Source organism: Rhizobacter sp. P2_D12 (assembly GCF_056404395.1).
Genome location: NZ_JBFUEB010000004.1, coordinates 1 through 54,478, shown reverse-complemented (window position 1 = coordinate 54,478; position 54,478 = coordinate 1). Strand labels below are relative to the sequence as shown.

The following is a 54,478-nucleotide window of genomic DNA, read 5'->3' as shown; positions in this document are numbered from 1 at the left end:
CGCTGCGTGCCCACAGCGCGCGCATCACGTCGTCGAGCGAACCCTGGCCGCGGCCGCGCAGCGTCAGGTCGAGCGCCAGCGCCACCAGCGAGCCCTTGGTGTAGTAGCTGATGGTCGCGTTGGGCGTGTTCTCGTCGCCGCGGTAGTACTTGACCCAGGCGTCGAAGCTCGCCTGCGCGACGCTCTGCACCCGGCGTCCCGGCGCCGCCAGCACGCCGGTCACCGTCTTGGCCAGCAGCTTGAGGTAGCGGCCCTCGTCGACCAGCCCGGCACGCAGCAGCAGCAGGTCGTCGTAGTACGAGGTGAAGCCCTCGAAGAACCACAGCAGCTCGGTGTAGTTCTCCTGCGTGTAGTCGTAGCGCGCGAACTCGGCCGGGCGCAGCCGCTTGACGTTCCAGGTGTGGAAATACTCGTGGCTGATCAGGCCGAGCAGGGTCACGTAGCCGTCGCTCAGCTCGGTGCCGGGTTTGCCGCGCTGCGGAAGGTCGCGCCGGGCGGCGATCAGCGCGGTGCTCGCCCGGTGCTCCAGCCCGCCGTAGCCGTCGTCCACCGCGTTCAGCATGAACACATAGCGCTTGAAGTGCGGCTTCTTGCGGCCGTGCCAGAACGCGATCTCGGCCTCGCAGATGCGGCGCGCATCGGCCAGCAGCCGCTCGCCGTCGAAATCGGGCAGCGCCCCGGCGACGATGAACTCGTGCGGCACGCCGGCGGCCTTGAACTCGCCGCGCCAGAAGTCGCCCAGCTCCACCGGGTGGTCGACCAGCTCGTCGTAGTCGCCCGCCTGGTAGCGGCCCTGGCCGCGCGCATCGGTCTTCAGCGCCGGCAGCGAGGTGCCCGCGCGCCAGCCCTTGGGCAGCCCGCGCAGCTCGAGCTGGTGCGGCTCGGCCTCGCGGCCTTCGACCCGCAGGAAGGTGCTGGTGCCGTTGAAGAAGCCGCGCTGCGCGTCGAGCCAGGCGGTGCGCACCGAGGCGTCGAAGGCATAGACCCGGTAGCTGACGGTCAGCGCGCCGCGGCCGTCGCACTCGGCGACCCAGCTGGCCTTGTCGAGCTGGCGCAGCGGCACCTCGCGCGTGCCCTGGCGCGCCTGCAGCTGCGACAGGTGGCGCGCGAACTCGCGCAGCAGGTAGCTGCCGGGAATCCACGCCGGCAGGCTGACGCGCTGCTGCGCGGCCGGTTGCGGCACGGTCAGCGTCACGAGGAACTGGTGGGCGTGCAGGTCGGCAATCTCGAGGCGGTAGGAAATCATGGTCAGGCCGGCAAGGGGCAACGGAAAAGGGGTCAGCTGCCGGCCGCGCCGAGGAAGCAGCACAGGCTCGCCACCACGGTCAGGCGGAAGCGCAGCGTCAGCCACGCGCCGACACCCTGCGACGGGTAGACGCGGCGGTCGACCAGGTAGCACGCGACCAGCATCGCGCCATGCACCACCAGCCCCGCGTACGGCGGCATCACGACGGCGATCCAGGCCACGAGCGGCGGCACCACGCCCCAGGCGAACAGCGCCGGCGACGGCAGCTTCTGGCGGAATGCCAGGCCCCAGTGGATGCCGCCGAGCAGCGACAGCGTCACCGCGGCATAGCCCGACAGCACGTGCGGCACGTAGACGCCGGCCTCGGGCAGCACCAGCCACACCAGCGCGGCGCCGAGCACGAAGGGCAGCAGCCCGAGGTAGCCCAGCCGCAGCGCAACCGGGTTGGGCGAGAAGTTGGCGGTCGCCCCGGCGAGTGCGGCCGGCATCACTTGCTGCTGGCGATCAGCTGCTTCTCGATCTGCTCCAGCGGCATCGCGCCGGGGAAGCGGGTGCCGTCGGCGAAGATCACCGCGGGCGTGCCGTTGATGCGGTACTTGCGGCCCATCGCCAGGTTGCGCTCCATCGGCGTCTCGCAGGCGCCCATGGTGCGCGCCGGCTGCTCGTTGCGCAGCATCCAGCCCAGCCAGGCCTTGCTCGAATCCTTGGCGCACCAGATGTCGCGCGACTTCTGCGGCGAATCGCCGCCCAGCACCGGGTACAGGAAGGTGTAGACGGTCACGTCCTTGAGCTTCTGCAGGTCGGCCTCGAAGCGGCGGCAGTAGCCGCAGTTCGGGTCGGCGAACACCGCGATGCGGCGCGCGCCAGTGCCGCTCTTCCAGACGATCGCGTCCTTCAGCGGCAGCGTCTTGAAGTCGATCGCCGTCAGCTTGTTGATGCGCGCCTCGGTGAGGTTGGTGCGCGACTTGGTCTCGATCAGCGAGCCTTCGATCAGGTAGGCGCCCTGCTCGTCGGTGTAGAGGATCTCGGTGCCCATGCGGATCTCGTAGACGCCCGGGATCGCCGTCTTGCTGACCTCGTCGATGGCCGGGAAGTTGGGCAGGCGCTCGGCCAGGTTCTTGCGGATCTGGGCCTCGTCGGCATGCGCCAGCGGCGCCCAGGAGACGGTGGCGAGCGCCGCCAGGGCGAGCCAGGAACGCAGTCGGAGGGTGAGCAGGGTGGACATGGAACGGGCTTTCAGGAATCCAGCGCCCGGGCGGTCAGCCAGCGCTTGAGGGGGGACAGGTGGTTGACGAGAGTCATGCCGCGGTTGCGGAGTTCCCGCGCCGCGGCCTGGTCCGTGGAGAATAGCCGCCACAGCCCGCCGGTGAGCTGGCCCATGGCCTGCGTCGGCAGAAGTCGTGAGCGTTCGTAACGGCGCAGCAGCTTCGGATCGGACAGCGCGCGCCAGGGTTCGCGCTCGGCCAGCACGCGCGCCAGCGCGGCGACGTCGGCCAGGCCCAGGTTGAGCCCCTGCCCGGCCAGCGGGTGCACCACGTGCGCCGCATCGCCCAGCAGCACCCAGCCCGGGCCGCACCAGGCAGTGGCACGGGCCTGCATCAGCGGCCAGCCGGCGCGGTCGGAAGCCAGCGACACGTGTCCGCAGGCATCGCCCACGGCCTCGTTCAGCGCCTGCTCGAAGGCCGGCGCGTCGAGCGCCAGCAGCGCTTGCGCCCGCGCCTCGGGCAGCGACCACACCAGTGCGTACGAGCACCCGGCCTGCGGCGTGTCGAACGGCAGCAGCGCCAGGATGTCGGGCGCGCGGAACCACTGGCGGGCCACGTGCCGGTGCGGCCGGTCGGCCACCAGGCGGGCCGCGATCGCACGCTGGCCATAGTCCTGGCGATCGAACGCCACGCCGAGCGCGGCGCGCGTGGCCGAGGCCTTGCCCTCGCACAGCGCAGTCAGCGGTGCGTCGACCTCGGCATCGGGCGGCAGCAGCTCGACGTGCGGCGCATAGCGCACCGCGGTGGCAAGCGCGCGTTCCAGCGCCGCGGCGTCGGTGATGACCGCCAGCTCGGCCACGTGCTGCTGCCAGGCCGAGAACTCGAGCGCCGCACCGGGGGCGTCGCCCTCGACGCGCATCTCGTGCACCGGAGTGGCGGCGCCGGCCGGCAGCGCCTCCCAGACCTTCAGCCCCTGCAGCAGCGCGACCGACGCGGCGTTCAGCGCATAGGCCCGCACATCCTCGCCGGCGGCGGGCGCGGCATCGGGCACCAGGGCCACGCGCAGCCCTTGCCGCGCCAGGGTCAAGGCGAGGGCCTGGCCGACGATGCCGGCACCGCGGACACGGAGATCGAAGCGTTTCATGAGGTTTCATTGTAGGGATCGGCACCATCCCAGTGCCCATGAAGGCAGAATCGGTGCCCCCACGCTGTGGCAGCCGCGATGAAACCCTGGATCCGAAAACTCTTGTTGGCCCTGGCCGTGCTGGTGCTGTTGATCGGCGCCGTGCTGGCCTGGCTGGTCGCCACCTTCGATCCGAACGCCTACAAGGGCGTCGCGATCGACTGGATGAAAACCCACCGCGAGCGCACGCTCGCGATCGACGGGCCGATCAAGCTGTCGATCTTCCCGCGCCTGGCGGTGCAGGTATCGGCCGTCAAGCTCAGCGAGAAGGGGCGCGCCGACGAGTTCGCCGCGCTGGACGAGGCCTCGCTGTCGGTGGCGGTGCTGCCGCTGCTGAGCAGGCAGGTGGTGGTCGACCAGGTCAGCGCCCGCGGGCTGCGCCTGGTGTACCGCCGCGACGCGCAGGGCAAGAGCAACATCGACGACCTGCTGGCCGGCGACGCGCCGCCGCCCGGCGCCGCGGCCAGCCAGCCGGCGCCGTCGTCGTCGGGCGCCCCGCTGCGTTTCGACATCAGCGGCGTGCAGCTCGACGACCTGCGGCTGAGCCTGCGCGACGAGCGCGACCAGCTGTCCGGCGAGGTGACGCTGAACTCGCTGCACACCGGCCGGCTGGCCGACCAGGTCGAGTCGCCGGTGAAGCTGAAGGCCGAGCTGGCGCTGAAGGCGCCGGCCGTCAAGGGCACGCTGACCGGCGAGACGAAGCTGACGCTGCTGCTCGCGCAGCACGGCGTGAAGCTGCGCGACATGCAGCTCGGCTGGCAGGGCGATGCCTTCGGCGTGCAGGCGATGGACCTGAAGATCCAGGGCGCCCTCGGCTACGACGGCGAGCGCGGCACCGTCGACGCGCAGGACCTGGACCTCGGCCTCGGCGCCACGCTCGGTTCGCTGAAGCTGGCCGACAGCCGGGTGCAGATCAAGCGCTTCGCCTACGACCCGGCCGGGCGCAGCATCGCGCTCGCGCAGCTGCAGGTCAAGCTGGCCGGCACGCAGGGCGGCCAGCCGCTGTCGGCCGCGCTCGACTGGCCCGAGCTGAACGTGAAGGGCGAGGCGCTGACCGGCAGCGCGCTGAGCGGCAAGCTGTCGCTGGGCGGCCCGACCGCGGTCGACGCGAGCTTCAAGACGGCAGCCCCCAGCGGCAGCTTCGACCAGGTCAAGGTGCCCGGCTTCGACGCCACGCTGAAGGGCAGCATGAAGGGCACCAGCGGCCAACGGGAACTGGCCGGCACGGTGCGTTCCGACCTGGTGCTGCAGCCGGCCAGGAGCGCCTTTGCCCTCGACGCGCTGGTGGCGCAGCTGAAGATCCAGGAGCCGTCGCTGCAGCCGCTGATGCTGGACATGCGCGGCAAGGCCGATGCGTCGCCGCAATCGGCGCACTGGTCGCTGGCCGGGCAGATCAACGCCAACCCGTTCCGCAGCGAAGGCAACCTGACGCTGGCCGGCACGCCGATCACCGTGAAGGCCTCGGCCAACTTCGACGCGCTCGACCTGAACCGGCTGCTGCCGCCGTCGTCCACCGCGCCCGCACCGGCCCCGGCGGCCGGCGACAAGCCGCCGCCCGACACGCCGGTCGACCTGTCGCCGCTGCGCGCGGTGCAGGGCGAGTTCAGCCTGCACATCGGCAGCTTCGCCTACCAGACCTACCGCGTCAGCGACGCCGCCTTCGAGGCCTCGCTGCAGGGCGGCATGCTGCGGGTGAGCAAGCTCTATGGCAAGACCTGGGGCGGCGTGCTCGACGCGACCGCCTTCGCCGATGCGCGCGCCAGCCGGGTCGCGATCAAGGCCACCGCCAACGGCGTCAACGTCAACGCGCTGCTGAAGGACGTGGCGAAGAAGGACATCCTCGAAGGCACCGGCCGCGTCGCGATGGACGTCGAGAGCGCCGGGCGCAGCGTCAACGAGCTGAAGGCGCGCCTGAAGGGCACGGCCGCGCTGCAGCTGCGCGACGGCGCGATCAAGGGCGTCAACCTCGCGAAGAGCCTGCGCCAGGCCAAGGCCGCTCTGTCGATGAAGCAGGACACGGCGCAGAAATCGAGCCAGGCCGAGAAGACCGATTTCTCGGAGATGACGGCCAGCTTCGTGATCGCCGACGGCATCGCGCGCAACTCCGACCTGGATGCGAAGAGCCCGTTCCTGCGCCTGGGCGGCGCGGGCGCGCTCGACATCGGCCGCGGCCGCATCGACTACACCGCCCGGGCGACGGTGGCCAACACCACCAAGGGCCAGGACGGTGCCGACCTGGCGGCGCTGAAGGGCGTCACGGTGCCGGTGCAGCTGACCGGCCCGTTCGACGCGATGGACTGGCGCATCCAGTGGTCGCAGATCGCGGCCCAGGCGCTGAAGAACGAGGTTGCCGGCAGGGCCGAGGACAAGCTGCGCGAGAAGCTGGGCCTGCCGTCGGCGGCCAGCGGCGCCGCCTCGGGGGCCAAGGCATCCGCCAAGGACCAGTTGAAGGACAAGCTGAAGGGACTGTTCAAGTGAGCGACTCGATGGAGGAGAGCGGCGACGTGGCGCTGACGCTGCGCAGCGTCCACGTCTACCCGGTGAAGAGCTGTGCCGGCGTCACGCTCGAGGAATCGCTGCTGATCGAGACCGGTCTCGAGTTCGACCGCGCGTGGATGGTGGTCGATGCCGCCGGCCGCTTCGTCAGCCAGCGCGAGCTGCCGCGCATGGCGCTGGTCCACACGACGCTGAAGCACACAGAGCTGGTGCTGCGCGCGCCCGGCATGCTGGCGCTGCACCTGGCGTTGGACGCGGTCGAGGGCCCGACGCAGGTGACGGTGTGGAACGACACCGTGGCCGCCTACGACATGGGCGACCTGGCGGCGCAGTGGTTCAGCGATTTCCTCGGGCCGGCCCGCGAGGGCGTGAAGTTCCCGCTGCGCCTGGCGCGCTTCGACCCCGAGCAGAAGCGCCTGTCGAACAAGCAGTGGACCGGCGAGCTCGACGCCGAGAACGCGTTCAGCGACGGCTACCCGCTGCTGGTGATCTCGCAGGCCTCGCTGGACGCATTGAACGAGCGCCTGGCGCGCAAGGGCGTGCCGGCCGCGACGATGGCGCGCTTCCGGCCCAACCTGGTGCTGGACGGGCTGGATGCGCACGGCGAGGACTTCCTCGACGAGATCCGCTTCGAGACCACCGACGGCCCGGTGCGGCTGCGCCTGGTCAAGCCCTGCCCGCGCTGCCCGATCCCGAACGTCGACCCGGCCACCGGCGAGCCGGGGCACGAGCCGGGCGACACGCTGTCGACCTACCGCGCCGACGACCGCGTCGGCGGTGCGGTGAGCTTCGGCATGAACGCGGTGATCGTCGAGGGCGTGGAGTGCGGGCTGCGCGCCGGGCTGGCGGGCACCGCGAGCATCCGCTTCTGATGCCCGGCGGCATGCGCGGCCTGCGCAGCTGGCAGCTGTTCGCGATCTGCGTGCTCACCTGGGGCACGACCTGGCATGCGATCACCTACCAGGTGGGCGTGACGACGCCCGAGTTCGGCGTCGCGCTGCGCTTTGCGCTGGCCGGCGCGGTGGTGCTGGGCTTCAGCGCCTGGCGCGGGCTGCCGCTGCGTTTCTCGCTGCGCCAACACGGCTGGTTCGCGCTGCAGGGCGTGTTCCTGTATGGCGTGTCCTACCTGTGCGTGTACCACGCCGAGGTGCTGCTGCCGTCGGGCATCGTCGCGGTCGGCTATTCGGCGTCGCCGCTGATCAACGGGCTGGGCGCGCGGGCGTTGTTCGGCACCGCCATCACGCCGCGCTTCATCGCCGGCGGGCTGCTCGGGCTGGCCGGCGTGGCGCTGGTGTTCTGGCCCGAGTTCGGCCGCACGCGCGATGCGGCCAGCACCGCGCTCGGCGCGCTGTTCACGGTCGGCGCGGTGCTGTTGTCCAGCGTCGGGAGCCTGAGCGCCAGCCGCAACGGCGTGCGCGGCCTGCCGTTCTGGCCCGCGCTCGGTTTCGGCATGCTGTACGGCGCGACCGCCTGTTTCATCGTCGTGCTGGCCGACGGCCAGCCGCTCGCGCTGCCGGCGATCGCGTCGTGGTGGGTCGCGCTGCTGTACCTGGCGCTGGCCGGTTCGGTGCTGACGTTCGCCTGCTTCCTGACGCTGATGCAGCGGCTGGGCCCGGGCCCGTCGGGCACGATCGGCGTGATGACGCCGCTGCTGGCACTGGTGGTGTCGACGGTGTTCGAGCACTACCAGCCGGACGCGCTGACGGCGCTCGGCGCGCTGCTGGCCGTGGCCGGCAACGTGCTGGTGCTGCGGCGCGGTGCCGGGCTCAGCCCTTCGCCTCGGGGCGCTGCGCCGGCAACGGAATGAACTCGGTCTCGCCGGGCACGCCGGCAAAGCGCTGCGCGGCCCAGTCGTCGGCCGCTTCGGCGATGCGGTCCTTGCGGCTGGAAACGAAGTTCCACCACATGAAGCGGTGACCGAGCGGCTCGCCGCCGATCAGCATCACGCGTGCGCCCTGCGGCGCGGCGATCGTCGGCTGCGCGCCTTCGGGCAGCACCACCATCACGCCCGGCTCGATCGCCTGGCCGTCGAGCGCGAAGCCGTGGTCGACGCCGTACAGCGCACGCTGCTGCGCGGCGGCCGGCACCTGCAGCGTGGCGCCGGGCGGCAGTTGCAGGTCGGCGTAGAGCGTGGGCGACAGCGTCGGCGTCGGCGACGCGGCCCCGAAGGCGCTGCCGATCAGCACCCGCACCTCGACCGCGCCGACCTTCAGCGACGGGATCGCCGCGGCGGCGGTGTGCGAGAAGCTCGGCGCATCCTCCTCGTGCTCGGTGGGCAGCGCGGCCCACAGCTGCAGGCCGTGGCTGCGGCGCGGCAGCGCGCGCAGGTCGTCGGGCGTGCGCTCGGAATGCACGATGCCGCGCCCCGAGGTCATCCAGTTGATCGCGCCCGGCTCGATGCGCTGCACGATGCCGGTGCTGTCGCGGTGCTGCATCGCGCCTTCGAACAGGTAGGTGACGGTGGCCAGGCCGATGTGCGGGTGCGGGCGCACGTCGTGGTTGTCGCTCGGCTGGGCGGTGATCGGCCCGAAGTGGTCGAAGAACAGGAACGGCCCGACGGCCTGCTGGCGCGACGACGGCAGCAGGCGCCGCACCGTGAAGCCGCCGCCGAGGTCCTTGGTGTGCGAAGTCAGCTGCAGGAGTTCGAGCATCGGGGGCCTCTCGAGGGGTTGAGCGGCGAGTGTAGGCCGAGCGTCTAAAATTCGCCTTTCTCCCCGGTTCTTCCCTCTCGACCCCGAAAGCCCTTTCCATGAGCCTCAAATGCGGCATCGTGGGCCTGCCGAACGTCGGCAAGTCCACCCTCTTCAACGCGCTGACGAAAGCCGGGATCGCGGCCGAGAACTACCCGTTCTGCACCATCGAGCCGAACGTCGGCGTGGTCGAGCTGCCCGATCCTCGGCTGCAGGCGCTGGCGGGCATCGTCAAGCCCGAGCGCATCGTGCCGGCGATCGTCGAGTTCGTCGACATCGCCGGGCTGGTGGCCGGCGCCTCGAAGGGCGAGGGCCTGGGCAACCAGTTCCTGGCCCACATCCGCGAGACCGACGCGATCGTCAACGTGGTGCGCTGCTTCGACGACGAGAACGTGATCCACGTGGCCGGCAAGGTCGACCCGATCTCCGACATCGAGGTGATCCAGACCGAGCTGTGCCTGGCCGACCTGGCGACGGTGGAGAAGACGCTGCAGCGCTCGATCAAGGCCGCCAAGTCCGGCAACGACAAGGAAGCCGCCAAGCTGGTGGACGTGCTGCAGAAGTGCGCCGCCGCGCTGAACGAGGCGAAGCCGGTGCGCGGCATCGCGTTCACCAAGGAAGAGCTGGTGGTGCTGAAGCCGCTGTGCCTGATCACCGCCAAGCCGGCGATGTTCGTCGGCAACGTCGACGAGGGCGGCTTCGAGAACAACCCCTACCTCGACAAGCTGCGCGCCTATGCCGAAGGCCAGAAGGCGCCGGTGGTGGCGATCTGCGCGAAGACCGAGGCCGAGCTGGCCGACATGCCGGACGACGACCGGCTGATGTTCCTGCAGGAGATGGGGCAGACCGAGCCGGGCCTGAACCGGCTGATCCGCGCCGCCTTCGGCCTGCTGGGGCTGCAGACCTATTTCACCGCTGGCGTGAAGGAAGTGCGCGCCTGGACCATCCACATCGGCGACACCGCACCGCAGGCGGCCGGCGTGATCCACACCGATTTCGAACGCGGCTTCATCCGCGCGCAGACCATCGGCTTCGACGACTTCATCGCCTTCAAGGGCGAGCAGGGGGCGAAGGACGCCGGGAAGATGCGGGCCGAAGGCAAGGAGTACGTGGTGAAGGATGGGGACGTGATGAACTTCCTGTTCAACGTCTGACCCGGCACGGCCCTACTCCGCCCCCGCCTCCCACGGCGCCGTCTTCATCCACCGGCGCCACAGCCCCGGCTTCTGCCGCTGCTGCGCCAGCGTCGTCAACTGCCGCAGCCTGGCCCCACTCCCCGGCCGCATGCGCGCGAGGTGGGCCACCAGTGCGTCCACCAGCGCCTGCGGCGTGTCGCGCCGGTCTTCCGGCAGGTGCGCCACCACCGCATGCAGCTGCAGCGTCTCGTGCCCCGGCAGTTCGCCGGTGTAGTGCTGGGCCTGGTGGATGATGCGGTGCACGATCATCAGCACCTCGCCCGGGTTGGCCACGCCGTCCAGCAGCGCCACCACGCGCTGCTCGTTGAAGCGCACCATCACGTCCGACGCCCGCATGCCCTGCYGCRCCTGGCGCCCGGCCAGCAGCAGCGCCTGCTCGGCGACGGTCGCGCCCTGGCGCAGCCGGATGTCGCGCAGGTTCACCACCTCGAACATCACGACGGCGCTGCGGATGCCGTGCCGCTGGCTGCGGAACTTCATCTGCGCCAGGCGCGGCAGCAGGTCCTTCGGGCGCAGCAGCCCGGTCACCGGGTCGTACTGGTTGGCCTCGCGCAGCCGCGCCGACACCACGTCGTGGTCGCGCCGCAGCAGCGACATCGCGAACAGCAGCATCGGCAGGTCGACCGCGCTCGCGAACAGCAGCCCGTACTGCGCGAACAGCCCGCTCGGCACGACGCCGAAGCTCTTCAGCAGCGGCAGCGCCGCACCGGCCCCGAGGATGATCTGCCCGGCCGCCATCCAGCGCACGTGCGGCAGCTGCCAGCGCAGCGAACGCAGCAGCAGGCCGCCCCCCACCAGCATCGCCAGCGCGCCATACGAGCGGGTCAGGAACCAGCGCTCGCCGAGGTCGAGGAACGGGTACGCAACCCCCAGCGCCAGCGCGAGGCCCATGCACAGCCACACCAGCGCACGTTCGAGCGGACCGATCACCGCCTGCGGCACGGCCGAACGCAGGAAGGCCAGCCCCACCGTGCCCAGCAGCACCGGGCTGAGCATCAGGAAGGCCGCGCTCAGCGTCGGCTCGTCGCCGAGCGGCGTCTGGTGCAGGAGCCCGCTCAGGCAGGCCAGCGTCAGGATCATCGCGACCAGGTAGGCGCTGCACCAGCCCAGCGTCACGTCGCGGTGGATCGCCGCCTGCACGCCGACGTACAACAGCGCCAGCAGCGCCAGCCCGAAGTACGCGCCGATGAACAGCTGGGTCGCGCCCTGGCTTTGCAGCAGGTCGCGCGGACTGCGCAGCAGCGGCGCACCGCCCAGCGCCGCCGGGTGCTCCAGCCGCAGCAGCCAGGCGGTCGGCCGGGCCGCGTCGGCATGCAGCTGGAACACCGGCAGCGAGCCGCGCAGCGGCCACCGCGAGATCGGCGTCAGCACGCCGGTCGACTGCGGCGGCCCGATCCGCCCATCGGGCCCGACCGGGAACAGCTCGGCGCGCAGCAGCGTCGCGTGCGGCAGTTCGAGGAAGCCGTCGGCCTCGCTGCCGGCGCCGGCCTGCACGCTGAATCGCACCCAGGTGACGGCCGGCCAGCGGGCGCCGAACACCTCGTCCTCGGGCAACGCCTGCCAGCCGGCGTGCTCGGCCAGCACCGCCTGCGGCTCCTGGCGGCCGGTGGCGTCGATGCGGAACTCGGCCCCCTCGGCCAGGCTGCGTGCCGGGCCCGGCACGCCCAGCTGCAACGGCGGCGCCGCCCCCACCCACAACGGGGTGGCGGCCAGCAGCAGGCACAGCAGCAGGCGACGCAGGAACTCTGGCAAATCGGGACCCGGTAAGGCACGGCAGCGGCCGGACCAGCAGGGTGGGCTGGACCGGCGCGGGCCGCATTCTGGCGTTGTTATCGTCAGGATTCGCCCCATGCAACACAAGGGAAACCGACTGTTACGCTCTGCGTTTCCCTGCCGCGTCTCCCAACCGATACTTTGTTGCGACCATGAGCCCAGCCAACGCCCCCAACCTCGCCCTCTCCCCCATCGTTGCCGGCGCCTGGCGCATGGCCGACTGGGGCTGGGACGCCGCGAAACGCCTGCACTGGATCGAGCAGTGCATGGAGCTCGGCGTCACCAGCTTCGACCATGCCGACATCTACGGCGGCTACCAGGTCGAGACCCTGTTCGGGCAGGCGCTGGCGCTGAAGCCGTCGCTGCGCCAGCACATGCAGCTGGTCAGCAAGTGCGGCATCAAGCTGGTCGGCCAGGCGCGCCCGGAACACCGCATCAAGCAGTACGACACCTCGGCGGCGCACATCACGCACAGCGTCGAGAACTCGCTGCGCGCATTGCAGACCGACCACCTCGACCTGCTGCTGATCCACCGCCCCGATGCGCTGATGGACGCCGACGAGGTGGCCGAGGCCTTCGCGGCGCTGCGCCTGGCCGGCAAGGTGCGGGCCTTCGGCGTCTCGAATTTCACGCCGGCGCAGTTCGAGCTGCTGAACAGCCGCATCGCGCTCGCGACCAACCAGGTCGAGCTGCACCCGCTGCACCTCGACCCGCTGCACGACGGCACGCTCGACCAGTGCCAGCAACTGCGCCTGCGGCCGATGATCTGGTCGCCGCTGGCCGGTGGCCGGCTGCTGACCGGCGGCGACGAGCGCACGCGCCGCGTGCAGGCGGTGCTGAACAGCGTCGCGCAGCGCCACGGCGTCAGCGCCGCGACCGTCGCCTATGCCTGGCTGCTGCGCCACCCGACCCGCCCGCATCCGCTGACCGGCTCGCAGCGCCTCGATGCCGTGCGCGAAGCGCTGGCGGCGCTGCAGCTGAAGATGGACTCGGCCACCTGGACCGAGATCTGGCAGGCCGGCAGCGGTCATGAAGTAGCTTGAGCGGGGTTCCCCAGGTGGTAGGCTCGCGCTGCCGCACCCCACCTCGCCCACCATCGACTCGATGACGCCAGCGTCGCCCCGCCTTACGCCCCACTGGTCGGTCGCCCTGGCGGGCACGGCCATCGCGTATGCGGTTGTCGGCTGGGCCGCACTGTGGCTGGCGATCCCGCCCAGCCTCGCCTCGCCGCTCTACCCCTCGGCCGGCATCGCGCTCGCGTGCGTGCTGGTCTACGGCTGGCGCGTGCTGCCCGGCGTCGCGCTCGGCGCCTTCGGCGTCAACCTGGCGCTGAGCCTCGAGCGCGGCGGGCCCAGCCTGGCCGGCGTGCTGGTCCCGGCCGCCATCGCGGCCGGCGCCACGCTGCAGGCCGCGCTCGGTGCCGCGCTGGTGCGCCGCTTCGTGCCGCAGCCCGCGACGCTGGGCGAACCGCGCGACATCGCGGTGTTCTTCGGGCTCGGGGCGCTGGTCGCGACCCTCGCCAGCTGCAGCGTCGCGACGCTCGCGATCTGGCTGGCCGGCCAGCAGCCGCTGGGCGACCTGGCCTTCAGCTGGTGGACCTGGTGGGCCGGCGACGCGCTGGGCGTGCTGATCGGCACGCCGGTCGCGCTGACGCTGATCGGCCTGCCGCGCACCGAATGGCAGGCGCGGCGCAGCACGGTCGGCCTGACGCTGGCGGTCGCGACGGTGCTGATGGCACTCGGCGTGCGCCAGGTCGCGCAGTGGGAAGACGCGCGCGTGCAGGCCGCCTTCGAGCGCGACGCGGTGCATGCGTCGTCCAACCTGGCGGCCCAGCTGCAGTACCCGCTGCATGCGCTCGAGGCGCTGCGCGGCGTGATGATCTCGTCGGAGGACGTCACGCGCGAAGAGATGCACCGCGCCGCGGCGGCATGGCTCGAGATCGGCGGCCACCTGCAGGCGCTCGGCTGGACCGAGCTGATGCCGCGCTCGCAGGTGCCTGCGTTCGAGGCCCGCGTGCGCGCCGCCGGGCTGCCCGGCTACCACGTGTTCGACCGCTTCGATTCCGGCTACACGCCGTCGCCCGACGACACCGTCGCGGCGATCCGCTACATCGAGCCGCAGGCGCCGAACGCCGCCGCGCTCGGCGTCAACACGCGCTCGATCGCGGCCGCCCGCGTGGCCATCGATTCGTCGGTGCGCACCGACCGGCCGGCCGCGAGCGCGGGCTTCCGCATCACGCAGGACAGCAACGGCAACCAGACCGGCGTGGTGATCTACCAGGCGATCTACAACGGCGCACCCACCACCGTCAGCGACCGCGTGGCGGCCGCGCGCGGCGTGGTCTTCGTCACGCTGCGCATGGGCGATGCGCTGCAGGCCTTCCGCAGCATGCTGCCGCACTACCTGGACGTCTGCATCGTCGACACCGACCCGATCGCCGAACGGCGGCGGCTGGCCGGGCCCACGGGCTGCGAGACGCAGTCGGCCGAGCTGGTGCACGTGCGCGCGCTGGCCTTCGCCGGGCGCCAATGGGACCTGCGCGTCACCTCGTCGCGCAGCGCGGTGCCGCACGTGCGCGAGCGCAACGCGCTGCTGTTCTCGCTGGTCGGGCTGCTGGCCACCTCGATGCTGGGCGCGCTGATGCTCACCGTGACCGGCCGCACCCGGCGCATCGAGGCGGCCGTCAGCGACCGCACCGCGGCGCTGCAGCGCGAGATCGCCGAGCGCCAGCGCACCGAGGCCGACCTGCGCGAGAGCGAGCAGCGCTTCCGCAACATCCTGAACCACGTGCCGATCGGCGTCGTCTACACCGACCTGCACGGCAACGTGAAGCAGGTCAATCCGCAGTACTGCAACCTGACCGGCTACAGCGCCGATGCGCTGGTCGACATGAACGTCGCCGCGCTGACCCACCCGGACGACCGTGCGCAGGACCTGGAGATGAGCAGCCAGCTGCTGCGCGGCGAGATCCCGATGTACCGGCGCCAGGGCCGCTACGTGACCCGCGACGGGCGCCAGGTGTGGGTGCAGACCATCGTGACGCTGCTGCGCGACCTGCAGGGCCAGCCGCGGCGCATCGTCGGCGTGGTGGAAGACATCACCGAGCACCTGCGGCTGGCCGAGGCCGAGCGCGCACGCGAGGTGGCCGAAGCGGCCAACCGCGCGAAGAGCGACTTCCTGTCGCGCATGAGCCACGAGCTGCGCACGCCGCTGAACGCGATGCTCGGCTTCGCGCAGCTGCTGGAGCTGGACCAGAACCACCCGCTGCCGCTCGCGCAGCGGCCGTGGGTGACGCAGATCCAGAGCGCCGGCTGGCACCTGCTGGACATGATCAACGACGTGCTCGACCTGTCGCGCATCGAATCGGGCACGCTGAACCTGCAGGCCGAGACGCTGGACCTGCGCGACGCGGTGACGGCAGCGCTGGCGCTGGTCGAGCAGGATGCGCGGCGGCGCGGCATCATCATCAGCCAGGAACTCGCCGACAACGCCGCGCGCGTGACCGGCGACGCGACACGGGTCAAGCAGGTCCTGATCAACCTGCTGAGCAATGCGGTGAAGTACAACACCGAGGGCGGGCGCATCCACGTGGCGTCGCGCCGCAGCGCCGCGGGCAGCCAGCGCGACAGCGTCGAGCTGACCATCACCGACACCGGGCTGGGCATGACGCCGCAGCAGCTGTCGCAGCTGTTCCAGCCCTTCAACCGGCTCGGGCGCGAGCGTTCGTCGCTCGAAGGCACCGGCATCGGCCTGGTGATCAGCCAGCGGCTGGCCGAGCTGATGGGCGGCTCGGTGCGCGCGCGCAGCACGGCCGGCGAGGGCTCGTCGTTCATCCTGACGCTGCCGCGCGCCAACCCGGGCGACAGCGCGCCGGTCGGGCTGGACGAGATCGCGCCCGAGACCGGCAGCTACCACCAGCGCATCGTGCACTACGTCGAGGACAACGAGACCAACGTCGAGGTGATGCGCGGCATCCTGGCGCGCCGGCCGCAGGTGCAGTTCGACGTGTCGGTGACCGGGCTGGACGGGCTGGCCGCGATCCGCGCGCGGCGCCCCGACCTGATCCTGCTCGACATGCACCTGCCCGACATCGACGGCATGGAGCTGCTGCGCCACCTGAAGGCCGACCCCGGCACGGCCTCGATCCCGGTGGTCGTGGTGTCGGCCGACGCGCTGGCCAGCCAGATCGAGACCGCGCTGGCGGCCGGCGCGCGGCAGTACCTGACCAAGCCGGTCAGCGTGAGCCAGCTGCTCGGCGTCGTCGATGCAGTGTTGGACGACGCCGAAACGCGGTTTGGTTAGAAGCCCTGGGCCAGGCCCGAGTTGCGGCGCGGGTCATTGGCGCCGTAGAACCTGTTCTTGCCCACCGGCTTGCCGCCCAGCGACGGCGCCCCCACCAGGATTGCCGCCACGTGGTTGGCCGGCTGCGGGTTGCCCAGCTTGTGGCCCATGTCGACCAGGATCTTGCGGGTGTCGGGGCTCAGCGCGTTGACCTCGACGTTGGTCGTCTCCGGCAGCCACTGCTGGTGGAAGCGCGGCGCGTCGACCGCCTCCTGCACGTTCATGCCGTAGTCGATCACGTTCAGGATGGTGTGCACCACCACCGTGATGATGCGGCTGCCGCCGGGCGTGCCAACCACCATCACCGGCTTGCCGTCGCGCGAGACGATGGTCGGGCTCATCGAGCTCAGCGGGCGCTTGCCCGGGGCGATCGCGTTCGCCTCGCCCTGCACCAGGCCGTACATGTTGGGCACGCCGATCTTGGCGGTGAAGTCGTCCATCTCGTCGTTCAGGATCACGCCGGTCTTCGCGGCCGTGACCTTGGCGCCGAACCAGTCGTTCAGCGTGTAGGTCACCGACACCGCGTTGCCGTCCTTGTCGACGATCGAGTAGTGCGTGGTGTTGCTGCCTTCATGCGGCTCGACGCCCGGCTTGATGTCCTGCGAGACGCCGGCCTTGGCCGGGTCGATCGCCGCGCGGATCTTGCCGGCATAGCCCTTGTCGAGCAGCCGGTCGAGCGGGTTCTTGACGAAATCCGGGTCGCCCAGGTAGCTGTTGCGGTCGACGTAGGCGTGGCGCATCGCCTCGATCTGGTAATGCACCGATTGCGCCGAGCGGAAGCCCAGGTCCTTCAGCGGGTAGCCCTCGAGCACGTTCAGGATCTCGCAGATCACGACCCCGCCCGAGCTGGGCGGCGGGGCGGAAACGATGTGGTAGCCGCGGTAGTCGCATTCGACCGGCGCGAGCTCGCGGGTCTTGTACTGGTCGAGGTCGGCCTGCGTGAGGATGCCCTTGCCGGACTGGCTCGACGCGACGATGGCCGCGCCCACCGATCCCTGGTAGAAGCCGGCCTCGCCCTTCTGCGAGATCAGCCGCAGCGTCTTCGCCAGGTCCTTCTGCACCAGCTTCTGGCCGGGCGCGAAGGGCTGGCCCTTGTTCAGGAAGATCGCGCCGGACACCGGGTCCTTGCGGAAGTCCTCGGTCGCCGTCAGCAGCATGTCGACGTCGCCCTGGTCGAGCGTGAAGCCCTTGTCGGCGAAGGTGATGGCCGGGGCGATCAGCTGGGCGCGCTTCATCGTGCCGTACTTGGCGCGCGCCATCTCCAGGCCCGACACCGTGCCCGGCACGCCGACCGCCAGGTGGCCGGTGGTGCTCAGGCCCTTGACGACGTTGCCCGAGGCATCGAGGTACATGTTGGGCGTGGCGGCCAGCGGCGCCTTCTCGCGGAAGTCGAGGAAGGTCTTGCGGCCGTCGGCCAGCTGGATCGTCATGAAGCCGCCGCCGCCCAGGTTGCCGGCCGCGGGATACACCACCGCCAGCGCGTAACCCACCGCGACGGCCGCGTCGACCGCGTTGCCGCCCTTCTTCAGCACGTCGACCCCGACCTGGGTGGCCAAGCGCTGGGCCGTGACCACCATGCCGTTCTCGGCGGCGGCCGGCGCGATGGACGCCGCATGCACCGTCCAGCAACAGACAGTGACGGCGGTGGCAACGAAACTCTTCAGCAAGGGACGGGTCTGCATCGTGAAGTTCTCCTCGAAGGCACACAGGGTGGAACTGCGCAGGATAGTCCCAAAACCTTGCTGCCAGTGAGGCCGGGAACACGATTTGCCGCTTCGTTGTTGCAAGTATTTACTCACATAGAAGTCTGACGGATGTCTCCATCCGCGCCGTCAGCACTCTTTGTGGTCGAGTGCTAATATCAAGGGAACGAAAGGAAATTCAGCATGTCTGATGCTTCCATGACTCTCTCTCCACGCTCTACCGACACGGCCCTGGCCGTCCGCGATCCGTTCGCGATGGTGCCCTCGCTGGGCAACCTGGACGCCTACATGTCCGCCATCAACCGCATTCCGCTGCTGACGCACGACGAGGAAGTCTCGTTCGCGCGCCGGCTGCGCGAGCACGGTGACGTCGAAGCGGCCGGGAAGCTGGTGCTGTCGCACCTGCGGCTGGTCGCCTCGATCTCGCGCCAGTACCTGGGCTACGGGCTGCCGCACGGCGACCTGATCCAGGAAGGCAACGTCGGCCTGATGAAGGCCGTCAAGCGCTTCGACCCCGACCAGGGCGTGCGCCTGGTSWSSTACGCGATGCACTGGATCAAGGCCGAGATSCAYGARTACATYCTSAAGAACTGGCGCMTGGTCAAGGTCGCGACGACCAAGGCCCAGCGCAAGCTGTTCTTCAACCTGCGCTCGATGAAGCAGAGCATGAAGGAAGACGCGCTCGACGGCGCGACCCACCGTGCAACGCTGACGCAGAGCGAGATCGACCAGGTCGCGCAGCAGCTGAACGTCAAGCGCGAGGAAGTGCTCGAGATGGAAACGCGCCTGTCGGGCGGTGACGTCGCGCTCGAACCACAGGGCGACGACGGCGAGGAAAGCTACGCGCCGATCGCCTACCTGGCCGACGACAGCAGCGAGCCGACCCGCGTGATCGAGGCGCAGCGCCGCGACTGGCTGGCCGGCGACGGCATCGCCCAGGCGCTGGATGCGCTGGACGCCCGCAGCCGCCGCATCGTCGAGGAGCGTTGGCTGAAGGTGAACGACGACAGCTCGGGCGGCATGACGCTGCACGACCTGGCCGGCGAGTACGGCGTCAGCGCCGAGCGCATCCGCCAGATCGAGGTTGCGGCGATGAAGAAGATGCGCAAGGCGCTGTCCGACGCGGCCTGATCGTTCTGTGTCGCCAGCAAAGAAAGGGCCCCGCGGGGCCCTTTCGCTTTTTACGCGCTCGCCAGCAAGGCCTGCAGGTCGGACTTCAGCGCCTCGGTRCCGCTGCCGTAGCGCGTGAACAGCCGCAGCTTGCCGCTGGCGTCGAACACGTAGGACCCGGCAGTGTGGTCCATCGTGTAGCTGCCCTCGGTCTTGCCGGGCACCTTGGCATAGAACACCTTGAAGGACTTGGCGGCCGCGGCGGTCTGCTCCGGCGTGCCGCGCAGCGCGACGAAGCTCGGGTCGAAGCTGCCCATGTAGGCCTTCAGCACCTCGGGCGTGTCGCGCTCGGGGTCGATCGTGATGAAGACGCCCTGCACGCGCTCGCCGTCCTTGCCGAGTGCCTTCTTGACCTGGGCCAGCTCGGCCATCGTGGTCGGGCACACGTCGGGGCACTGCGTGTAGCCGAAGAACACCACCGTCAGCTTGCCCTTGAAGTCGGCGAGCGTGCGGGTCTTGCCGTCCTGGTCGGGCAGCGACAGGCCGCTGCCGTAGTCGGCACCGGTGATGTCGACCGCCTTGAAGGCCGGCGTCGACGACGCGGATGGCGGCAAACGATCGCAGGCCGCCAGGCCTGCGACCAGCAAGCCGGCAGCGCCGGCCCGCACGAGGACTCGTCTTTGGATCATCGCAGCAGCGGGTTCAGGTAGTGGTCCACCAGCAGCGCCGCGAACAGCAACGACAGGTGGAGGATGGAGAAGCGGAAGGTGCGGCGCGCCAGCGCGTCGGAGTACGAACGCCACAGCTGCCACGCGTAGCCCGTGAACAAGGTCCCCAGCACGACGGCCGCCGCCACGTAGATCACGCCGCTCATGCCGAACACGAACGGCAGCAGCGTGGCCGCGAACAGCACGAAGGTGTAGAGCAGCACCTGCAGGCGCGTGAACTCGCTGCCGTGCGTCACCGGCAGCATCGGCAGGCCGGAGCGGCGGTAGTCCTCGACGCGGTACAGCGCCAGCGCCCAGAAGTGCGGCGGCGTCCACAGGAAGATGATCAGGCACAGCATCAGCGCCTCCGGCCCGACCTCGCCGCGCATCGCGGCCCAGCCCAGCACCGGCGGCATCGCGCCCGACGCGCCGCCGATCACGATGTTCTGCGGCGTCATCGGCTTCAGCACCACGGTGTAGATCACCGCATAGCCGACGAAGGTGGCGAAGGTCAGCCACATCGTCAGCGGGTTCACCAGCCAGTAGAGGATGGCGCTGCCGGCCACGCACAGCACGGCCGAGAACAGCAGCGTCTGCGTGTTGGTCAGCTCGCCCTTGGCGGTCGGCCGCCATGCGGTGCGCGCCATCTTGGCGTCGATGTGCTGCTCGACGACGCAGTTGAAGGCCGCGGCGGCGGCCGCCACCAGCCAGATGCCGGCCGTGCCGGCCAGGGCGAGGCGCCAGTCCGGCACGCCCGGTACCGCGAGCAGCATGCCGATCACGGCGCAGAACACGATCAGCTGCACCACGCGCGGCTTCGTCAGCGCGTAGAACTGGCGCCAGCGCGAAGCGAACGAAGCCGTGGCGGCAGGGGTGGTCAAGGTGTTGGACATGGCAGGCGAACTGCTGATTTTACGAGGCGGGCCGCCAGGCCCCGGGCGCACGGGCACCGGCACGGGCGGACAAAACGTCCACATGCGCCTGCGCCAGCAGGCTCGCCAGCAGCGTGACCAGCGCCGCGGCGCCGCCGGTGTGCGCCAATGCGGCCACCAGCGGCCAGCCGAGCACCACGTTGCCGAGGCCGCTGGCCAGCTGCCAGGCCGCCACCGCGGCGAAGCGCCCCGCCCAGCGCCGCAGCGCGGGCTCGCCGCTCGCGTGCAACCGCCAGGCCAGCAGCAGCAGTGCCGCGAGCGTCACGCCGGCGCCGATGCGGTGCACGACGTGGATCGCCGTCAGCGCCGCGAACGGCAGGTAGCCACCGTCCTTGCCGGCGCCCAGCTCGCGCCAGATGGCGAAGCCGTGCTCGAAATCCATCGCCGGCCACCAGTGGCCCTGGCAGGTCGGGAAATCGGTGCAGGCCAGCACCGCGTAGTTGGTGCTGACCCAGCCGCCCAGCGTCACCTGCGCCAGGCTGATCGCGAGCACCATCCACACGCCACGGCGCAAGCCGGCGGGCAGGCGCAATGGCAGTTGCCCATCGGCCTGGCTCTGCACGGCCAACAGCATCAGCAGGCCGAGCCCRCCCAGCAGGTGCAGCGTGACGATGGCCGGGAACAGCTTCATCGTCACCGTCAGCGCGCCGAACGCGCCCTGCAGGCACACCCACAGCAGCGTCGCGCCGGCCCACCACGGCGACAACGCCGCGGCATCGCGCGCCTTGCGGCGCCACGAGGCGACCGCGATCGCGATGATCAGCACGCCGACCGAGCCGGCCAGGTAGCGGTGCACCATCTCGACCCAAGCCTTGCCGTGCGTGACCGGGCCGCTGGGCATCGCCGCCTGCGCCGCGTCGATGTGGCCCTGCGCACCCAGCGGGCTCGCGTTGCCGTAGCAGCCCGGCCAGTCGGGGCAGCCGAGGCCCGAATCGCTGAGCCGCGTGTAGGCGCCGAACAGCACCAGGTCGAAGGTCAGGAACAGCGTCATCACCGTCAGCGCGCGCAGCCGCGTCGCCGGGTGCGCGCGGCGGTGGCGCAGCGCGATCCACACCAGCGGGCCGGTCGCGAGCAGCACTGCGACCAGCGCCATCGCGCCGACCGGGCTCAGGTCGTAGGCCGCCACGATGCTCATGCCGGACCGGTCAGCGCGCGGGCCGGCCGGGCTGGTCCCAGGAGGCCGAGGCGCGCAGCAGCTTCTCGATGTCGCGCTTCAGCTTCGCGGCATCGGGATCCGGCGGCACGCGCATCATCCATTGGCCCATCGGGTCGACCAGGTAGATGTGCTGCGACAGCGCCTGCCCGGGCGCCGGCGCGAGCCAGGCCGCGAGCGCGTCGCGCTGCACGCGCAGCACCGCGGCCGGCGTGCCGATGGAGATCGCCTGCATCACCTCGGGCCGCGGCGTGCGCTCGTCGGTGACCAGCCAGACCTTGTCGACACGCTCCTTCTCGCGCCCAAGCGACTCGCGGATCTGGCGCTGCAGGTAGAGGTATTTCTCGCAGGTCGCGTCGCAGGCGGCATCGGCGACGACCACCATCAGCCACTGGTCGCGCAATGCGCCCGCGGCCACCGGCTCGCCGCCGAGCGTGCGCAGCTTCAGGTCGTCGGGCATCGCGCGCGACGGCGTGATCAGCTCGCTGTAGTTGGTGCGGCCTTCCGGGCGGATGATGAAGTAGGTGACGTACGACGCGATCACCGGCGCGGCGCACACCGCCAGCACCAGCAGCATGCGCAGCCGGCCGGCCGCGGTGCGGCGCCCGTCGCCGGCCATCGCGGCGGGCGACGGCAGCGAATGCACGCTGAAGCTGACCGGAGTCAGGGGCTCAGGCATGGCGCCGGAGCCGGGGGCGGACGAGTTGGAACCAGACATACAGACCTGCCATCAATGCGCACATCGCGAACCACTGGAACGCGTACCCATAGTGCTTGTGGATGTCGACCGCCGGGGCGGGCCAGTGGCGCGCGAGGCCGTCGCCCGCCGCGGCGGGGGCGTCCAGCTGCTGCACCGACAGCGGCCGCAGCGCGACGCCGATCTCCCGCGAGAACGCCGCCAGTTCGAGATTCTGCCGGATGGTACCGGCGACACCGCCCGCGAAGTCGAACAGCCGTGCGGGAGGCGGGGCGATCAGGCCCCACACCTCGATCGGGCCCGGCGGCGTCGGCACCGCCGGCACGCGGGTGCGGTCGGCCATGTCGCGCGGCGCCCAGCCGCGCTGCACCAGCACCGCGTCGCCGCCGGCCAGCATCAGCGGCGTCACGACGAAGAAGCCGGGGCGGCCGTTCATCTGGCGGTTGTCGAGGAACACGGTGGCGCCGGGCCGCCATTCGCCCTGCAGGCGCACCGGGCGGTAGTGCTGCGCATCGGCCGCGGCCTCGGTCGTCGCGAGGGCGGCCGCATCGAGCGGCGGCAGGTGGGCCCGTTCGTCCAGCGCCGATTGCAGCGCCCGCTTCTGCGCGGCGCGATCGAGCTGCCACACGCCGAGCCGGGCGGTGATGCCCATGCCCAGCACGGTGGCGAGCAGCACGATCGCGGCGCGGGAGCGGGTGGAATAATCGTGGCCCATGAAATACCTGATCGGCGTCGCCTTCGTCTTCATCATCGGCGCGCTCGTGTTCGCCGGTGTCTTCATGATGCGCGACGGCCGCGACGGCAAGCCGAAGAGCGGGAACATGATGCGGGCGCTGGCGGTGCGCGTCGGCGTCTCGGTGCTCCTGTTCCTGGTCATCCTGTTCAGCTACTGGATGGGCTGGATCCATCCCACCGGCATCCGCACCTCGTAGCCCGGAGGCCAAGAAAAAGAGCGCCTCGCGGGGCGCTCTTGTTTCATCGGGCGTGGCTCAAAGCCAGTAGACAACGATGTAGAGCCCGAGCCACACCACGTCGACGAAGTGCCAGTACCAGGCCGCGCCCTCGAAGCCGAAGTGCTTCTGCGGCGTGAAGTGCCCGCGCTGCAAACGCAGCGTGATGAACAGCAGCATCAGCATGCCGACGAACACGTGGAAGCCGTGGAAGCCGGTCAGCATGAAGAAGGTCGAGCCATAGACGCCCGACGACAGCTTCAGGTTCAGCTCGGTGTAGGCATGGTGGTACTCGTAGCCCTGCAGCGTCAGGAACAGGATGCCCAGCAGCACCGTCACCCACATGAAGCCGATCGTCTTGGCGCGGTTGCCCGCGATCAGCGCATGGTGGGCGATCGTCAGCGTGACGCCCGAGGTCAGCAGCAGCGCGGTGTTGATGGTCGGGATCGGCCACGGCCCCATCGTGCTGAAGGGCTCGACCGTGCCGGCCGGCGACGCCGTCATGCCGACGCCCGAGCTCGGCCAGATGGCCTTGAAGTCGGGCCACAGGATGGCGTTGTCGAAGCTGCCCAGGTTGGGCACCGCATGCAGCCGGGCCCAGAACAGCGCGCCGAAGAAGGCGCCGAAGAACATCACCTCGGAGAAGATGAACCAGCTCATGCTCCAGCGGTACGAGATGTCGATGCGGTCGCTGTAGAGCCCGCCCTCGCTCTCGCCGATCGCGTCGCCGAACCACTGCTTCAGCACGAAGGCCCACCACAGCAGGCCGAACAGCACCAGGTACGCGGCCCAGCCGTGGCCGTTGACCCACTGGCCGGCGCCGAAGATCACCATCAGCAGGCCGGCCGAGGCCATGACCGGATGCCGCGAAGGCGCCGGAACGAAGTAGTGGGGCGCCTGGCCCGAATGCGTCGCTGACGACATGTTTTCTCCTGCTAGTCCGATCTGTTTCTCTTCTGCCAACTCTTCTGCGCTTCAGCCCGCAGAGGCCACGCCGCTGGACAACACCCACTGCACCAGCAGCACCAGCACGACCACGAACAGCGCGGCGCCGAGGACGCCCGCGATGACCAGGTGCACCGGGTTCAGCTGCTCCACATCCTTCTCGTAGTCGCCCGACTTGCGCACGCCGAAGAACGACCAGGCGACGGCCTTCATCGTCCCGAGGAACGAGCCGCGGCGCTTGACCGCGTCCTTCAGGCCATCGCTCATGAGCCGTCCTTCACGGGCGCAGTCTCCTTCGGCGCAGCCGCGACCTTGCCGCCCGCCACCTCGAAGAAGGTGTACGACAGCGTGATGGTCTTGACGTCCTTCGGCAGCTTCGGGTCGATCACGAACACCACCGGCCACTGCTTGGATTCGCCCGGCTTCAGCGTGTGCTCGCTGAAGCAGAAGCATTCGAGCTTGTTGAAGTGCGGCGAGGCCTGCTTGGGCGCATAGCTGGGGATCGCCTGCGCCGTCATCGTGCGGTCCTGCACGTTGCGGAACTCGTACATCACCGTGGCCAGCTCGCCCGGGTGCACGTCGATCGAGCGCTGCATCGACTTGAACTCCCACGGCCCGCGCGCGTTCGCATCGAACTCGACGGTGATGGTGCGGCTCGCGTCGACCTGCGTGTTCTTGTGCGTCGCGTCGGAGTTGCCGGGCACCGCCCGCTCGGACAGCGACAGCACGTTCACGCCCAGCACCTCGCAGATCGAGCGGTACATCGGCACCATCGCGTAGCCGAAGCCGACCATCGCGACCGCGACGACGGCGAGCTTGCCCGCCATGCGCCAGTTGTCGGTCTTCAAGGACATGCGGTGGCCCTCAGATCCCGAACAACGCGGCCTTGGCCATGAAGCCGATGAAGAAGACGATGGCCACCGAGGCCAGGATCCATCCCAGCCGGCGGTTGTCCTTCTTCTGCTCGGGCGTCATGTCAGCCGATCACCTTGGTGGCGGCGGCGTTCAGCTTCGGCGGATGCTCGAAGGTGTGGAACGGCGCCGGCGACGGCACTTCCCATTCCAGGCCCTCGGCGGCTTCCCACGGCTTCTGCGGAGCCGGCTCGCCCTTGCCGCGCATGCACGGCAGCACGATGAAGAGGAAGAAGTAGACCTGCATCAGCCCGAACCAGAATGCGCCGACCGAGGCAATCGCGTTGAAGTCGGCGAACTGCATCGGGTAGTCCGCATAGCGCCGCGGCATGCCGGCCAGCCCCAGGAAGTGCATCGGGAAGAACGTGAGGTTGAACGAGACCAGCGAGCCCCAGAAATGGATCTTGCCGCGCGTCTCGCTGTACATCACGCCGGTCCACTTCGGCGCCCAGTAGTAGAAGCCGGCGAACATCGCGTACAGCGAGCCGGCCACCAGCACGTAGTGGAAGTGCGCCACCACGTAGTAGGTGTCCTGCAGCTGGATGTCGACCGGCGCCATCGCGAGGATCAGGCCGGTGAAGCCGCCCATCGTGAACACGAAGATGAAGCCGACCGCGAACAGCATCGGCGTCTCGAAGGTCATCGAGCCGCGCCACATGGTGGCGATCCAGTTGAAGATCTTCACGCCGGTGGGCACCGCGATCAGCATCGTCGCGTACATGAAGAACAGCTGGCCGGTGACCGGCATGCCGGTCGTGAACATGTGGTGCGCCCAGACGATGAACGACAGGATCGCGATCGACGCGGTGGCGTACACCATCGAGGTGTAGCCGAACAGGCGCTTGCGGGCGAAGGCCGGCACGATGTGGCTCACGATGCCGAAGGCCGGCAGGATCATGATGTACACCTCGGGGTGGCCGAAGAACCAGAAGATGTGCTGGTACATCACCGGGTCGCCGCCGCCGGCGGGGTTGAAGAAGCTGGTGCCGAAGTGGCGGTCGGTCAGCGTCATCGTGATGGCGCCCGCCAGCACCGGCATCACCGCGATCAGCAGGTAGGCGGTGATCAGCCAGGTCCAGCAGAACATCGGCATCTTCATCAGCGTCATGCCGGGCGCGCGCATGTTGAGGATGGTGACGATGATGTTGATCGAGCCCATGATCGAGCTCGCGCCCATGATGTGCATCGCGAAGATGCCGGCATCCATCGACGGGCCCATCTGCAGCGTCAGCGGCGCATACAGCGTCCAGCCGGCGGCCGGCGCACCGCCGGGCATGAAGAACGAACCCACCAGCATCAGGGCCGCCGGGATCAGCAGCCAGAAGCTCAGGTTGTTCATGCGCGCGAAGGCCATGTCGGGCGCGCCGATCTGCAGCGGGATCATCCAGTTCGCGAAGCCGACGAAGGCCGGCATGATCGCGCCGAACACCATGATCAGCCCGTGCATCGTCGTCAGCTGGTTGAACAGCTGCGGATTGACGATCTGCAGGCCGGGCTGGAACAGCTCGGCGCGGATCAGCAGCGCCAGCGTGCCGCCGACGATCAGCATCGTGAACGAGAACAGCAGGTACAGCGTGCCGATGTCCTTGTGGTTGGTCGCGTAGACCCAGCGCCGCCAGCCGTGCGGATGGTGGTCGTGGGCATGCTCGTCGTGGGTGTCGCCGGCCGCGTGGCCGTGGGGATCGAGAACTGCGCTCATGGGTGATGTTTCCTTTGGGCGACTCTGGCCTATTGCTTACGCTGGGCGAGCACTTCGGACGGCTGCACGGTCTGGCCGGTCTTGTTCGACCAGTTGTTCTTCGTGTAGGTGATGACGGCGGCGAGGTCGGTGTCCGACAGCTGCTTCCACGACGGCATCGCGCCGTTGTTCTGGCCGTTCAGCACGATGTGGATCTGCTTGGTCTTGTCGGCGTCGAGCACCGCCGGCGAGCCGTCGAGCGGCTTGATCGGGCCGCCGCCCTTGCCGTTGGGCTGGTGGCAAGCCGCGCAGTTGGCGGCATAGACCTTCTCGCCGCGCGCGATCAGCGCGGGCTGTTCCCACACCTTGGCGGGATCGTCCGCGGCCGCGGCCATCGCCTTCTTCTTCGCGTCGACCCACTTGGTGTAGTCCTCGGCGGAAACCACCTTCACGTGGATCGGCATGTAGGCGTGTTCCTTGCCGCACAGCTCGGCGCACTGGCCGTAGAAATCGCCGGTCTTCTCGGCGCGGAACCAGGTGTCGCGCACGAAGCCGGGGATCGCGTCCTGCTTGATGCCGAACGACGGCACCATGAAGGCATGGATCACGTCGGTGGCGGTGGTGATCACGCGCACCTTCTTGTTCACCGGCACGACCAGCGGGTTGTCGACCTTCAGCAGGTAGTCGTCGCCGGACGGCTTGCCCGAGTCGGACATCTCGCGCTGCGTGACGTCGAGGGTCGAGACGAAGCCGATGCCCTCGCCCTCGCCCTTCAGGTAGTCGTAGCCCCACTTCCATTGGATGCCGGTGGCCTTGATGGTCAGGTCGGCGGCGCTGGTGTCCTTCATCGCGACCACCGCCTTGGTGGCCGGCAACGCCATCAGGATCACGATGACGAAGGGCACGATGGTCCAGATGATCTCGACCGTGGTGCTCTCGTGGAAGTTGGCCGGCTTGGCGCCCTTGGACTTGCGGTGCTTGATGATCGAATAGAACATCACGCCGAACACGCCGATGAAGATGACGATGCAGATCGTCATCACGAAGTAGTGCAGCCAGCGCTGCTCGGCAGCGATCGCGGTGACCGGCGGGTGCAGGTCCAGCTGGTTGACGGCCGGCCCTCCCGGCAGGCTGTTGACGGCCATGGCAGCCGATGTGGCCAACGCGGCGCCCAGGCCCAGGCCGATCTGTCCCGCCCGCTGCCAAAGTGTTTTCGTCTGCTTCATCATGGTCGTTTCAGTTTTCCCAAAATCACACCGGGGCCGGCCGGGCCGCCCCCTGTTGCCAGCGCCGCAGCGCCAGGCGCAATTCCTGCGCCAGCTGGCCGCGAAGCTCGGGCCGCACGAAGCGCCCCACCGCAATCCGCCGCCCCTGGCCCGACAACTCGATCAGCGACTGTTCGTCACGCTCCGGCTCCACCCGCACCCAGGCCGGCTGGAACTCGACCCGCTCCACCTGCGGCCCGTTGGCGACTTCCACCGTCAGCCGGTCGTCGCGCAACACGATGCTCTCGCTGTCGGTGGCGTGGCGCGCGTAGACCCACAGCGCCGCGCCCACTCCCACCAGCTCGATCCATGCGAAGGGCATCACCATGCGCGCCCCCTGGACCCAGAACATCGCCGCAATGCCCAGCGACAGCACGCACAAGGACAGGTAGAACGCCAGCAGTTGCCGCGGCGCCAGCGAGCAATTGCGCTTCAGGAGCCAGTCGATCGACCAGCCGCCGGAGCCCGAACCCGCGGGGGATTCATGGCCGATGCGAAACTCTGCCCGGGGTGCCGGGGGCTGCCATGCCGCCGACGAGCTTGTGGACATACCGCGACTGCTCCAGTTGCCTCCAGAGAGATCTTTTCTCGTTGCTCTTGTCACCGCTTGCAGAGTCTTCTGGCGCCACCGACCGCACCCCTGGCCGACGCCCCCGGACGAATCCGCATTTTTCAAGCCCGCGAGTTTAGCGCAGGCCGGTGCGGCAAGCCGCTCAGCCTGAACCCGGGCGGGCGCGCACCAGTGCACGCATGTCGTCCAGCGACACGGTCGCCTGCGCCGCCAGCGGCACGCGCGGCGGCGCCTTGAACGCATGGCCGTAGGCCACCTCGAAACTCATCGCGATGCGCCCGTCCGGCCCGGCCAGGCCAGCCAGCGCGTCCAGCAGCCGCTCGCGCCAGCGCGGCGTGCGCAGCCCGGCGAAGCGCTCCGGCGCGGCGTTGCCGCCCAGGCTGCGCAGTTCGGCCAGCAGCGCCTGCGGGCTGGCCCAGGTCAGCGTGAGGGTTTCCTGGTCCATCACCGGGTCGGCGAAACCGKCGCGCACCAGCATGTCGCCCAGGTCGTGCATGTCGACGAAGTCGGCGGCCGGCGTGGGCCAGCCCAGGCGCTGGTACAGCGCGCGCAGCTCGCGCAGCGTGTCCGGGCCGAGGCAGGAGAACATCGCGAAGCCGTCGACCGCCAGCGCCCGCTGCCACTGCGCAAGCACCACCGGCGGATCGAACACCGCCTGCAGCATCATGTTGGCCCAGACCAGCTGCACGCTGCCGGGCTCGACCTGGTCGGCGGCGACCACGGTCACCGGCGCGCCCTGCCAGCGCCGGGGCGACCACCAGGGCGCCTTCGCCTCCTGCTCGCTGCGCGCGCGCAAGGCGGGCGTCGGCTCGACCGCGATGCGGCGTGCGCCGGGGTAGGCGCGCGCCAGGTGTTCGGCGCCGGCGCCGCCGAAGCTCCACCAGTCGGCGATCGCTTCCGGCTGCTTGCGCACGATGGCCAGGCGCTCGGCCATGCGGCGCGCGATCTCGCCGTGCAGCCACGGCGCCTGCGGCGCATCGGCCAGGCGGCGCAGCGCGCGCACGACGACCGCGCGGTCGAAGCGTCGAGAGGTTGCGGCCGCAGGGGAATCGCTCATCGGCGGGCAGTATATTGAGCCGGTGATCTTCACGCGCCTGCTTCGCCACATGCCCTCGCTGTGCGCGGTGTGCCGCGGCTGGGACACGGCGCGCGTGTGCGGGCGCTGCGTGCGGCGCTTCTCGGACGCCGCGCCGCGCTGCGGGCGTTGCGCGCTCGAGGTGCCGCCGGGCGTCGCGGTGTGCGGCGCCTGCGTGCTGGCACCACCGCCCTTCGACGCCGCCTTCGCCGGGGCGGACTATGCCCATCCGTGGGCGGCGCTGGTGACGCAGTTCAAGTTCCACGGCGCGCTCGACCTGGCCGATGCGCTGGCCGGTCGCATCCAGGCGGCGCGCGCACGCGATCCCTCGCGTCGGCCCGAGCTGTTGCTGCCGGTGCCGCTGGCCGTTGAACGGCTGCGCGAGCGGGGCTTCAACCAGGCCTGGGAGCTGGCGCGCCGGCTGGCGCAGCTGGTCGGCGGCAAGGCGGATGCCGGACTGCTGCTGCGCACGCGGGCCACGCCGCACCAGCTGGCCCTGCCGCTCGACCGCCGGGCCGCCAACGTGCGCGGCGCCTTCGCGGTCGAACCGTTGCGCCGCGCCGAACTGCGCGGCCGCCACGTCGCACTGATCGACGACGTGATGACCAGCGGCGCGACCTTGGGCGAACTGGCGCGCGTGCTGAAGCAGGCCGGCGCGGCCCGCGTCGAGGCCTGGGTGGTGGCGCGCACGCCGCGTCCGTCACGCGGCGACTGAGCTCCGCGACAATCTCGCCCCATGTTCAACATCGTCCTCGTCCAGCCGGAGATCCCGCCGAACACCGGCAACGTGATCCGGCTCGCGGCCAACACCGGTTGCGCGCTGCACCTGATCGAGCCGCTGGGTTTCTCGATGGAAGACCGGCTGCTCAGGCGCGCGGGCCTCGACTACCACGAGTACGCGCCGGTGCGCCGCCATGCCGACTGGCAGGCCTTCGTCGACGCCGTGCAGCCCGACCCGGCGCGGTTGTTCGCGTTCACGACGCGCGGCAGCCGGCCGTTCTCGCAGGTCGAATGGCAGGCCGGGGACTGGCTGGTGTTCGGGTCGGAGACCGCCGGATTGGCGCCGCAGTTGCGGGAGCGGTTTCCGCTGGAGCAGCGGGTGCGCCTGCCGCTGCGCGCGGGGCAGCGCAGCCTGAACCTGAGCAATGCGGTCGCAGTCGCGGTGTTCGAGGCCTGGCGGCAGAACGGCTACGCCGGCGGCGGCTGACTATTCGGGCTGCACACCCGCCGACTTGATGACCTTGCCCCAGCGCTCGCGCTCGGTCTTCATCAGGCTGGCCAGGGCCTCGGGCGCGGTGCCGGCGGCGCTGAAGTACTGCGCGAGGATCTTCCCCCGCACGTCGTCGGTCTTGATGATGCGCACCAGCTCGGCCGACATCCGGTCGACCACCGCCTGCGGCGTGCGGGCCGGCGCCAGCACCGCCTGCCACGAGATCGCCTCGAAGCCGGGGTAGCCCTGCTCGACGAAGGTCGGCATCTCGGCCAGCGCGCCGAAGCGGCCCAGCGTCGTGACGCCCAGTGCCTTCAGCTTGCCCGCCTTGACCTGCCCGATCGCGATGCCCGGCACCATGAAGCCGGCCTGCACCTGGCCGGCCAGGATCGCGTTGACGACCTGCGGGAAGCCCTGGTACGGCACGTGCACGATGTCCAGCCCGGCGCGGCTCTTGAACGACTCCATCGCGAGATGCGCCGCGCTGCCGTTGCCGACGCTGCCGTAGTTCAGCTGGCCCTTCTTCGCCTTCGCGACGCGCACGAAGTCGGCCAGCGTCTCGACGCCCAGCTTCGGGTCGACCACCAGCACGTTCGGCGAGGTCGCCACCAGCGTCACCGGCACCAGGTCCTTCAGCGGATCGTAGCCCAGGCTTTTCGACAACAGCGGTGCGGTGACCAGCGGGCCCTGGATCGTGAACAGGAAGGTGTAGCCGTCGGGTTCGGCCTTCGCGGCGACCCCGGTGCCCAGGTTGCCGCCGGCACCCGGCTTGTTGTCGACGACGACGGCCTGGCCGAGCGCATGCGCGAGCGGCTCGGCCAGCAGGCGCGCGATGATGTCCGGCGAACTGCCGGGCGGGAACGGCACCACCAGGCGGATCGGCCGCGCCGGCCAGGACTGGGCCTGCGTCGGCAGGGCGGCGGCCAGCGCCGCGGCGGCCAGCAGGGTTCGGCGTTGCATCGTCATCGGTTCAGCTCTCGCGGCGCGCATCGCGCGACATCAGTTCCTGGATCGCCTGGGCCGGCGTCCAGCGTCCTTCCAGCACGCCCACCACCGCCTCGGTGATCGGCATGTCGACCGCGCGGGCGCGGGCCCGGCGCAGCACCGTCGCGGCGCAGGCCACGCCTTCGGCCACGTGGCCCAGCTCGGACAGGATCTGCGGCAGCGGGCGGCCCTCGGCCAGCCGCAGGCCCACCTTGCGGTTGCGCGACAGGTCGCCGGTAGCGGTGAGCACCAGGTCGCCCAGGCCGGACAGGCCCATGAAGGTGTCGGGCCGGGCGCCGAGCGCGACGCCCAGCCGCGTCATCTCGGCCAGCCCGCGCGTGATCAGCGCGGCGCGTGCATTCAGCCCGAGGCGCATGCCGTCGGCGATGCCGGTGGCGATGGCCATCACGTTCTTCAGCGCGCCGCCGACCTCGACGCCCATCACGTCGTTCGACGCATAGATGCGCAGGCTGTCGCTGTGGAAGGCCTCGACCGCCAGTTCGCACAGCGCGTCGTCGGCACTGGCCGCGACCAGCGCCGCCGGCCGGCCCTGTGCGACCTCGAGCGCGAAGCTCGGGCCGGACAGCACGCCGACGCGCGGGTCGGCCGGGCGCACCGCCCGCGCGACCTCGTGGCCGAGCCAGCCGGTGCCGTCCTGGAAGCCCTTGCACAGCCACAGCACGCCGCTCGCGTCGGCGGGCAGGCGGCGCAGCACCTCGGCCAGGCCGGCCATCGGCGTGGCGATGACGAGCAGGCCGCCGCGCGCATGCTCGACGCTGCTGTCGAAATCGGCCGACAGCTGCAACGCCGCCGGCAGCGGGACGCCGGGCAGGTAGCGCTGGTTCTCGCGCAGCGTCTGCAGGCGCTCGCACTGCTGCGCGTCGCGCACCCACAGCCGGGTGTCGTGCCGCGCGGCCGTGCTCGCGGCCAGCGCCGTGCCCCAGGCGCCGGCGCCGAGGACGGTCAGCTTCATCGGGGTTTCAGTTGATGGCGGGAGCGGCCGAGCCGTTGGCGGCCTGCTGCTGTTGCGCCTCGAACATGGCCTGGAAGTTCACCTCGGCCAGCAGCACCGGCGGGAAGCCGGCGCGCGTGCAGATGTCGGACACCACGGCACGCAGGTACGGGTAGATGATCTGCGGGCAGGCGATGCCGATGATCGGCTGCAGCTGCTCTTCGGGGATGTTGCGGATCTCGAAGATGCCGGCCTGCTTGGCCTCGACCAGGAACAGCGTCTTGTCGTTCACCTTGGTCGTCACGGTGGCGGTCACGCTCACCTCGTAGATGCCGTCGGCCACCGGCTCGGCGGCCAGGCCCAGGTTGATGTCGACCTGCGGGGCGGTCTGTTCCAGCAGGATCTGCGGCGAGTTCGGCTGCTCGAGCGACATGTCCTTGAGGTACAGGCGCTGGATCTGGAACACGGGGGTCTGGGTGTCGTCGGACATGGTGATCTCGCGATGGGCAAAAGACGGGAACTGCAGATGGACGAAAGCCCGCACGCAGGACGCACGGGCTGCGGCGCGGATTATGTCCGACGCGCCGGGCGGAAATTGAAACGCCTGGTGTGGACGCGGGATCGGCGGGCGGTGCGTCGGCCGCGTCAGCGGGCCGCCGCCGAGAGCAGCGGCGCGAGGCCGCCGCGCTGGTCGAGCGCGATCAGGTCGTCGCAGCCGCCGACGTGGGTGCTGCCGATGAAGATCTGCGGCACCGTGCGCCGGCCCGTCAGCTCGATCATCTCGTCGCGCAGCGCGGGCTGCAGGTCCACGCGCACCTCGTCGATCTGGTCGACGCCGCGCGACTTCAGCAACTGCTTGGCGCGCTGGCAGTAGGGGCACACCATCGAGGTGTACATCTTCACCGCTTGCATCACTTCACTCCAACGGGTTTCAGGCCGATTTCTCGACCGGCAGGTTCGCCTCGCGCCACGCCTTCAGGCCACCGGCCAGCGCCCGCGCGTTCTCGTAGCCGGCCTTGCGAAGGATAGCGATGGCCCGCGTGGCGCGTGCGCCGCTCGGGCACAGCACCACCAGCGGCAAGGCCTTGTTCTTGGGCAGCGCGTTGGAGGTCTCGATTTGTGCCAGCGGCACGTTCTTGGCCCCGGCGGCATGGCCGGCGGCGTATTCCTCGGCCTCGCTGACGTCGATCAGCACCGCCTTCTCGCGGTTGATCAGGTGCACGGCTTCGGCGGTGGTCAGCGCGCCGGACTGGGCCCCGCGGCGCAGCAGCGGCCACAGCAGCAGGCCACCGGAGACCAGGGCCACCGCGAACAGATACCAGTTGTCGAGAACGAATTTCACAGGCGTGGCCCAGGGTTGGAAGGCAATCGCGAATTATAGAATTCGCCGCTCGGCCTCCCGGGGCCGCCTTTTCACCCCGCAGCACCCAACCACGCGCCCGCCATGTACAAACTCGTGCTCATCCGCCACGGCGAATCGACCTGGAACCTGGAGAACCGCTTCACCGGCTGGACCGACGTCGACCTCACCGCCACCGGCGTCGAGCAGGCCCGGGAGGCCGGCCGGCTGCTGAAGGCCGAGGGCTACGACTTCGACGTCGCCTACACCTCGGTGCTCAAGCGCGCCGTCTGGACGCTGTGGCATGCGCTCGACCAGATGGACCGCACCTGGCTGCCCGTGGTGCACAGCTGGCGGCTGAACGAGCRCCACTACGGCGCGCTGCAGGGCCTGAACAAGGCCGACATGGCCAAGCAGTACGGCGACGAGCAGGTGCTGATCTGGCGCCGCAGCTACGACACGCCGCCGCCCGCGCTCGACGCGAACGACCCGCGCGGCCAGCGCCAGGACATCCGCTACGCGAAGCTGAAGCCCGAGGACGTGCCGCTCACCGAATGCCTGAAGGACACCGTCGCCCGCGTGCTGCCATTCTGGAACGACAGCGTCGCGCCGGCCATCAAGGCGGGCAAGCGCATCGTGATCGCCGCCCACGGCAACAGCATCCGCGCGCTGGTGAAATACCTCGACAACATCGCCGATGCCGACATCGTCGGCGTCAACATCCCGAACGGCATCCCGCTGGTCTACGAACTGGATGCCGACCTGAAGCCGATCAAGAGCTACTACCTGGGCGATGCGGAAGCGGCGGCCAAGGCGGCCGCGGCCGTCGCCAACCAGGGCAAGAAGGCCTGAGGCCCGGGCCGCCCGCCGTCAGGCCGGCAGCCCGTACAGCCGCTCCGGCAGCATGCGCGCCACCAACGGGCTGTCGGGCAGCGTCGCGACGATCGCATAGCCCTCGCACGCGGTGTCGCGCTGCGTGGTGTGCACCACCGGCATGCCGCTCTTGTCGGTGATGCTGGCCGCGATCGGCGTGCGTGCGCTGTCGCCGCGGCGCACCACCACCGCGCGTTCGCCGCTCTTGAGCTGCACGAAGTCCCCGGGCGGATAGATGCCCAGCTCCTTGATGATGGCCATCGCGAGCGGCCCGCCGCCATCCTCCTTGAACAGGTCGCGCGCCGCGTCCTGCGTGCTGATGGCCGGCCGCGAGACGCGCGGCGTGATGCGCGCCATGAAGATGTCGGCCAGCCGCAGCGCCCGCGCCATCTCGCACGGCTGGGCCAGGCCCTGCGGGTAGCCGCCACCGCCCGGCCGTTCGTGGTGCTCGGCCACCGCCTGCAGCCACTCGGCATCGTCGACGCCGGCCGCCTGCAACATCGCCACGCCCTGCTGCGGGTGCCCGCCCACCTGGTCGAGCTGCGGCGGCATGGCCGGCACGCCCTGCGCCGCCAGCCGGCCCTGCAGTTCCAGGATGCCGACGTTCATCGTCAGCGCCGCCTTCACCAGCGTCAGCGTGCGCTCGGCCGCCCAGCCCAGCCGCCGCGCCATCAGGCAGGCCAGCAGCGCGGTGTGCAGCGAATGCGTCAGGCCGTACAGCGTGAACCGCGGCTTGTCCTTGCGGATCGACAGGAAGATGCCGATGTCGGGATCGCGGTCGATGAGCGCCACCAGGCGCGCGGCGACGTCGGCGGCACGCGCCGCGAAGCCCGCTTCGCCGATGCTCTTCAGCAGCCGGTCGATGCGCCACAGCATCTTGTCCCACTGCTCGAACAAGTCGGCCGGGCGCGCCGCGACCTGCTGCTCGGCGCGCGCGGCGGCCTTCACCTCTTCGAGGTCGACATAGGCGCCGCGGCGCAGCAGCGCCTGCATCTGGGCCTCGTCGATGAACACATGGCCGCGTGCCAGCAACAGCACGCCTGCCTCGTCCCGCACGCCCCAGGGGAGCGGCGCACCCAGGCGAACCTGGGACTGAACCAACCTGAGCAACTCCATCGCGACCTCCGCACTTGCTGCGTTGTCGGCGCAGCCGGACGGAGGGCACAGGGGACAGTCGTCAGGTGCCTCTCAGGTGCCGATGTAGGCGGTCTTCACCACCGTGTAGAACTCGCGCGCGTAGCTGCCCTGCTCGCGCGGCCCGTAGCTCGAGCCCTTGCGACCGCCGAACGGCACGTGGTAGTCGACGCCCGCGGTCGGCAGGTTGACCATCACCATGCCGGCCTGCGCGTGGCGCTTGAAGTGCGTCGCATACTTCAGCGAGCTGGTCGCGATGCCGGCCGACAGGCCGAACGGCGTGTCGTTCGACACCGCGAGTGCCTCGTCGTAGTCCTTCACGCGGATCACCGATGCCACCGGGCCGAAGATCTCGTCGCGGTTGATCTTCATCTTCGGCGTCGAGTCGACGAACAGCGCCGGCGCGAGGTAGAAGCCGTCGGTCTCGGCCTTCACGCGCTGGCCGCCGGCCACGAGGCGCGCGCCCTCGCCCTGGCCGATCTCGATGTAGCGCTCGTCCTGTTCCAGCTGCGCCTTCGACACCACCGGGCCGATGTCGATGCCGGCCGCCAGCGCATGGCCGACCTTCAGCCCGCGCACGCGCTCGGCCAGGGCCTCGACGAACCGGTCGTGGATGCCGGCCGTCACGATCAGCCGGCTCGACGCGGTGCAACGCTGCCCGGTCGAGAAGAACGCGCTCTGCGCGCACAGCTCGACCGCCTGCTTCAGGTCGGCGTCGTCCAGCACCACCTGCGGGTTCTTGCCGCCCATCTCCAGCTGCACCTTGGCGCCGCGCGCCACGGCCGCCTGCGCGACCTGCTGGCCGACGCCTTGCGAACCGGTGAAGCTGATCGCATCGATGCCGGCATGGTCGACGATCGCTTGGCCGACCTCGCGGCCCGCGCCCATCACCAGGTTGAACACGCCGACCGGCAGGCCGGCGCGCGAGATGATTTCCGCCAGCGCCCACGACGAGCCCGGCACCAGGTCGGCCGGCTTGAACACCACGCAGTTGCCGTAGGCCAGCGCCGGCGCGATCTTCCACGCGGGGATCGCGATCGGGAAGTTCCACGGGCTGATGATGCCGACCACGCCGACCGGCTCGCGCGTGATCTCGACGCCGATGTTCGGCCGCACCGACGGCAGCAGCTCGCCCGGCGTGCGCAGGCACTCGCCGGCGAAGAACTTGAAGATGTTGCCGGCGCGCGTGGCCTCGCCAATGCCTTCGGGCCGGGTCTTGCCCTCTTCGCGCGACAGCAGCGTGCCCAGCTCCTCGCGGCGCGCGAGGATCTCGGTGCCGATGCGGTCCAGCGCGTCGGCGCGCGCCTGCACGCTGAACGCAGCCCAACCCGGCGCGGCGGCGCGTGCAGCCTGCACCGCCTCGCCGACCTGCGCGGCGCTGGCGCTGGCGTACTGCCCGACGGTGTCGGCCAGGTCCGACGGGTTGATGTTGGGGGCGAAGCGCGTGCCTGCGACCCACGCACCGTTGATGTAGTTCAGATGCTCGGACATGTCTGCCCCTCGTCCAATGAGTACATGGGCCGGCGCTCGGCCGGCCCGCGGCGAATCCCTACTGCGGCCCGAGGCGCTTGATCAAGGCCGACAACATCTCGACCTCTTCGCCGCTCAGGTCCGTCAGCGGCGGGCGCACCGGCCCGGCCGGGTGGCCGACCAGCGTCGCGCCGGCCTTGATGATGCTGACCGCATAGCCCGCCTGGCGGTTGCGGATGTCGAGATACGGCAGGAAGAACTCGTCGATCAGCCGGCTCTGCGTCGCACGGTCGTCGGCGGCCACGGCGTGGTAGAACTGCATCGCGGTCTTCGGCACGAAGTTGAACACCGCCGACGAGTACACCGGCACGCCCAGCGCCTTGTAGGCCGCGGCATAGACCTCGGCCGTCGGCAGCCCGCCCAGGTAGGCGAAGCGGTCGCCCAACTTCTGGCGCACCGTCACCATCGCCTCGATCTCGCCGACGCCGTCCTTGAAGCCGACCAGGTTCGGGCAGCGGTCGGCCAGCTGCTGCAGGCTGGCGGCGCTGAGCTTGCACACCGCGCGGTTGTAGACGATCACGCCGATCTTCACCGACTTGCACACCGCCTCGACATGCGCCACCAGACCCGCCTGCCCGGCTTCGGTCAGGTAGTGCGGCAGCAGCAGCAGGCCCTTGGCGCCCAGGCGCTCGGCCTCCTGCGCCATCGCGATCGCCTGGCGGGTCGGGCCGCCGGTGCCGGCAATGATGGGCACGCTGTGCTTGCAGGTGTCGACCGCGACCTGGATGACCCGGCTGTATTCCTCGCCGACCAGCGAGAAGAACTCGCCGGTGCCGCCGGCCGCGAACAGCGCCGTCGCACCGTACGGCGCCAGCCACTCGAGGCGCTTCGCGTAGGTCGACGGGCGGAAGTTGCCATCGGCGTCGAAGTCGGTCACCGGGAACGACAGCAGACCCGACGAAATGGTGGTTTTGAGTTCCTGGGGTGACATGCGCGTCTCCGTTGAAGTTCTTCAGTTGTCAGTCATCGTACAACATGACCGCAGCAGATTCAAGAGGCGGTGTATCGATTTATCTTAGGGTGTCGCGGCGCTGCTGTCAGCGCGGCGCAGGCGTTCGCGGCTGTTGGCCAGGTGCGTGCGCATGGCCGCACGGGCGGCTTCGGGGTCGCGGCCGGCGATCGCGTTGACGATGCTCTCGTGCTCGACGTTGACGCGCTGCAGGTACTCGCGCCGCCCTTCGCCGGCCACCTTGGCGGTGTTCAGCCGGGCGCGCGGGATGATCATCGTGCCGAGGTAGGTCATCAGCTCGACGAAGTGCACGTTCTGCGTGGCGCGTGCAATCTCCATGTGCAGCTGGAAATCGGGCGCGATCGCGTCGCCGTCCTGCTCGATGGCCAGCGCGAAGGCGGCCAGCGCGCTGCGCATCACGTCGATGTTGGCGTCGGTGCGGCGCACCGCGGCCAGGCCGGCCGCCTCGGCCTCCAGGCCGATGCGCAGGTCGAGCACCGCGATGACCTCGCGCGCGGTGGCGATCTGCTCCGGATCGATGCGGAAATTCTGCGTGCCGCCGGTGCCGACGACGAAGGTGCCCACGCCGTGCCGCGTCTCGACCAGCCCGCCGGCCTGCAGCTTCGACAGCGCCTCGCGCACCACGGTGCGGCTGACACCGAACTCGTCCATGATGGCGGCCTCGGTGGGCAGCTTGTCGCCCGGACGCATCACGTCGTCGCGGATGCGCGCGCTCAGCGTCTCGACCAGGCCGACGGCCAGGCTGCGCGGACGGCGGCGCGGCAGGTCGAACGCAGCTGGGGCGGGCGTGGCAGGCATCGGACGCGTCATGGTGGAGTCGCTGGCAGGGTTTTAAATGTACGGCACCGGATGACAGGCGCTCGGCGCCTTTGTCGTCGTACAACAATGTACGTGGTCCACGCCATCGTTTGCCAGCGCCACGACGTATGCGCGCCTCGGGATTACCCTCATTCCGTTGGCTTGACAAGCCCCCTGCCCCTCACCAATCATTCGGCATGTTGTACGACAACTGATGACGTACCTGTTGCCGGCAGCGCCCCACCGCGGTCGGTCCGTGAAAGACTCTCCCGATGACGACCCCGCCGACTTCCACCACTTCCCTGCGCTTCAAGCGCCTGCTGCTGACCGGCGCCGCCGGAGGCCTGGGCCGCGTGCTGCGCCCCCGCCTGAAGGCCTACTGCGACGTGCTGCGCCTGTCCGACCTGGCCGAGCTGGGCACGGCCGCCGCCGGCGAAGAGCTGAGCCAGGTGCCGCTGCAGGATGCCGCCGCGGTGCACGGCCTGCTCGAAGGCGTCGATGCGGTGATCCACCTGGGCGGCGTGTCGGTCGAGGCGGCCTTCGAGCCGATCCTGCAGGCCAACATCGTCGGCACCTACAACCTGTACGAAGCGGCGCGCAAGCATGGCGTCAGGCGCGTGCTGTTCGCCAGCTCCAACCACGTCACCGGCTTCTACCGGCAGGACGAGGTGATCGATGCCGATGCGCCGGTGCGCCCGGACGGCCTGTACGGCGTCAGCAAGGCCTTCGGCGAGAGCCTGGCGCGCTTCTACTTCGACCGCCACGGCATCGAGACGGCCTGCCTGCGCATCGGCTCGTCCTTCCCGGAGCCGAAGGACCGCCGCATGCTGGCCACCTGGATGAGCTTCGACGACCTGGAGCGGCTGGTGATGTCGTGCCTGACCGCGCCGCTGGTCGGCTACAGCGTGGTCTACGGCATGTCGAACAACCGCACGCAGTGGTGGGACAACACCAGGGCCAAGCACCTGGGCTACGTGCCGCAGGACAGCTCCGAGCCGTTCCGCGCCGCGGTCGAGGCCCGCCAGCCGGTGCTCGACTTCAACGACCCGGCCGTGCTGTACCAGGGCGGCGCGTTCGTGCGCACCGGCCCGTTCGAATGATCGCGACGCTGCGCATGGACCGGCTCGACGCCTCGCTGGACCAGGTCGGCGAAAGCCCGCTGTGGTCGGTGGCCGAGCAGGCCCTGTACTGGGTCGACATCGAGGGCCGCCAGGTGCGGCGCTTCGACTGGGCGGCGCGCCGCGTCGACAGCTGGGCCTGCGCCGAGCGCGTGGCCTGCATCGCGCTGCATGCGCGCGGCGGGCTGCTCGCGGCGATGGAAAGCGGCGTTTTCCACCTGCGCCTGGGCGAGGCGGGTACGCTGCAGTCCGACCTCGTTGCCGCCATCACGCATCCGCGCGACGGCATGCGYTTCAACGACGGSCGCTGCGACCGCCAGGGCCGYTTCTGGGCCAGCACGATGGTGCGCGACATGTCGCTCGCGTCGCCGTTCGGCGCGCTGTTCCGGCTCGACGGGAGCGGCCTGTCGGCGCCCGTCGTGTCGGGCCTGATCACCGGCAACGGCCTGGCCTTCAGCCCGCGCGGCGAGGTCATGTACCTGTCCGACTCGCACCCCAGCGTGCGCCGCATCTGGGCCTTCGACCTCGACGCCGACGGCACGCCGACGAACCGCCGCGAGTTCGTCGACATGAACCGCCACCCCGGCCGCCCCGACGGCGCCGCGGTGGATGCCGACGGCGGCTACTGGATCTGCGCCAACGACGCCGGCCTGGTGCACCGCTTCGCGCCCGATGGCCGGCTCGACCGCTCGCTGCGCGTGCCGGTGCCCAAGCCCGCCATGTGCGCCTTCGGCGGCCCGCAGCTGCGCCACCTGTTCATCACCTCGATCCGGCTGCCCGCGGCGGCCGGCGATGCGCCCGACGGCTCGGTCTTCGTCACCGAGCCCGGCGTGACCGGCCTGCCCGAGGCCGCCTTCGCTTTCTGATCCGCACGACTTGTTCACCAGGAGACAAACCATGAAAACACCCCGCACCCTCGCCGCCGCGCTGGCCCTGGCCGGCCTCGCCGCCTTCGGCACCGCGCAGGCGACCGAATTCCGCTCCACCGACATCCACCCGGACGACTACCCGACCGTGCTGGCCGTCAAGCAGATGGGCCAGACGCTGTCGAAGCTGACCAACGGCAAGCACAGCATCAAGGTGTTCAACAACGGCGCGCTCGGTGCCGAGAAGGACACCATCGAGCAGACCAAGATCGGTGCGATCCCGATGACGCGCGTGAACATCGCGCCGATGAACAACATCTGCCCGGCCACCGTGGTGCCGACGATGCCTTTCCTGTTCCGCTCGAAGGAACACATGCGCGCGGTGCTCGACGGCCCGATCGGCGAGGAGATCCTGAAGAGCTGCGAGGCCCAGGGCTTCATCGGCCTGGCCTACTACGACAGCGGCGCGCGCTCGATGTATACCGTCAAGAAGCCGATCAAGACGCTGGCCGACGCCAAGGGCCTGAAGATCCGCGTGCAGCAGTCGGACCTGTGGGTCTCGCTGCTCGAGGCGATGGGCGCGAACGCGACGCCGATGCCCTTCGGCGAGGTCTACACCGCGCTGAAGACCGGCCTGGTCGACGGCGCCGAGAACAACTTCCCGTCGTACGAGAGCTCGCGCCAGTTCGAGGTGGCCAAGTACTACTCGAAGACCGAGCACTCGATGGCGCCCGAGATGCTGCTGTTCTCGAAGAAGGTGTTCGACGCGCTGAGCCCGGAAGACCAGAAGGCGATCCGCCAGGCCGCGAAGGAATCGGTGCCCTACATGCGCAAGCTGTGGGACGAGCGCGAAGAGAAGTCGCTCGCCACCGTGAAGGCCGCCGGCTCGCAGATCATCGAGGTCGACAAGGCCTCGTTCCAGGCCGCCATGAAGCCCGTGTATGACAAGTTCCTGGCCGACCCGAAGCTGAAGGACCTCGTCAAGCGCATCCAGGACACCAAGTAAGCGATGTTCACCCAACTCTGCGCGGCCATTGCCAAGGCCTGCCTGCGGCTCGGCGTGGCCGGCCTGGTGCTGCTGCTCGCGGCGGTGCTGTACCAGGTGTTCGGCCGCTACGTGCTGAACAGCACCCCCACCTGGGCCGAGAGCCTGGCCCTGGTGCTGGTGCTGTACGTGACCATGCTCGGGTGCGCCGTCGGCGTGCGCGATGCGGGCCACATCGGCATGGAGCTGCTCAGCTTCATCCTGCCCGAGAAGGCCAAGATGCCGATGGAGATCCTGATCCACCTGCTGACGATGCTGTTCGGCGGGCTGATGGCCTGGAACTGCGCGCTGATGTTCGACTCGGTGCGCGGCTACATGATCCCGACGCTGGGCATCTCCGAGTCCTGGCGCTACGTGCCCTTCGTCGCGGCCGGCGCCCTCATCATCCTTTTCTCGATCGAACACATCGTGGCCCTGCTGCGCGGCGTGGAAGTGGAGCCGGCATGGCACTGACGATTCTTTGCATCACGTTCTTCGGGCTGCTGATCCTCGGCGTCCCGGTGGCGTTCTCGATCGGGCTGTCGGCGCTCGCGACCATCCTGTACGAAGGGCTGCCGATGGCGGTCATCTTCCAGCAGATGACCTCGGGCATGAACGTGTTCTCGTTCCTCGCGATCCCGTTCTTCATCTTCGCCGGCGAGCTGATGCTCTACGGCGGCATCGCCGACAAGATCGTCAACTTCGCGAACGCCGCGGTCGGGCACATCCGCGGCGGGCTGGGCATGTCGAACGTCGTGGCCTGCACGCTGTTCGGCGGCGTCTCCGGCTCGCCGGTGGCCGACGTGTCGGCGATGGGCGCGGTGATGATCCCGATGATGAAGAAGCAGGGCTACCACGCCGACTACGCGGTCAACGTGACGACCCATGCGGCGCTGGTGGGCGCGCTGATGCCCACCAGCCACAACATGATCATCTACACGCTGGCCGCGGGCGGCAAGGTGTCGATCGCCAAGCTGATCCTGGCCGGCCTGATCCCGGCGCTGGTGCTGACGCTGTGCAACCTGGCCGCCGCCTACCTGGTGGCCGTCAAGCGCGGCTACCCGGCCGGCACCTTCCCGGGCTGGAGCATCGTCGCGCGCACCTTCGCGGCCTCGCTGCCGGGGCTGTTCGTCGTGGTGCTGATCCTGGGCGGCATCCTGTCGGGCGTGTTCACTGCAACCGAATCGGCGGCGGTGGCGGTGCTGTACGCGCTGATCCTGAGCGTGGTGGTGTATCGCACGCTCAAATGGGAGCAGTTCCTGAAGGCGGCCGCGAAGGCGGTGAAGACCACCGGCGTCGTGCTGCTGCTGATCGGCATCTCGGCCTCGTTCGGCTACATCATCAGCCTGTACGAGGTGCCGGCGCTGACCGGGCAGGCGCTGTCGGCGGTGACGACCAGCCCGTGGCTGATCTTCCTGCTGGTCAACATCATCCTGTTCCTGCTCGGCACCTTCCTGGACATGGCCGCCACCATCCTGGTGTGCACGCCGATCTTCCTGCCGATCTGCCAGCACTACGGCATGAGCGAGATCCAGTTCGGCATGGTGATGCTGATCAACTGCGCGCTCGGGCTGAACACGCCGCCGGTGGGCACGACGCAGTTCGTCGGCTGCGCGATCGGCGGCGTCTCGGTCGGCACCGTGATGAAGACCATCTGGCCGTTCTACGGCGCGCTGATCGCGGCGCTGCTGCTGGTCACCTACGTGCCCGCGTTCTCGCTGTGGCTGCCGGGCCTGCTGTAACACCCGCGAGCCAGCCCCGCCCCTGATCCACCCCCGACGCGCCATGGCCATGGCGCGAAGGGATTCGCTCGCCCCGAGGACGGCGAGTTCCCCCTGGCCAGACAAAGATCGACACACACCAACGAGGAGAGAGACATGAGGAGAACCGCCATCGCAGCCGCCGTGCTGCTCGGGTTGACCGGCGCCGCCGCCCAGGCGCAAAGCACGTCCAGCGTCACGCTGTACGGGCTGGTCGACGTCAACATCAGCCAGTACAAGGCCGGCGACCAGGCCGGCGGCCAGAGCGTCACGAAGATGAACGACGGCGTCGTCAACGGGCTGAACGGATCGCGCTGGGGCATCCGCGTCAATGAAGACCTGGGCGGCGGGCTGCGCAGCTCCGTCGTGCTGGAGGCCGGCCTGAACGCCGACGCCGGCACGCTGGGCCAGGGCGGGCTCGCCTTCGGCCGCCAGGCCTTCATCGCGCTCGGCTCGGCCTCGGCCGGCGAGCTGCGCCTGGGCCGCCAGTACATCCTGGAAGACTCGGTGATGGGCCTGACCAACCCGTTCGGCAATGCCGCCGTGAACAACCAGGGCACGGGCGTCACCAACATGGGCAAGGCGCTGCCGTTCTGGCTGAACGCGCCGCGCGCCAACAACATCGTGCAGTACCAGACGCCGACGCTGGGCGGCTTCTACGCGGCGGCGCAGGTGGCCCCGGGCGAAGGCACGGCCGACCGCTTCCACGGCGTGAAGCTGGCCCTCGCGCAGGGTGCGGCCAACGTTGCGCTGTCGTACGAGTGGAACAAGTCGCGCACGACCGGCGACAACACCAACAAGTCGCTGACGATCGGTGCGAACTACAACTTCGGCCCGGTCAAGCTGCTCGGCGGCATCCAGCGCGACAGCGAGCTGACCACCACCGCCGGCAACGGTGCCTTCACCGGCGCCAACCTGGCGGTGACCAGCGGCGGCGGCACGTTCACCGCGTCGAAGATCAACGGCTACACGCTGGGGGTCGAGATCCCGGTCGGCTTCATGACCTGGGGCGTCAACTACTCGGGCGTGAAGTACGAGAGCGCGAGCGGCCAGAGCGCGACGCTGGGCAAGGCTGCGGCCACCGGGCGCTACGGGCTGTCGAAGAACACCTATCTCTATGCCGGCGCGTCGTTCGCGACCGGCGACCTGAAGGACTACATCACCGAGCAGCGCGTGATCCAGGCCGGCATCCGCATGGCCTTCTGATCGTGCAGCGCGCAGGGCATTCGCCGGAATGCCCTGCGCGCGCCTGGCGACAGGCGTAACGTTCCAGCTTCCGGCATTTGAGGAGACATTCCATGATCGCTCGCCGAACCCTGCTTGCCCTGCTGGCCGCCTGCGCTGCCGCGGGCGCCCACGCCGAGGAGGCCTGGCCGGCCAAGCCGGTGCGCATCGTCGTGCCCTTCGCGGCCGGCGGCACCTCGGACATCCTGGCGCGGCTGCTGGGCGAGAAGCTGCAGGTCGCGCTGAAGCAGACCGTGCTGATCGAGAACAAGGCCGGCGCCGGCGGCGTGATCGGCGCCGACTCGGTGGCCAAGTCGCCGCCCGATGGCTACACCTTCCTGCTCGGCACCATCGCGAGCCACGCGATCAACCCGGTGCTGCAGCCGAAGATGCCGTACGACGCCGCGAAGGATTTCGCGCCGGTGATCCTGCTGGGCAGCATCTCGAACGTGCTGCTGGTCGCCACCGAGCAGCCCTACAAGACGGTGAAGGAACTGGTCGCCGCGGCCAAGGCCAAGCCCGGCGACATCGCGTTCGCTTCGTCCGGCCAGGGCAGCTCGCAGCACATGTCGGGCGAGACCTTCAAACTGCTGACCGGCGCCGAGCTGACGCACGTGCCGTACAAGGGCAGCGCGCCGGCCATCCAGGACGTGATCGGCAACCAGATCCCGATGAGCTTCGAGACGGTGACGGTGGCCCTGCCCTACGTGCAGAGCGGCAAGGTGCGCGCGCTGGCGGTGACCTCGGCCAAGCGCAGCATCGCGCTGCCCGACGTGCCGACGCTGCAGGAGGCCGGCGTGGCCGGCTTCGACGTCGCCAGCTGGCAGGCCTTCTATGCGCCGGCCGGCACGCCGCCGGCCATCGTCAAGCGCATCAACGCCGAAGTCGCCAAGATCATCGTGATGCCCGAGGTGAAGGCGAAGATGGAGGCGCTGGGCCTGCAGTACACGCCGAACACGCCGGAGCAGTTCGCCGCGTTCGGCCGCGCCGAGCTGGTCAAGTGGGCGAAGATCGTGAAAGACGGCAACGTCAAGCCGTGACGAGAAGGAGCAGGTGATGGGCGAGCCCCGCAAACCGTTGACGATCCGCATGCACGATCTCGACAACGTCGCGATCGTTGCCAACGACGGCGGGCTGCCCGCCGGCACCGTGCTCGATGGCGGGCTGGTGCTGCGCGAGGCGGTGCCGCAGGGCCACAAGGTGGCGCTGGTCGACCTGCCGGCCGGCACGCCGGTGCTGCGCTACCACGTGAGCATCGGCCTGGCCGCCCGGGACATCCCGGCCGGCAGCTGGGTGCACGAGCGGCTGCTGCAGATGCCGCAGGCGCGCGAGCTGACCGGCCTGCCGATGGCCACGCGGCCGGCGCCGGCCCTGCCGCCGCTGGACGGCTACACCTTCGAAGGCTTCCGCAACGCCGACGGTTCGGTGGGCACGCGCAACATCCTGGCCATCACGACCACGGTGCAGTGCGTGGCCGGCGTGGTGGACTTCGCGGTGCAGCGCATCAAGGCCGAGCTGTTGCCGCGCTACCCGAACGTCGACGACGTGGTCGGGCTGGAGCACAGCTACGGCTGCGGCGTGGCGATCGACGCGCCGGACGCGGTGATCCCGATCCGCACGCTGCGCAACATCAGCCTGAACCCGAACTTCGGCGGCGAGGTGATGGTGGTGAGCCTGGGCTGCGAGAAGCTGCAGCCGGAGCGGCTGCTGCCGCCGGGCACGATCTCGATCCGCGACGAGCGCGGCACGGCCAGCGCGCCCGAGGCGCTGGACGTGGTGTGCCTGCAGGCCGAGGCGCACGTCGGCTTCATGTCGATGATCGATTCGATCATGGCGACGGCGCGCGCGCACCTGGAGCGGCTGGACCGCCGCCGGCGCGAGACCTGCCCGGCCAGCGAGCTGGTGGTGGGTGTGCAGTGCGGCGGCAGCGATGCCTTCAGCGGCGTCACGGCGAACCCGGCGGTCGGCTTCGCGACCGACCTGCTGGTGCGGGCCGGGGCCAGCGTGATGTTCTCCGAGACCACCGAGGTGCGCGACGGCATCGCGCAGCTCACCGCGCGCGCCGCGACGCCCGAGATCGCCGAGGCGATGGTGCGCGAGATGGCCTGGTACGACGCCTACCTGCAGAAGGGCCGTGTCGACCGCAGCGCCAACACCACGCCGGGCAACAAGAAGGGCGGGCTGTCGAACATCGTCGAGAAGGCCATGGGCTCGATCGTCAAGAGCGGCAGCGCGGCCATCACCGGCGTGCTGTCGCCGGGGGAGAAGCTCGCGACCAAGGGGCTGACCTATGCGGCCACGCCGGCCAGCGACTTCATCTGCGGCACGCTGCAGCTGGCCGCCGGCATGAACCTGCACGTCTTCACGACCGGCCGCGGCACGCCGTACGGGCTGGCCGAATGCCCGGTGATCAAGGTGGCCACGCGCAGCGACCTGGCGCGGCGCTGGCACGACCTGATGGACGTCAACGCCGGGCGCATCGCCGACGGCGACGCGACGATCGAGGACGTGGGCTGGGAACTCTTCCGGCTGATGCTGGACGTGGCCAGCGGGCGCACCCGCACCTGGGCCGAGCGCTGGAAGCTGCACAACGCGCTGGTGCTGTTCAATCCCGCGCCGGTGACCTGAGGGCAGCGAGGCACGAAGCCGGCCCCCATTTCGCGCAGAATGCTGGAACCGCTTCCGCCCGGAAGCGGAACAAGAAGTACAACGACTGGAGACGAGATGAGAGCGATTGGACGTGCCTTGTGCGCGGGTGCCTTGTCGTGCCTGCTTCAACCGGTGTTCGCGCAGGAGCTGAGGGCCTGGAACATCCACCCCGACGGGTATCCGGTGACGGAAGCGCTGGCGTACTTTGCCGACCAGGTCGGCAAGGAGACGCAGAACCGCATCCACGTGAAGGTGTACTCGAACGCCGGCCTGGGCGACCAGCCGAAGGCGGTGCAGATGATGAAGGCCGGCGAGCTGGACCTGGCGGAGTTCAGCCTGGGTCCGCTGTCGGAGGCGGCGCCGAGCACCAAGGCGCTGACGCTGCCCTTCCTGTTCCGCGATTCGAAGCACATGTTCCGCCAGCTCGACGGCAAGCTGGGGGAGCGCTTCGAGGCCAAGCTGAAGGAGGCGGGCTATGTGGTGCTGGGCTGGTACGACGGCGGCGCGCGCTCGTTCTACTGCGTCAACAAGCAGATCCGGCAGGCGCAGGATTTCACCGGCCTGCGCATCCGGGTGCAGCAGTCGGACACCGCGATCGAGATGGTGAAGCTGCTCGGCGCGACGCCGGTGGTGCTGCCCTACAAGGAGGTGGCCGACGCGCTGAAGGACGGGCGCATCGACTGCGCCGAGAACAACCTGCCGTCGTACGAATCGGCCGGGCATTCGAAGATCGCGAAGTTCATGTACCTGTCGAACCACACGGTGTCGCCGGAGGCGCTGGTGATGTCGACCAAGGCCTGGGGGCAGCTGTCGCCGGACGACCAGAAGCGCTTCCAGGAGGCGGGGCGCAAGTCGGCGGTGCGCATGCGCGAGCTGTGGAACCAGCGGGTCGAGGAGGCGCGCGCGGCGGCCGCGAAACAGGGCTCACAATTCGTCGCGATGAACGACCACGGCCCGCTGGTGGCGCGCATGCGGCCGCTGCACCAGAAGTACATGGCCGACCCGCAGACGCGGGATGAGTTGTTCACGATCATTTCCGACTAGGAGAGGCCTGATGGCGGTGCGCATCGTTCGACTCGGCAGCCCGCGCGAGCCCGGCGAGGGCGTGCGGCTGGGGACGGTGCGCCGGCCGCCGCGCGGCGTGCCGAAGAGCGAGTTCGCGAGCCGCGACTTCTACGATGCGTGGCTGCCGACGCTGGCGCCGAGTGCCGAGCTGATGGCGTGGATCAAGGCCGAGGAGATCACGCCGGCGCGCTGGACGCAGTTTGCGCGCAAGTACCGCACGGAGATGGGGCAAGGCGAGGCACCGCACGTGGTGGCGGCACTGGCCGCCTTGTCGCAGCACGGCGACTTTGCGGTGGGCTGCTACTGCGAGGACGAGGCGCGCTGCCACCGGTCCCTGCTGCGGGCGCTGCTGGGCGAGGCGGGGGCGAAGGTGGACGCGCGCGCGTCGTGATCACGCTGGTGCTGTTGCCGGGGATGGACGGGACGGGCGAGCTGTTCGCGCCCTTCATCGCAGCGCTCGATGGCGCGTTCGAGGTGGTCGTCGTGCGGTACCCGGGCGACCGGGCGCTGGGCTACGAGGCGCTGGAGGGCATCGCGCGCGAAGCGTTGCCGAAGGATGGGCCGTTCGTGCTGCTGGGAGAGTCGTTCTCGGGGCCGATCGCGGTGTCGATTGCCGCATCGGCGCCGCCCGGCCTGGTCGGGCTGGTGCTGTGCTGCAGCTTCGTGCGCAACCCGCTGCCGGCGCTCGGCAGGCTGGGTTGGCTGGTCGATGGGCTGCCGGTGCGGCTGGCGCCTGTCCGTCTGCTGGGGCACCTGGTGCTGGGGAGGGACTCGACGGCCGCGCTGCGCGATGCGCTGGTGCGGTCGCTCGGCCAGGTGTCGCCGGCGGCGTTGAAGGCGCGGCTTCGCGCGGTGCTGGGCGTCGATGTGTCGGCCAAGCTCGAAACGGTCAGCGTGCCGGTGCTCTGCCTGCGGGCATCCCGGGATCGCGTGGTTCCCCGGTCGGCAGGCGCACTGGTGATGCGCCTGGCACCGCGCAGCCAGCATGTCGAAATCGACGCATCCCACTTCCTGCTGCAAGGTGCGCCGAACGATGCGGCACGCGTCGTCCGTCAGTTCGCGTCCGAAGGTCGGCGCGCCCAGAGCACGGGTTGAAACAGCACATCGTCGAGTTCAGCGTCCGACAGCAGATGCGGAAGGCTGTTGTCGCAAGCGATCACGGCGGCCATCGATCCGGAGGCCGTGCACGCCAGCGTTCGAAGATCATCGACGTGCGTGGCTGCTTGCACGGATCGACGGGCGAGTTCGGTCCGCAGTCGTTCGATGGCCCCGGGGGAGATGTCGGACGCCGTGACCTTGCAGCCGTGCGCCAGCAGGCCCAGGGTTTGGGTGCCGATCCCGCAGGCCGCATCGAGCACCGGCTCGCCAGGTTCCACGCCAGCGGAATGCAGGAGATCGGCCAGGGCTTCGCCTTGCTGCGCCACGGAACGCTCCCAGTCGCCGTAGAGCAGGTGGTAGAACGGGGCGAGCTGGTCGTAGAAGGATGCAGTCATCGAATCAATGCGACCCTTGTCAGGTGGCGTCGCCTATTCGCGTGACGACGATCGTCTGAGCGGACACAACGATGTAGCCATCGGCAAGATGGAGATGGGTGCATTGCGGCGACACGGCGGGGTTCCAGTAATTGATGTTTCCCGCCTTGAAATTGTCTGCGAGAGAAGTCAGGTCAGCGGACAGGTTGACGCTCTCCACGTGCTCGAACCGGATCTGAAGCTTGACTCGCTCGGACGCAGAGGGTTCTTCATAGGCGCCCACCGTCAGCGTCACCGTCCGACGAACCGGGTCGAGGCTCACGCCAAGGAGGTGGGCGTCGTGCAACTCAAGCGAAAACGGGTTCATTTCTGATCAGGAGGGCGGCGTAAGACGCAGCTCGCCCTCCTAGCGCCCAAAGTCTTTGGCTCGTCGCCCCCAGAATCGAGCCCGCTCCCGCCTCCCCAGTTCAGCATACAGCAGTGACAAGTTCTCCGCCGTGCTCATCTGTGGGTTCCGACGCCAAGAGCGCACATACCAACCGATGGCCGCTGACTTGTCGGCCTTCACGCCGGTACCGAGCTCAAGAAGGAGCGCAACGTTGTGCTGTGAGTGCGAATGCCCTTGCTCAGCAGCACGGAGAAAAAGGCGGAACGCCTCTTTCTCTTCCCCCTGTTCAAGCAGATTGCTCGCCTCGACGAACATTTCGTCGAGTTCCCGGGATTGATCTGACTCGTTCATCATTGTGTGGCCGCAGCGGCTCCAAGTGCAGGTATGCACAACTCTGGTTGCAGAATACACACTGCAACGCAGACCACACCAACGCCAATCACCAAGATCGTATCTTGACACCCCTGGTCGCACATGACCGACGGAGTCTTGTTGTCGGGAAACGGCATTTCTGGAGGTCGCGGTTTGCGGATCCACTTACCTGTTTGATGGTGTCGGCACTCCACGAATTTGGCGTCCGGCGGGGATAGCTCGCGGCAGTGTTTGTATGGGTTGTCCGTGTTCTTGCCACCAGCTCCGCCCGTCGCTCCCCGCTCTCCTCGTCCTCCAGCCAAACCCATCGGGTCTGTTTCGGCAAGGGGATTCGCATCGACATATGCGAAGGTGTTGAGGCCGCCGGCAAGCCCGATGGGGTCACTCTCCTTGTAGCGCCCAATTCCCGAGTCATAGCTTCGGAAGTAGTTGTAGAACAGCCCCGACTCCGCATCCGCGTACTGCCCCGGGAAGCGCAGGTTGAAGGTGAAGCTGCCCAGCCCGCTCGGGTTGCTGTCGGGTACCGTCGTGCCGAAGGGCTCAGCGATCCAGGTCCAGCGCGTCGCGCCGTTCACGTCCACCACGACGCGCGGCGTGTTCAGATGATCGGTGTGGATGTAGTACACGAGCGGCTGTCCGTTCGGGTTCGCCGGATCCGGCATGAACACCGCGATCGGGACGTTGCCCAGCCATGCGTACTCGCGGATCACCTGTCCCGTGTGGTCGTACTCGCCGAGCAGCTCTCCCTGCTGGCCGTACACGAAGATCACCGTGCTCTGGGGCCCCGTGCTGCTGACCTTGCGCACCCGCTGCCCGAAGGCGTTGTAGGTGTAGGTGGTCGTGACGCCGCCCTTGGTCAGCGTGGCCAGCCGGCCGCTCGCGTCGTAGGTGGCGCTGTAGCTCGCCGAGTCGGTGATGGTGTTGCCGGCGTTGTCGTAGCCGAAGCTGCGCGCCGGGTTGGTGATGCCGGTGAGCCGGTTGCTTGTCGCCTCGGTGGTGTAAACGCTCGGGCTGCCGTTCAGGCTCACGCCGGTGCGGTTGCCGTTGGGGTCATAGCTGATCGCCCAGCTCGCCGTGGCGGTCGTGATCCCGGTGATGCGGCTGTTCTCGTCGTAGCCGAAGCCCTGGTCCAACGCTGGCTGCGGCGTGCCGTCCGGGTTCAGGTGCGTGAAGCTCACGACGCGGCTGGCCTCGTCGTACCGGATGTCGCGGTACACCGCCCCCAGGCGCTGGCGCACCAGGCGCACGCTCAGGTCATAGACGCGCTCGTGGTCCTGCGGGCCGGTGCCCATCGCCCACTGCCAGTTCTCCACCGGGCCGAACGGGAACCACTTGATCTGGCTGATCAGCGGGTTCGGGCTACTACCGGTGTCCTGGGCGAGCGTGATGGTCTTGGGCCGTCCGTTCGCGTAGGTGATGCCCAATTTGCGGCCCGACGGGTACGTGATGCTCGCCACCCGACCCACCACATCCTGGCCGTAGCTCACGGTCTTGGTGACCGCGGCAGCGTTGACCCCCGAGGCCGCATTGACCACCTGGATGTCGACGACCATCTCGCCGTTCAGGTTGAAGCCGTGTTGGGTGCTGCCGCCGGGGAAGCTGGTGCTGGTCAGGTGATCGGTGCCCGCACCGTAGATCCCACCGGTCTGGTCGTAGGTCCAGGTGAAGGCCTGGGTGGTCATCCCCGCTTTGGTGAAGACGGTGCTGGTGCGCCGGTTGATCACGTCGTACTCGGACGTGGCCAGCACGCCGCGGCTGTCGGTGCGGGTGATCAGGTTGTCGGCTTCGTCATACGTCTGGTTCGAGATGCCGGTGTCGGGGCTGATCAGCTGGGTGGCGTTGCCGAAGCCGTCGCGCGGGTACTGGGTGACCAGGTTCCTCGGGTCGGTCACCTGGGTCGTGCGATCAGCTCCGTCGTACTGGAAGCTCGTCTTGCCGTTCTTCGGGTCGGTGTGCTCCTTCACGCGCGACCGCGGGTCGTAGCCGAGCTGGGTCACCAGGTTCAGCGTGCCGGCGCCGCGGGTGATCTTGGTGCGGTTGCCCTGGGCGTCGTATTCGTACTCCGTCACCGGGGTGGGCGAGACCGGTGGAGGCGGCAGGCCTTGCGCGTGAGCGACGTGGGCGAACGTGGCGAGCAGGGCCGTTGCGGCCAGGGGTTTCATGCTTGTTCTCATGCTCATTCCTCCTGCCCGGTCGCGCGCTGGGCGCGGCCCAAGGCGTCCATCACGCGGGCCAGGTTCGTCCTCAGGGCCCCACTCGGGTCCTGGGCCGAAGCGCTCGTCTGGTTGCCGGCGTTGTCGAGCACGTAGTCGATGCGGTTGCCGCCGTCGTCATACGCGGCCACCTGGCGGTGAGCGTCGTCGTAGTCGAAGCCGACCCAGGTGCCGTCGGGTTGAGTCACCTTCTTCAGTTGGCCCACGGCGTCATAGTCGTAGGTCGTCGTGCGGCCGTTCATGCTGCTTGACGTCAGGCGCTGGCGCAGGTCGTAGGTGTTGAGCGTCACCGCGCCGTCGGGGCCTGTGCTTTGCAGCACCTGGCCGTAGCGGTTGTAGCGGTTGAAGGTGGTCACCTTGCCGCGCGCATCGGTGATCGTTGCCAGGTCGCCGATGGTGTGGTCGGCGTTCGTGTCGGAGTAGTACGTGGAGTTCGTCGTGTCGCCGGCGCGCGTGCCTTGACTCGTCAGCACCTGACCCCGCTCGTTGTACGTCCACGTGCTGATGCGGGTGGCTGCCCCGGGTTGCAGGCTGGCCGCGAAGCCCAGGTGCCCGTCCGCATCGGTCGTGACCTGCTCGCCGCGCTTGCACAGCAGCGCCAGCGGCTTGCCGTCCGGCAGCTGCGTTCCTGCCGGCACGCAGTTGGCCGCGGCGTTGCCGTTGAAGCCATCCCGGCTCGCCGGGTTGCCGTTCGCATCCAGCACCTGCC

At 69.5% G+C, this 54,478-nt stretch carries 55 protein-coding genes and 1 pseudogene (1 of these 56 cut by a window edge); 22 read left to right on the top strand and 34 right to left on the bottom strand.

The window, feature by feature from the left end; all coding sequences use genetic code 11:
- The 4 genes in view from AC1DYN_RS02245 to AC1DYN_RS02230 are tightly spaced (at most 32 nt apart) and all read right to left on the bottom strand, a layout consistent with a single transcriptional unit that may run on beyond the window.
- Positions 1 to 1,246, bottom strand: partial view of a M61 family metallopeptidase gene (locus AC1DYN_RS02245; protein WP_477957470.1) — the 5' portion only. 512 nt of this gene lie to the left of the window's left edge; only the first 1,246 of its 1,758 coding nucleotides appear in the window; it begins with the start codon at positions 1,244 to 1,246; its stop codon lies off the left edge, out of view.
- Positions 1,247 to 1,278: 32 nt separating this feature from the next.
- Positions 1,279 to 1,734 (bottom strand): DUF3429 domain-containing protein, encoded by a 456-nt coding sequence (locus AC1DYN_RS02240; protein ID WP_477957469.1) that lies wholly within the window; start codon positions 1,732 to 1,734, stop codon positions 1,279 to 1,281.
- Entirely contained in the window at positions 1,734 to 2,471 is a 738-nt protein-coding gene (locus AC1DYN_RS02235; RefSeq protein ID WP_477957468.1) for a DsbC family protein, read from the bottom strand. The genes AC1DYN_RS02240 and AC1DYN_RS02235 overlap by 1 nt, the downstream gene beginning before the upstream one ends.
- Before the next feature lie 11 nt (positions 2,472 to 2,482).
- Positions 2,483 to 3,595 carry an FAD-dependent monooxygenase gene (locus AC1DYN_RS02230; protein WP_477957467.1) on the bottom strand — a complete coding sequence of 371 codons (1,113 nt, stop codon included), beginning with the start codon at positions 3,593 to 3,595 and terminating at the stop codon, positions 2,483 to 2,485.
- Between the two features lie 78 nt (positions 3,596 to 3,673).
- Here AC1DYN_RS02230 and AC1DYN_RS02225 point away from each other — a divergent pair, with 78 nt between their 5' ends.
- From AC1DYN_RS02225 to AC1DYN_RS02215, 3 genes are read left to right on the top strand one after another with little or no spacing between them, the layout of a single operon-like run.
- Positions 3,674 to 6,112 (top strand): AsmA family protein, encoded by a 2,439-nt coding sequence (locus AC1DYN_RS02225; protein ID WP_477957466.1) that lies wholly within the window; start codon positions 3,674 to 3,676, stop codon positions 6,110 to 6,112.
- 8 nt (positions 6,113 to 6,120) lie between these two features.
- Positions 6,121 to 7,002, top strand: a complete 882-nt coding sequence (locus AC1DYN_RS02220; RefSeq protein ID WP_477957530.1) for an MOSC domain-containing protein — start codon at positions 6,121 to 6,123, stop codon at positions 7,000 to 7,002.
- Positions 7,002 to 7,937 carry a DMT family transporter gene (locus AC1DYN_RS02215; protein WP_477957465.1) on the top strand — a complete coding sequence of 312 codons (936 nt, stop codon included), beginning with the start codon at positions 7,002 to 7,004 and terminating at the stop codon, positions 7,935 to 7,937. The genes AC1DYN_RS02220 and AC1DYN_RS02215 overlap by 1 nt, the downstream gene beginning before the upstream one ends.
- Here the strand turns inward: AC1DYN_RS02215 and AC1DYN_RS02210 are convergent.
- Entirely contained in the window at positions 7,897 to 8,781 is an 885-nt protein-coding gene (locus AC1DYN_RS02210; protein WP_477957464.1) for a pirin family protein, read from the bottom strand. The genes AC1DYN_RS02215 and AC1DYN_RS02210 overlap by 41 nt on opposite strands.
- Positions 8,782 to 8,879: 98 nt before the next feature.
- On the opposite strand from AC1DYN_RS02210, the gene ychF reads away from it, so the two are divergent.
- Positions 8,880 to 9,974 (top strand): redox-regulated ATPase YchF, encoded by a 1,095-nt coding sequence (gene ychF / locus AC1DYN_RS02205; RefSeq protein WP_477957463.1) that lies wholly within the window; start codon positions 8,880 to 8,882, stop codon positions 9,972 to 9,974.
- A 12-nt stretch (positions 9,975 to 9,986) separates the two neighbouring features.
- On the opposite strand, the gene AC1DYN_RS02200 is transcribed toward ychF, so the two are convergent.
- The gene (locus AC1DYN_RS02200; protein ID WP_477957462.1) at positions 9,987 to 11,768 is read right to left on the bottom strand and encodes a sensor domain-containing diguanylate cyclase; all 1,782 of its coding nucleotides are present in this window, start codon (positions 11,766 to 11,768) and stop codon (positions 9,987 to 9,989) included.
- A 173-nt stretch (positions 11,769 to 11,941) separates the two neighbouring features.
- On the opposite strand from AC1DYN_RS02200, the gene AC1DYN_RS02195 reads away from it, so the two are divergent.
- Positions 11,942 to 12,832 (top strand): aldo/keto reductase, encoded by an 891-nt coding sequence (locus AC1DYN_RS02195; protein WP_477957461.1) that lies wholly within the window; start codon positions 11,942 to 11,944, stop codon positions 12,830 to 12,832.
- A gap of 61 nt (positions 12,833 to 12,893) precedes the next feature.
- Positions 12,894 to 16,091 (top strand): CHASE domain-containing protein, encoded by a 3,198-nt coding sequence (locus AC1DYN_RS02190; RefSeq protein ID WP_477957460.1) that lies wholly within the window; start codon positions 12,894 to 12,896, stop codon positions 16,089 to 16,091.
- On the opposite strand, the gene ggt is transcribed toward AC1DYN_RS02190, so the two are convergent.
- Positions 16,088 to 17,812: a gamma-glutamyltransferase gene (gene ggt, locus AC1DYN_RS02185; RefSeq protein ID WP_477957459.1), complete on the bottom strand. Its 1,725-nt coding sequence runs from the start codon at positions 17,810 to 17,812 to the stop codon at positions 16,088 to 16,090. The two genes, AC1DYN_RS02190 and ggt, sit on opposite strands and share 4 nt — an antisense overlap.
- Before the next feature lie 204 nt (positions 17,813 to 18,016).
- On the opposite strand from ggt, the gene rpoH reads away from it, so the two are divergent.
- Positions 18,017 to 18,964, top strand: coding sequence for an RNA polymerase sigma factor RpoH (rpoH, locus tag AC1DYN_RS02180; protein WP_477957458.1), 948 nt, complete (start codon positions 18,017 to 18,019; stop codon positions 18,962 to 18,964).
- 50 nt (positions 18,965 to 19,014) lie between these two features.
- Here the strand turns inward: rpoH and AC1DYN_RS02175 are convergent, their stop codons facing one another.
- The 5 genes from AC1DYN_RS02175 to AC1DYN_RS02155 are packed head-to-tail and all read right to left on the bottom strand — an operon-like array spanning position 19,015 to position 23,147.
- Complete coding sequence (locus AC1DYN_RS02175; protein WP_477957457.1) at positions 19,015 to 19,632, bottom strand: SCO family protein; 618 nt, start codon at positions 19,630 to 19,632, stop codon at positions 19,015 to 19,017.
- Positions 19,629 to 20,543 carry a heme o synthase gene (gene cyoE, locus AC1DYN_RS02170; RefSeq protein WP_477957456.1) on the bottom strand — a complete coding sequence of 305 codons (915 nt, stop codon included), beginning with the start codon at positions 20,541 to 20,543 and terminating at the stop codon, positions 19,629 to 19,631. Before cyoE ends, AC1DYN_RS02175 begins: the two co-directional genes overlap by 4 nt.
- A 19-nt stretch (positions 20,544 to 20,562) precedes the next feature.
- A complete protein-coding gene (locus AC1DYN_RS02165; protein WP_477957455.1) occupies positions 20,563 to 21,717 on the bottom strand; it encodes a COX15/CtaA family protein in 1,155 nt (384 codons plus the stop codon).
- A gap of 10 nt (positions 21,718 to 21,727) precedes the next feature.
- A complete protein-coding gene (locus tag AC1DYN_RS02160) occupies positions 21,728 to 22,414 on the bottom strand; it encodes an SCO family protein (protein WP_477957454.1) in 687 nt (228 codons plus the stop codon).
- The gene (locus AC1DYN_RS02155; RefSeq protein ID WP_477957453.1) at positions 22,407 to 23,147 is read right to left on the bottom strand and encodes an SURF1 family protein; all 741 of its coding nucleotides are present in this window, start codon (positions 23,145 to 23,147) and stop codon (positions 22,407 to 22,409) included. The genes AC1DYN_RS02160 and AC1DYN_RS02155 overlap by 8 nt, the downstream gene beginning before the upstream one ends.
- Between AC1DYN_RS02155 and AC1DYN_RS02150 the strand changes: the two genes are divergently transcribed.
- The gene (locus AC1DYN_RS02150) at positions 23,146 to 23,364 is read left to right on the top strand and encodes a twin transmembrane helix small protein (RefSeq protein ID WP_477957452.1); all 219 of its coding nucleotides are present in this window, start codon (positions 23,146 to 23,148) and stop codon (positions 23,362 to 23,364) included. The two genes, AC1DYN_RS02155 and AC1DYN_RS02150, sit on opposite strands and share 2 nt — an antisense overlap.
- Positions 23,365 to 23,421: 57 nt before the next feature.
- Here AC1DYN_RS02150 and AC1DYN_RS02145 read toward each other — a convergent pair whose 3' ends face one another.
- From AC1DYN_RS02145 to AC1DYN_RS02110, 8 genes are all read right to left on the bottom strand, one after another.
- The gene (locus AC1DYN_RS02145) at positions 23,422 to 24,306 is read right to left on the bottom strand and encodes a cytochrome c oxidase subunit 3 (RefSeq protein ID WP_477957451.1); all 885 of its coding nucleotides are present in this window, start codon (positions 24,304 to 24,306) and stop codon (positions 23,422 to 23,424) included.
- 51 nt (positions 24,307 to 24,357) lie between these two features.
- Positions 24,358 to 24,594: a DUF2970 domain-containing protein gene (locus AC1DYN_RS02140; protein WP_477957450.1), complete on the bottom strand. Its 237-nt coding sequence runs from the start codon at positions 24,592 to 24,594 to the stop codon at positions 24,358 to 24,360.
- Positions 24,591 to 25,181, bottom strand: coding sequence for a cytochrome c oxidase assembly protein (locus tag AC1DYN_RS02135; RefSeq protein ID WP_477957449.1), 591 nt, complete (start codon positions 25,179 to 25,181; stop codon positions 24,591 to 24,593). Before AC1DYN_RS02135 ends, AC1DYN_RS02140 begins: the two co-directional genes overlap by 4 nt.
- 10 nt (positions 25,182 to 25,191) lie before the next feature.
- Positions 25,192 to 25,302 carry a cytochrome oxidase small assembly protein gene (locus AC1DYN_RS02130; RefSeq protein ID WP_477957448.1) on the bottom strand — a complete coding sequence of 37 codons (111 nt, stop codon included), beginning with the start codon at positions 25,300 to 25,302 and terminating at the stop codon, positions 25,192 to 25,194.
- A 1-nt stretch (position 25,303) separates the two neighbouring features.
- Entirely contained in the window at positions 25,304 to 26,938 is a 1,635-nt protein-coding gene (ctaD, locus tag AC1DYN_RS02125; protein ID WP_477957447.1) for a cytochrome c oxidase subunit I, read from the bottom strand.
- Positions 26,939 to 26,967: 29 nt separating this feature from the next.
- Positions 26,968 to 28,143: a cytochrome c oxidase subunit II gene (gene coxB / locus AC1DYN_RS02120; RefSeq protein WP_477957446.1), complete on the bottom strand. Its 1,176-nt coding sequence runs from the start codon at positions 28,141 to 28,143 to the stop codon at positions 26,968 to 26,970.
- A gap of 25 nt (positions 28,144 to 28,168) precedes the next feature.
- Positions 28,169 to 28,732: a DUF2244 domain-containing protein gene (locus AC1DYN_RS02115; RefSeq protein WP_477957445.1), complete on the bottom strand. Its 564-nt coding sequence runs from the start codon at positions 28,730 to 28,732 to the stop codon at positions 28,169 to 28,171.
- A 163-nt stretch (positions 28,733 to 28,895) separates the two neighbouring features.
- A complete protein-coding gene (locus AC1DYN_RS02110) occupies positions 28,896 to 29,810 on the bottom strand; it encodes a class I SAM-dependent methyltransferase (protein ID WP_477957444.1) in 915 nt (304 codons plus the stop codon).
- Between the two features lie 49 nt (positions 29,811 to 29,859).
- Between AC1DYN_RS02110 and AC1DYN_RS02105 the strand changes: the two genes are divergently transcribed.
- Complete coding sequence (locus tag AC1DYN_RS02105; RefSeq protein ID WP_477957443.1) at positions 29,860 to 30,543, top strand: ComF family protein; 684 nt, start codon at positions 29,860 to 29,862, stop codon at positions 30,541 to 30,543.
- 21 nt (positions 30,544 to 30,564) lie between these two features.
- Positions 30,565 to 31,035, top strand: coding sequence for a tRNA (uridine(34)/cytosine(34)/5-carboxymethylaminomethyluridine(34)-2'-O)-methyltransferase TrmL (gene trmL / locus AC1DYN_RS02100; protein ID WP_477957442.1), 471 nt, complete (start codon positions 30,565 to 30,567; stop codon positions 31,033 to 31,035).
- Here the strand turns inward: trmL and AC1DYN_RS02095 are convergent, their stop codons facing one another.
- From AC1DYN_RS02095 to AC1DYN_RS02075, 5 genes are all read right to left on the bottom strand, one after another.
- Positions 31,036 to 32,004, bottom strand: a complete 969-nt coding sequence (locus AC1DYN_RS02095) for a Bug family tripartite tricarboxylate transporter substrate binding protein (protein ID WP_477957441.1) — start codon at positions 32,002 to 32,004, stop codon at positions 31,036 to 31,038.
- A 4-nt stretch (positions 32,005 to 32,008) separates the two neighbouring features.
- Positions 32,009 to 32,995 carry an NAD(P)H-dependent glycerol-3-phosphate dehydrogenase gene (locus AC1DYN_RS02090; RefSeq protein ID WP_477957440.1) on the bottom strand — a complete coding sequence of 329 codons (987 nt, stop codon included), beginning with the start codon at positions 32,993 to 32,995 and terminating at the stop codon, positions 32,009 to 32,011.
- A 7-nt stretch (positions 32,996 to 33,002) separates the two neighbouring features.
- A complete protein-coding gene (gene secB / locus AC1DYN_RS02085) occupies positions 33,003 to 33,464 on the bottom strand; it encodes a protein-export chaperone SecB (RefSeq protein ID WP_477957439.1) in 462 nt (153 codons plus the stop codon).
- Positions 33,465 to 33,619: 155 nt separating this feature from the next.
- On the bottom strand, positions 33,620 to 33,886 hold the full coding sequence (gene grxC, locus AC1DYN_RS02080) for a glutaredoxin 3 (protein ID WP_477957438.1): 267 nt from the start codon (positions 33,884 to 33,886) through the stop codon (positions 33,620 to 33,622).
- Positions 33,887 to 33,905: 19 nt separating this feature from the next.
- Entirely contained in the window at positions 33,906 to 34,316 is a 411-nt protein-coding gene (locus AC1DYN_RS02075) for a rhodanese-like domain-containing protein (RefSeq protein WP_477957437.1), read from the bottom strand.
- A gap of 102 nt (positions 34,317 to 34,418) precedes the next feature.
- On the opposite strand from AC1DYN_RS02075, the gene gpmA reads away from it, so the two are divergent.
- Positions 34,419 to 35,165: a 2,3-diphosphoglycerate-dependent phosphoglycerate mutase gene (gene gpmA, locus AC1DYN_RS02070; RefSeq protein ID WP_477957436.1), complete on the top strand. Its 747-nt coding sequence runs from the start codon at positions 34,419 to 34,421 to the stop codon at positions 35,163 to 35,165.
- Between the two features lie 18 nt (positions 35,166 to 35,183).
- Here gpmA and AC1DYN_RS02065 read toward each other — a convergent pair whose 3' ends face one another.
- From AC1DYN_RS02065 to AC1DYN_RS02050, 4 genes are all read right to left on the bottom strand, one after another.
- On the bottom strand, positions 35,184 to 36,224 hold the full coding sequence (locus AC1DYN_RS02065) for an HD-GYP domain-containing protein (protein WP_477957435.1): 1,041 nt from the start codon (positions 36,222 to 36,224) through the stop codon (positions 35,184 to 35,186).
- A gap of 150 nt (positions 36,225 to 36,374) precedes the next feature.
- The gene (locus tag AC1DYN_RS02060; protein ID WP_477957434.1) at positions 36,375 to 37,811 is read right to left on the bottom strand and encodes an aldehyde dehydrogenase family protein; all 1,437 of its coding nucleotides are present in this window, start codon (positions 37,809 to 37,811) and stop codon (positions 36,375 to 36,377) included.
- A 58-nt stretch (positions 37,812 to 37,869) separates the two neighbouring features.
- Positions 37,870 to 38,781 (bottom strand): 5-dehydro-4-deoxyglucarate dehydratase, encoded by a 912-nt coding sequence (gene kdgD / locus AC1DYN_RS02055; RefSeq protein WP_477957433.1) that lies wholly within the window; start codon positions 38,779 to 38,781, stop codon positions 37,870 to 37,872.
- 84 nt (positions 38,782 to 38,865) lie between these two features.
- Complete coding sequence (locus tag AC1DYN_RS02050) at positions 38,866 to 39,630, bottom strand: FadR/GntR family transcriptional regulator (protein WP_477957432.1); 765 nt, start codon at positions 39,628 to 39,630, stop codon at positions 38,866 to 38,868.
- Between the two features lie 260 nt (positions 39,631 to 39,890).
- On the opposite strand from AC1DYN_RS02050, the gene AC1DYN_RS02045 reads away from it, so the two are divergent.
- From AC1DYN_RS02045 to AC1DYN_RS01995, 11 genes are all read left to right on the top strand, one after another.
- Positions 39,891 to 40,718, top strand: a complete 828-nt coding sequence (locus AC1DYN_RS02045; protein ID WP_477957431.1) for an NAD-dependent epimerase/dehydratase family protein — start codon at positions 39,891 to 39,893, stop codon at positions 40,716 to 40,718.
- Positions 40,715 to 41,602 carry an SMP-30/gluconolactonase/LRE family protein gene (locus AC1DYN_RS02040; RefSeq protein ID WP_477957430.1) on the top strand — a complete coding sequence of 296 codons (888 nt, stop codon included), beginning with the start codon at positions 40,715 to 40,717 and terminating at the stop codon, positions 41,600 to 41,602. Before AC1DYN_RS02045 ends, AC1DYN_RS02040 begins: the two co-directional genes overlap by 4 nt.
- Positions 41,603 to 41,633: 31 nt before the next feature.
- Entirely contained in the window at positions 41,634 to 42,608 is a 975-nt protein-coding gene (locus AC1DYN_RS02035) for a TRAP transporter substrate-binding protein (protein ID WP_477957429.1), read from the top strand.
- A 3-nt stretch (positions 42,609 to 42,611) separates the two neighbouring features.
- The gene (locus AC1DYN_RS02030; protein WP_477957428.1) at positions 42,612 to 43,100 is read left to right on the top strand and encodes a TRAP transporter small permease; all 489 of its coding nucleotides are present in this window, start codon (positions 42,612 to 42,614) and stop codon (positions 43,098 to 43,100) included.
- Positions 43,091 to 44,368 (top strand): TRAP transporter large permease, encoded by a 1,278-nt coding sequence (locus AC1DYN_RS02025; RefSeq protein WP_477957427.1) that lies wholly within the window; start codon positions 43,091 to 43,093, stop codon positions 44,366 to 44,368. The genes AC1DYN_RS02030 and AC1DYN_RS02025 overlap by 10 nt, the downstream gene beginning before the upstream one ends.
- 135 nt (positions 44,369 to 44,503) lie before the next feature.
- Positions 44,504 to 45,592 carry a porin gene (locus AC1DYN_RS02020; RefSeq protein ID WP_477957426.1) on the top strand — a complete coding sequence of 363 codons (1,089 nt, stop codon included), beginning with the start codon at positions 44,504 to 44,506 and terminating at the stop codon, positions 45,590 to 45,592.
- Positions 45,593 to 45,684: 92 nt separating this feature from the next.
- Positions 45,685 to 46,650, top strand: a complete 966-nt coding sequence (locus tag AC1DYN_RS02015; protein ID WP_477957425.1) for a tripartite tricarboxylate transporter substrate binding protein — start codon at positions 45,685 to 45,687, stop codon at positions 46,648 to 46,650.
- A 16-nt stretch (positions 46,651 to 46,666) separates the two neighbouring features.
- Entirely contained in the window at positions 46,667 to 48,238 is a 1,572-nt protein-coding gene (gene garD / locus AC1DYN_RS02010; RefSeq protein WP_477957424.1) for a galactarate dehydratase, read from the top strand.
- A gap of 96 nt (positions 48,239 to 48,334) precedes the next feature.
- Positions 48,335 to 49,303, top strand: coding sequence for a TRAP transporter substrate-binding protein (locus AC1DYN_RS02005; RefSeq protein ID WP_477957423.1), 969 nt, complete (start codon positions 48,335 to 48,337; stop codon positions 49,301 to 49,303).
- 10 nt (positions 49,304 to 49,313) lie between these two features.
- On the top strand, positions 49,314 to 49,715 hold the full coding sequence (locus tag AC1DYN_RS02000; protein WP_477957422.1) for a DUF488 domain-containing protein: 402 nt from the start codon (positions 49,314 to 49,316) through the stop codon (positions 49,713 to 49,715).
- Positions 49,712 to 50,419: an alpha/beta fold hydrolase gene (locus tag AC1DYN_RS01995; RefSeq protein WP_477957421.1), complete on the top strand. Its 708-nt coding sequence runs from the start codon at positions 49,712 to 49,714 to the stop codon at positions 50,417 to 50,419. Before AC1DYN_RS02000 ends, AC1DYN_RS01995 begins: the two co-directional genes overlap by 4 nt.
- On the opposite strand, the gene AC1DYN_RS01990 is transcribed toward AC1DYN_RS01995, so the two are convergent.
- From AC1DYN_RS01990 to AC1DYN_RS01970, 5 genes and pseudogenes are all read right to left on the bottom strand, one after another.
- Positions 50,377 to 50,817, bottom strand: coding sequence for a methyltransferase domain-containing protein (locus AC1DYN_RS01990; RefSeq protein ID WP_477957420.1), 441 nt, complete (start codon positions 50,815 to 50,817; stop codon positions 50,377 to 50,379). The two genes, AC1DYN_RS01995 and AC1DYN_RS01990, sit on opposite strands and share 43 nt — an antisense overlap.
- Positions 50,818 to 50,836: 19 nt before the next feature.
- The gene (locus AC1DYN_RS01985) at positions 50,837 to 51,163 is read right to left on the bottom strand and encodes a hypothetical protein (RefSeq protein WP_477957419.1); all 327 of its coding nucleotides are present in this window, start codon (positions 51,161 to 51,163) and stop codon (positions 50,837 to 50,839) included.
- 39 nt (positions 51,164 to 51,202) lie between these two features.
- Complete coding sequence (locus tag AC1DYN_RS01980; protein ID WP_477957418.1) at positions 51,203 to 51,535, bottom strand: SEL1-like repeat protein; 333 nt, start codon at positions 51,533 to 51,535, stop codon at positions 51,203 to 51,205.
- Positions 51,535 to 53,718, bottom strand: a complete 2,184-nt coding sequence (locus AC1DYN_RS01975; protein ID WP_477957417.1) for an RHS repeat domain-containing protein — start codon at positions 53,716 to 53,718, stop codon at positions 51,535 to 51,537. The genes AC1DYN_RS01980 and AC1DYN_RS01975 overlap by 1 nt, the downstream gene beginning before the upstream one ends.
- Positions 53,719 to 53,732: 14 nt before the next feature.
- Positions 53,733 to 54,478: pseudogene (locus AC1DYN_RS01970) on the bottom strand (RHS repeat domain-containing protein); the annotation flags it as partial.

What these genes read in the sequence shown, in the direction of transcription:
- AC1DYN_RS02135 (WP_477957449.1), bottom strand. Translation starts at nt 25,181, where the DNA reads ATGTCCTTGAAGACCGACAACTGGCGCATGGCGGGCAAGCTCGCCGTC.
- ctaD (WP_477957447.1), bottom strand. Translation starts at nt 26,938, where the DNA reads ATGAGCGCAGTTCTCGATCCCCACGGCCACGCGGCCGGCGACACCCAC.
- AC1DYN_RS02015 (WP_477957425.1), top strand. Translation starts at nt 45,685, where the DNA reads ATGATCGCTCGCCGAACCCTGCTTGCCCTGCTGGCCGCCTGCGCTGCC.
- AC1DYN_RS02195 (WP_477957461.1), top strand. Translation starts at nt 11,942, where the DNA reads ATGAGCCCAGCCAACGCCCCCAACCTCGCCCTCTCCCCCATCGTTGCC.
- AC1DYN_RS02140 (WP_477957450.1), bottom strand. Translation starts at nt 24,594, where the DNA reads ATGAGCGATGGCCTGAAGGACGCGGTCAAGCGCCGCGGCTCGTTCCTC.
- AC1DYN_RS02215 (WP_477957465.1), top strand. Translation starts at nt 7,002, where the DNA reads ATGCCCGGCGGCATGCGCGGCCTGCGCAGCTGGCAGCTGTTCGCGATC.
- AC1DYN_RS02230 (WP_477957467.1), bottom strand. Translation starts at nt 3,595, where the DNA reads ATGAAACGCTTCGATCTCCGTGTCCGCGGTGCCGGCATCGTCGGCCAG.
- AC1DYN_RS02240 (WP_477957469.1), bottom strand. Translation starts at nt 1,734, where the DNA reads ATGCCGGCCGCACTCGCCGGGGCGACCGCCAACTTCTCGCCCAACCCG.
- AC1DYN_RS02090 (WP_477957440.1), bottom strand. Translation starts at nt 32,995, where the DNA reads ATGAAGCTGACCGTCCTCGGCGCCGGCGCCTGGGGCACGGCGCTGGCC.
- AC1DYN_RS01985 (WP_477957419.1), bottom strand. Translation starts at nt 51,163, where the DNA reads ATGAACCCGTTTTCGCTTGAGTTGCACGACGCCCACCTCCTTGGCGTG.
- coxB (WP_477957446.1), bottom strand. Translation starts at nt 28,143, where the DNA reads ATGAAGCAGACGAAAACACTTTGGCAGCGGGCGGGACAGATCGGCCTG.
- AC1DYN_RS02020 (WP_477957426.1), top strand. Translation starts at nt 44,504, where the DNA reads ATGAGGAGAACCGCCATCGCAGCCGCCGTGCTGCTCGGGTTGACCGGC.
- ychF (WP_477957463.1), top strand. Translation starts at nt 8,880, where the DNA reads ATGAGCCTCAAATGCGGCATCGTGGGCCTGCCGAACGTCGGCAAGTCC.
- AC1DYN_RS01980 (WP_477957418.1), bottom strand. Translation starts at nt 51,535, where the DNA reads ATGAACGAGTCAGATCAATCCCGGGAACTCGACGAAATGTTCGTCGAG.
- AC1DYN_RS02060 (WP_477957434.1), bottom strand. Translation starts at nt 37,811, where the DNA reads ATGTCCGAGCATCTGAACTACATCAACGGTGCGTGGGTCGCAGGCACG.
- cyoE (WP_477957456.1), bottom strand. Translation starts at nt 20,543, where the DNA reads ATGTCCAACACCTTGACCACCCCTGCCGCCACGGCTTCGTTCGCTTCG.
- AC1DYN_RS02145 (WP_477957451.1), bottom strand. Translation starts at nt 24,306, where the DNA reads ATGTCGTCAGCGACGCATTCGGGCCAGGCGCCCCACTACTTCGTTCCG.
- AC1DYN_RS02005 (WP_477957423.1), top strand. Translation starts at nt 48,335, where the DNA reads ATGAGAGCGATTGGACGTGCCTTGTGCGCGGGTGCCTTGTCGTGCCTG.
- grxC (WP_477957438.1), bottom strand. Translation starts at nt 33,886, where the DNA reads ATGCAAGCGGTGAAGATGTACACCTCGATGGTGTGCCCCTACTGCCAG.
- AC1DYN_RS02050 (WP_477957432.1), bottom strand. Translation starts at nt 39,630, where the DNA reads ATGACGCGTCCGATGCCTGCCACGCCCGCCCCAGCTGCGTTCGACCTG.
- AC1DYN_RS02130 (WP_477957448.1), bottom strand. Translation starts at nt 25,302, where the DNA reads ATGACGCCCGAGCAGAAGAAGGACAACCGCCGGCTGGGATGGATCCTG.
- AC1DYN_RS02220 (WP_477957530.1), top strand. Translation starts at nt 6,121, where the DNA reads ATGGAGGAGAGCGGCGACGTGGCGCTGACGCTGCGCAGCGTCCACGTC.
- secB (WP_477957439.1), bottom strand. Translation starts at nt 33,464, where the DNA reads ATGTCCGACGACACCCAGACCCCCGTGTTCCAGATCCAGCGCCTGTAC.
- AC1DYN_RS02030 (WP_477957428.1), top strand. Translation starts at nt 42,612, where the DNA reads ATGTTCACCCAACTCTGCGCGGCCATTGCCAAGGCCTGCCTGCGGCTC.
- AC1DYN_RS02115 (WP_477957445.1), bottom strand. Translation starts at nt 28,732, where the DNA reads ATGTCCACAAGCTCGTCGGCGGCATGGCAGCCCCCGGCACCCCGGGCA.
- AC1DYN_RS02025 (WP_477957427.1), top strand. Translation starts at nt 43,091, where the DNA reads ATGGCACTGACGATTCTTTGCATCACGTTCTTCGGGCTGCTGATCCTC.
- garD (WP_477957424.1), top strand. Translation starts at nt 46,667, where the DNA reads ATGGGCGAGCCCCGCAAACCGTTGACGATCCGCATGCACGATCTCGAC.
- AC1DYN_RS02150 (WP_477957452.1), top strand. Translation starts at nt 23,146, where the DNA reads ATGAAATACCTGATCGGCGTCGCCTTCGTCTTCATCATCGGCGCGCTC.
- AC1DYN_RS01990 (WP_477957420.1), bottom strand. Translation starts at nt 50,817, where the DNA reads ATGACTGCATCCTTCTACGACCAGCTCGCCCCGTTCTACCACCTGCTC.
- AC1DYN_RS01975 (WP_477957417.1), bottom strand. Translation starts at nt 53,718, where the DNA reads ATGAAACCCCTGGCCGCAACGGCCCTGCTCGCCACGTTCGCCCACGTC.
- AC1DYN_RS02225 (WP_477957466.1), top strand. Translation starts at nt 3,674, where the DNA reads ATGAAACCCTGGATCCGAAAACTCTTGTTGGCCCTGGCCGTGCTGGTG.
- AC1DYN_RS02095 (WP_477957441.1), bottom strand. Translation starts at nt 32,004, where the DNA reads ATGACGATGCAACGCCGAACCCTGCTGGCCGCCGCGGCGCTGGCCGCC.
- AC1DYN_RS02000 (WP_477957422.1), top strand. Translation starts at nt 49,314, where the DNA reads ATGGCGGTGCGCATCGTTCGACTCGGCAGCCCGCGCGAGCCCGGCGAG.
- AC1DYN_RS02155 (WP_477957453.1), bottom strand. Translation starts at nt 23,147, where the DNA reads ATGGGCCACGATTATTCCACCCGCTCCCGCGCCGCGATCGTGCTGCTC.
- AC1DYN_RS02045 (WP_477957431.1), top strand. Translation starts at nt 39,891, where the DNA reads ATGACGACCCCGCCGACTTCCACCACTTCCCTGCGCTTCAAGCGCCTG.
- trmL (WP_477957442.1), top strand. Translation starts at nt 30,565, where the DNA reads ATGTTCAACATCGTCCTCGTCCAGCCGGAGATCCCGCCGAACACCGGC.
- AC1DYN_RS02035 (WP_477957429.1), top strand. Translation starts at nt 41,634, where the DNA reads ATGAAAACACCCCGCACCCTCGCCGCCGCGCTGGCCCTGGCCGGCCTC.
- AC1DYN_RS02190 (WP_477957460.1), top strand. Translation starts at nt 12,894, where the DNA reads ATGACGCCAGCGTCGCCCCGCCTTACGCCCCACTGGTCGGTCGCCCTG.
- ggt (WP_477957459.1), bottom strand. Translation starts at nt 17,812, where the DNA reads ATGCAGACCCGTCCCTTGCTGAAGAGTTTCGTTGCCACCGCCGTCACT.
- AC1DYN_RS02235 (WP_477957468.1), bottom strand. Translation starts at nt 2,471, where the DNA reads ATGTCCACCCTGCTCACCCTCCGACTGCGTTCCTGGCTCGCCCTGGCG.
- kdgD (WP_477957433.1), bottom strand. Translation starts at nt 38,781, where the DNA reads ATGTCACCCCAGGAACTCAAAACCACCATTTCGTCGGGTCTGCTGTCG.
- AC1DYN_RS02105 (WP_477957443.1), top strand. Translation starts at nt 29,860, where the DNA reads ATGCCCTCGCTGTGCGCGGTGTGCCGCGGCTGGGACACGGCGCGCGTG.
- AC1DYN_RS02160 (WP_477957454.1), bottom strand. Translation starts at nt 22,414, where the DNA reads ATGCCTGAGCCCCTGACTCCGGTCAGCTTCAGCGTGCATTCGCTGCCG.
- AC1DYN_RS02210 (WP_477957464.1), bottom strand. Translation starts at nt 8,781, where the DNA reads ATGCTCGAACTCCTGCAGCTGACTTCGCACACCAAGGACCTCGGCGGC.